Origin of the sequence: Flavobacterium sp. WC2430 (assembly GCF_040822075.1) — a bacterium.
Taxonomy (GTDB): domain Bacteria; phylum Bacteroidota; class Bacteroidia; order Flavobacteriales; family Flavobacteriaceae; genus Flavobacterium.
In genome coordinates, this window is record NZ_CP162007.1 from 1,614,801 (window position 1) to 1,672,471 (window position 57,671).

49 protein-coding genes (2 of these 49 cut by a window edge) are annotated in these 57,671 nt (G+C 32.6%); 42 read left to right on the plus strand and 7 right to left on the minus strand.

Annotated features, from left to right (window positions below):
* From AB3G36_RS07025 to AB3G36_RS07035, 3 genes are all read left to right on the plus strand, one after another.
* Positions 1-132, plus strand: partial view of a helix-turn-helix domain-containing protein gene (locus tag AB3G36_RS07025; protein WP_367757342.1) — the 3' portion only. The gene continues 774 nt to the left of window position 1, outside the view; only the last 132 of its 906 coding nucleotides appear in the window; its start codon lies off the left edge, out of view; it ends in the stop codon at positions 130-132.
* 251 nt (positions 133-383) lie between these two features.
* Positions 384-1,925 carry a MauE/DoxX family redox-associated membrane protein gene (locus AB3G36_RS07030; RefSeq protein WP_367757344.1) on the plus strand — a complete coding sequence of 514 codons (1,542 nt, stop codon included), beginning with the start codon at positions 384-386 and terminating at the stop codon, positions 1,923-1,925.
* 78 nt (positions 1,926-2,003) lie between these two features.
* Positions 2,004-2,270, plus strand: coding sequence for a DUF6520 family protein (locus AB3G36_RS07035; RefSeq protein ID WP_367757346.1), 267 nt, complete (start codon positions 2,004-2,006; stop codon positions 2,268-2,270).
* 305 nt (positions 2,271-2,575) lie between these two features.
* Here the strand turns inward: AB3G36_RS07035 and AB3G36_RS07040 are convergent, their stop codons facing one another.
* The 3 genes from AB3G36_RS07040 to AB3G36_RS07050 are packed head-to-tail and all read right to left on the minus strand — an operon-like array spanning position 2,576 to position 9,655.
* Positions 2,576-5,206: a prolyl oligopeptidase family serine peptidase gene (locus AB3G36_RS07040; protein ID WP_367757348.1), complete on the minus strand. Its 2,631-nt coding sequence runs from the start codon at positions 5,204-5,206 to the stop codon at positions 2,576-2,578.
* Between the two features lies 1 nt (position 5,207).
* Positions 5,208-6,599 (minus strand): RagB/SusD family nutrient uptake outer membrane protein, encoded by a 1,392-nt coding sequence (locus AB3G36_RS07045; RefSeq protein ID WP_367757350.1) that lies wholly within the window; start codon positions 6,597-6,599, stop codon positions 5,208-5,210.
* 20 nt (positions 6,600-6,619) lie between these two features.
* Positions 6,620-9,655: a SusC/RagA family TonB-linked outer membrane protein gene (locus tag AB3G36_RS07050; protein WP_367757352.1), complete on the minus strand. Its 3,036-nt coding sequence runs from the start codon at positions 9,653-9,655 to the stop codon at positions 6,620-6,622.
* 602 nt (positions 9,656-10,257) lie between these two features.
* Between AB3G36_RS07050 and AB3G36_RS07055 the strand changes: the two genes are divergently transcribed.
* On the plus strand, positions 10,258-10,479 hold the full coding sequence (locus AB3G36_RS07055) for a helix-turn-helix domain-containing protein (protein ID WP_367757354.1): 222 nt from the start codon (positions 10,258-10,260) through the stop codon (positions 10,477-10,479).
* Positions 10,480-11,412: 933 nt separating this feature from the next.
* On the opposite strand, the gene AB3G36_RS07060 is transcribed toward AB3G36_RS07055, so the two are convergent.
* Positions 11,413-13,590, minus strand: coding sequence for a TonB-dependent receptor family protein (locus AB3G36_RS07060; RefSeq protein ID WP_367757356.1), 2,178 nt, complete (start codon positions 13,588-13,590; stop codon positions 11,413-11,415).
* 42 nt (positions 13,591-13,632) lie between these two features.
* Complete coding sequence (locus AB3G36_RS07065; RefSeq protein WP_367757358.1) at positions 13,633-14,151, minus strand: hypothetical protein; 519 nt, start codon at positions 14,149-14,151, stop codon at positions 13,633-13,635.
* 802 nt (positions 14,152-14,953) lie between these two features.
* Between AB3G36_RS07065 and AB3G36_RS07070 the strand changes: the two genes are divergently transcribed.
* The 37 genes from AB3G36_RS07070 to AB3G36_RS07250 all read left to right on the plus strand — a co-directional run bounded on the left by AB3G36_RS07070 (position 14,954) and on the right by AB3G36_RS07250 (position 54,365).
* Entirely contained in the window at positions 14,954-15,823 is an 870-nt protein-coding gene (locus AB3G36_RS07070) for an ABC transporter permease (protein ID WP_367757360.1), read from the plus strand.
* Positions 15,824-15,907: 84 nt separating this feature from the next.
* Positions 15,908-17,218, plus strand: a complete 1,311-nt coding sequence (locus tag AB3G36_RS07075) for a polysaccharide ABC transporter ATP-binding protein (RefSeq protein ID WP_367757361.1) — start codon at positions 15,908-15,910, stop codon at positions 17,216-17,218.
* Positions 17,211-17,849, plus strand: coding sequence for a CmcI family methyltransferase (locus AB3G36_RS07080; RefSeq protein ID WP_367757363.1), 639 nt, complete (start codon positions 17,211-17,213; stop codon positions 17,847-17,849). Before AB3G36_RS07075 ends, AB3G36_RS07080 begins: the two co-directional genes overlap by 8 nt.
* Positions 17,850-17,859: 10 nt before the next feature.
* The gene (locus AB3G36_RS07085; protein ID WP_367757365.1) at positions 17,860-18,639 is read left to right on the plus strand and encodes a class I SAM-dependent methyltransferase; all 780 of its coding nucleotides are present in this window, start codon (positions 17,860-17,862) and stop codon (positions 18,637-18,639) included.
* Positions 18,640-18,649: 10 nt separating this feature from the next.
* Positions 18,650-19,573 (plus strand): glycosyltransferase family 2 protein, encoded by a 924-nt coding sequence (locus AB3G36_RS07090; protein ID WP_367757367.1) that lies wholly within the window; start codon positions 18,650-18,652, stop codon positions 19,571-19,573.
* 109 nt (positions 19,574-19,682) lie between these two features.
* Positions 19,683-20,276: a DapH/DapD/GlmU-related protein gene (locus tag AB3G36_RS07095; protein ID WP_367757369.1), complete on the plus strand. Its 594-nt coding sequence runs from the start codon at positions 19,683-19,685 to the stop codon at positions 20,274-20,276.
* Between the two features lie 92 nt (positions 20,277-20,368).
* The gene (locus AB3G36_RS07100) at positions 20,369-21,523 is read left to right on the plus strand and encodes a glycosyltransferase family 4 protein (RefSeq protein WP_367757371.1); all 1,155 of its coding nucleotides are present in this window, start codon (positions 20,369-20,371) and stop codon (positions 21,521-21,523) included.
* Positions 21,524-21,631: 108 nt separating this feature from the next.
* Positions 21,632-22,525, plus strand: a complete 894-nt coding sequence (locus tag AB3G36_RS07105; protein WP_367757373.1) for an SDR family oxidoreductase — start codon at positions 21,632-21,634, stop codon at positions 22,523-22,525.
* Positions 22,504-23,649, plus strand: a complete 1,146-nt coding sequence (locus tag AB3G36_RS07110; protein ID WP_367757375.1) for a glycosyltransferase family 4 protein — start codon at positions 22,504-22,506, stop codon at positions 23,647-23,649. The genes AB3G36_RS07105 and AB3G36_RS07110 overlap by 22 nt, the downstream gene beginning before the upstream one ends.
* 9 nt (positions 23,650-23,658) lie before the next feature.
* Positions 23,659-24,444, plus strand: coding sequence for a glycosyltransferase family 2 protein (locus AB3G36_RS07115; RefSeq protein WP_367757377.1), 786 nt, complete (start codon positions 23,659-23,661; stop codon positions 24,442-24,444).
* Positions 24,445-25,284: a glycosyltransferase family 2 protein gene (locus AB3G36_RS07120; RefSeq protein ID WP_367757379.1), complete on the plus strand. Its 840-nt coding sequence runs from the start codon at positions 24,445-24,447 to the stop codon at positions 25,282-25,284. It abuts the gene before it with no gap.
* Positions 25,285-25,286: 2 nt separating this feature from the next.
* Complete coding sequence (locus AB3G36_RS07125) at positions 25,287-26,180, plus strand: glycosyltransferase family A protein (RefSeq protein ID WP_367757381.1); 894 nt, start codon at positions 25,287-25,289, stop codon at positions 26,178-26,180.
* A gap of 85 nt (positions 26,181-26,265) precedes the next feature.
* Positions 26,266-26,970 (plus strand): class I SAM-dependent methyltransferase, encoded by a 705-nt coding sequence (locus AB3G36_RS07130; protein ID WP_367757383.1) that lies wholly within the window; start codon positions 26,266-26,268, stop codon positions 26,968-26,970.
* Complete coding sequence (locus AB3G36_RS07135; RefSeq protein ID WP_367757385.1) at positions 26,967-28,118, plus strand: glycosyltransferase; 1,152 nt, start codon at positions 26,967-26,969, stop codon at positions 28,116-28,118. The genes AB3G36_RS07130 and AB3G36_RS07135 overlap by 4 nt, the downstream gene beginning before the upstream one ends.
* A gap of 61 nt (positions 28,119-28,179) precedes the next feature.
* Positions 28,180-29,118, plus strand: a complete 939-nt coding sequence (locus tag AB3G36_RS07140) for a glycosyltransferase family 2 protein (RefSeq protein WP_367757387.1) — start codon at positions 28,180-28,182, stop codon at positions 29,116-29,118.
* Positions 29,119-30,144, plus strand: a complete 1,026-nt coding sequence (locus AB3G36_RS07145) for a glycosyltransferase family A protein (protein WP_367757389.1) — start codon at positions 29,119-29,121, stop codon at positions 30,142-30,144. It begins immediately after the preceding gene.
* Positions 30,141-31,025, plus strand: coding sequence for a glycosyltransferase family 2 protein (locus tag AB3G36_RS07150; protein WP_367757391.1), 885 nt, complete (start codon positions 30,141-30,143; stop codon positions 31,023-31,025). The genes AB3G36_RS07145 and AB3G36_RS07150 overlap by 4 nt, the downstream gene beginning before the upstream one ends.
* A 144-nt stretch (positions 31,026-31,169) precedes the next feature.
* Positions 31,170-32,222 (plus strand): N-acetylneuraminate synthase family protein, encoded by a 1,053-nt coding sequence (locus AB3G36_RS07155; RefSeq protein ID WP_367757905.1) that lies wholly within the window; start codon positions 31,170-31,172, stop codon positions 32,220-32,222.
* 191 nt (positions 32,223-32,413) lie between these two features.
* The gene (locus tag AB3G36_RS07160; protein ID WP_367757393.1) at positions 32,414-32,764 is read left to right on the plus strand and encodes a GIY-YIG nuclease family protein; all 351 of its coding nucleotides are present in this window, start codon (positions 32,414-32,416) and stop codon (positions 32,762-32,764) included.
* Between the two features lie 527 nt (positions 32,765-33,291).
* Positions 33,292-34,449: a UDP-N-acetylglucosamine 2-epimerase gene (gene neuC / locus AB3G36_RS07165; protein WP_367757395.1), complete on the plus strand. Its 1,158-nt coding sequence runs from the start codon at positions 33,292-33,294 to the stop codon at positions 34,447-34,449.
* A 236-nt stretch (positions 34,450-34,685) separates the two neighbouring features.
* Positions 34,686-35,384, plus strand: coding sequence for an acylneuraminate cytidylyltransferase family protein (locus AB3G36_RS07170; RefSeq protein ID WP_367757397.1), 699 nt, complete (start codon positions 34,686-34,688; stop codon positions 35,382-35,384).
* Positions 35,384-37,096 carry an asparagine synthase (glutamine-hydrolyzing) gene (asnB, locus tag AB3G36_RS07175; protein WP_367757399.1) on the plus strand — a complete coding sequence of 571 codons (1,713 nt, stop codon included), beginning with the start codon at positions 35,384-35,386 and terminating at the stop codon, positions 37,094-37,096. The genes AB3G36_RS07170 and asnB overlap by 1 nt, the downstream gene beginning before the upstream one ends.
* Before the next feature lie 82 nt (positions 37,097-37,178).
* Positions 37,179-38,585: a UDP-glycosyltransferase gene (locus AB3G36_RS07180; RefSeq protein WP_367757401.1), complete on the plus strand. Its 1,407-nt coding sequence runs from the start codon at positions 37,179-37,181 to the stop codon at positions 38,583-38,585.
* Positions 38,579-39,142 (plus strand): serine O-acetyltransferase, encoded by a 564-nt coding sequence (locus AB3G36_RS07185; protein WP_367757402.1) that lies wholly within the window; start codon positions 38,579-38,581, stop codon positions 39,140-39,142. The genes AB3G36_RS07180 and AB3G36_RS07185 overlap by 7 nt, the downstream gene beginning before the upstream one ends.
* Position 39,143: 1 nt before the next feature.
* Complete coding sequence (locus tag AB3G36_RS07190; protein WP_367757404.1) at positions 39,144-40,577, plus strand: MBOAT family protein; 1,434 nt, start codon at positions 39,144-39,146, stop codon at positions 40,575-40,577.
* A gap of 226 nt (positions 40,578-40,803) precedes the next feature.
* Entirely contained in the window at positions 40,804-41,136 is a 333-nt protein-coding gene (locus AB3G36_RS07195; protein ID WP_367757406.1) for a GIY-YIG nuclease family protein, read from the plus strand.
* 259 nt (positions 41,137-41,395) lie between these two features.
* A complete protein-coding gene (locus tag AB3G36_RS07200; protein ID WP_367757408.1) occupies positions 41,396-42,280 on the plus strand; it encodes a hypothetical protein in 885 nt (294 codons plus the stop codon).
* A complete protein-coding gene (locus AB3G36_RS07205; RefSeq protein ID WP_367757410.1) occupies positions 42,277-43,437 on the plus strand; it encodes a glycosyltransferase family 4 protein in 1,161 nt (386 codons plus the stop codon). Before AB3G36_RS07200 ends, AB3G36_RS07205 begins: the two co-directional genes overlap by 4 nt.
* The gene (locus tag AB3G36_RS07210) at positions 43,427-44,389 is read left to right on the plus strand and encodes a hypothetical protein (RefSeq protein ID WP_367757412.1); all 963 of its coding nucleotides are present in this window, start codon (positions 43,427-43,429) and stop codon (positions 44,387-44,389) included. The genes AB3G36_RS07205 and AB3G36_RS07210 overlap by 11 nt, the downstream gene beginning before the upstream one ends.
* 12 nt (positions 44,390-44,401) lie before the next feature.
* A complete protein-coding gene (locus AB3G36_RS07215) occupies positions 44,402-45,943 on the plus strand; it encodes a glycosyltransferase family 2 protein (RefSeq protein WP_367757414.1) in 1,542 nt (513 codons plus the stop codon).
* 109 nt (positions 45,944-46,052) lie between these two features.
* Entirely contained in the window at positions 46,053-46,958 is a 906-nt protein-coding gene (locus AB3G36_RS07220; RefSeq protein WP_367757416.1) for an exostosin family protein, read from the plus strand.
* A complete protein-coding gene (locus tag AB3G36_RS07225) occupies positions 46,955-47,947 on the plus strand; it encodes a glycosyltransferase family 2 protein (RefSeq protein WP_367757417.1) in 993 nt (330 codons plus the stop codon). The genes AB3G36_RS07220 and AB3G36_RS07225 overlap by 4 nt, the downstream gene beginning before the upstream one ends.
* 60 nt (positions 47,948-48,007) lie before the next feature.
* On the plus strand, positions 48,008-48,961 hold the full coding sequence (locus AB3G36_RS07230) for a hypothetical protein (RefSeq protein ID WP_367757419.1): 954 nt from the start codon (positions 48,008-48,010) through the stop codon (positions 48,959-48,961).
* Positions 48,962-48,988: 27 nt separating this feature from the next.
* Positions 48,989-50,113: a glycosyltransferase family 4 protein gene (locus AB3G36_RS07235; RefSeq protein WP_367757421.1), complete on the plus strand. Its 1,125-nt coding sequence runs from the start codon at positions 48,989-48,991 to the stop codon at positions 50,111-50,113.
* A gap of 158 nt (positions 50,114-50,271) precedes the next feature.
* The gene (locus AB3G36_RS07240) at positions 50,272-51,357 is read left to right on the plus strand and encodes a glycosyltransferase (protein WP_367757423.1); all 1,086 of its coding nucleotides are present in this window, start codon (positions 50,272-50,274) and stop codon (positions 51,355-51,357) included.
* A complete protein-coding gene (locus AB3G36_RS07245) occupies positions 51,354-52,697 on the plus strand; it encodes an O-antigen ligase family protein (protein ID WP_367757425.1) in 1,344 nt (447 codons plus the stop codon). Before AB3G36_RS07240 ends, AB3G36_RS07245 begins: the two co-directional genes overlap by 4 nt.
* A 273-nt stretch (positions 52,698-52,970) precedes the next feature.
* Positions 52,971-54,365, plus strand: coding sequence for a sugar transferase (locus AB3G36_RS07250; protein ID WP_367757427.1), 1,395 nt, complete (start codon positions 52,971-52,973; stop codon positions 54,363-54,365).
* Between the two features lie 311 nt (positions 54,366-54,676).
* On the opposite strand, the gene AB3G36_RS07255 is transcribed toward AB3G36_RS07250, so the two are convergent.
* Entirely contained in the window at positions 54,677-55,819 is a 1,143-nt protein-coding gene (locus AB3G36_RS07255) for a DUF4105 domain-containing protein (RefSeq protein ID WP_367757429.1), read from the minus strand.
* Between the two features lie 26 nt (positions 55,820-55,845).
* Positions 55,846-56,832 carry a PorV/PorQ family protein gene (locus AB3G36_RS07260; RefSeq protein WP_367757907.1) on the minus strand — a complete coding sequence of 329 codons (987 nt, stop codon included), beginning with the start codon at positions 56,830-56,832 and terminating at the stop codon, positions 55,846-55,848.
* 276 nt (positions 56,833-57,108) lie between these two features.
* Here AB3G36_RS07260 and AB3G36_RS07265 point away from each other — a divergent pair, with 276 nt between their 5' ends.
* Positions 57,109-57,671, plus strand: the 5' portion of a protein-coding gene (locus AB3G36_RS07265) for a phosphatidylcholine/phosphatidylserine synthase (RefSeq protein ID WP_367757431.1). It continues 163 nt past the right edge of the window; only the first 563 of its 726 coding nucleotides appear in the window; it begins with the start codon at positions 57,109-57,111; the stop codon falls past the right edge of the window.

A 57,671-nucleotide genomic window follows, 5' to 3' on the forward strand; every position in this document is an offset into this window, starting at 1 on the left:
ACAGCAATTCCTTTAAAAAATATATCGGTGATGAATGGTTTTAATAATTATCCCAATTTTTCTAAATCGTTTAAAAAGCGATTTGGTTTTTCGCCTTATGAATTGAAACGGAAATTTGATGAGTTTAATTAACGGTAAGAATTAGTGGGGTTTTGATTTGTGATTTGTGAAGAGTGAGTTGTGAGGATTTAGTGCAGGACATTCTATTTTTAAGAAAAGTGGTCATTATGATCCGCTGTGGCGGAAAAGATCAACCAAGTTGTCAAGGAGCGCTCTACAGTAAAAAAAAGCTCCTGTATTGACAAGTTTTACTCCCGATTTGCTACCCTTTATTTATTTGTTTTACGGAATTTTATATCGGATTAAATTTAAATTTCTCCGATATGAAACTAAGTGTCACCGCCAAAAGTATTTTTCTCAACAGTATTTGTTTGCTGTATATATTATTGTTTGTTTATGCAGCAGCTAGTAAACTATTGGATTTTGAGAATTTTCAGGTTCAGCTAGGGCAATCACCCTTACTAAGTGCTTTTGCTAGTTGGGTTTCGTGGGCTGTCCCAATTATTGAATTGCTTATTTCCTTACTTCTGATTTTTCCAAAATATCGACTTATTGGATTCTTTTCCGCTTTTAGTTTGATGATTCTATTTACTACTTATATCATCATTATTTTAAATTTCAGCTCTTTTGTTCCCTGTTCCTGTGGGGGTATTCTTGAAAAGATGAATTGGACTCAACATCTAATTTTTAATATTGTATTTGTTTTGTTAGCTTTAGGTGGGATTCTAATACTAGAACAAAAAGAAACAACGTCACAAATCAAAAGATGGAAATCTATTTTTATAGCTCTTCCAATCGTATTTGTTTGCAGCATTTCCGTTGTGATTTTACTTTTTATAGTATCGGAAGATATTATACATCATCGCAACAATTTTATTCGTCGTTTTCCTCACCACCCAATATTAAAAACACATGAAATGGATATTCAGTTTAATTCTTATTATATAGCGGGAATAGCTGATGGGAAAATATATTTAGGTAATATTACTGCCCCGTTAAATATACTTGTTTTAGATACAAGCTTGCAACATCAAGAGCGATTCGTGATACAGCTTAAAAATGAAAATATTGCTTTTCGAAGAATTGCTCTAAAGGTTAAACCTCCTTATTTCTATGTTTTTGATGGAACAGTCCCAACTATTTTGAGTGGAAGTATCAAAGATTGGAAAGCATCACAATTAATGAAAGGCAAAGCTTATTTTTCTTTATCTGAGCCCATTAATTCGAAAACTTTTGTTTTTCGAGCTGTAAGCAGTACAATGCATAATTCTATTTTAGGACTTTTAAGGATTAGTGATACCATTCAAGTAAGATTAGCTCCTCATTTATTGCAAAAACAAATTGATGGACTTTTCGATACAGACGGGATGCTTTTGTATAACGAACAACTTCAGAAAGTTATTTATACCTACTATTATCGCAATCAATATCTTGTCATAGATACTAATTTAAAGCTAAATTATATAGGACATACTATTGATACGACTAGTCGTGCTCGTATTAAAGTAGCTTACATTCATTCTAGAAATCAAAGCAAACTTTCAGCCCCTCCGTTATTAGTTAACAAAGGCACTTCAACTTATGGGAATTACCTTTTTGTGAATGCTGGTTTAATGGGATTGTATGAGCCGGAAGAAATGTGGCGAACTGCTTCTATTATTGATGTTTATGATTTTAGGCATAAACGTTATGATTTCAGCTTTTATATTAATAATGAAGAGCAACATAAGATGGAACATTTTCAGGTTGTAGATAATTTAGTAGTTGCATTAATTGGTCATAAAATTGTTACGTATCGTTTGTATACTAAAGGGTTTCATCCGGCAAATTTTAAATCAAAAAAGGGAGATAGAATAGGCCTATAAAAATATACTGCGCGGTGTCAGGAAATCGATCGAAAACCTGTAAAAAAGAGTAGATCAAAAACTTTTAATTTAAATATTATGAAAACACGTATTGTACAAAAGGCGTTGCCTTTTGCAGCTATTGTTTTAGCAGTAGCAGGGGCTTTTGCAGCCAACATTTCCAGAACTAATGTCAGCACTTACGCTGATGTTAACGGACGAATTCCATCTACTTGTGCCGAAACAAGTGTTGTTTGTTCGGATATTTTTAATCCACAAATGTGTACTAATGGTGCTCAACAGTTGTACAAACTAAATGCAGCAGGTACAGCTTGTCCTCAGGCTCTTTACAAAAAGATTCAGTAGGACTTCAACAACCCTATATTAATTAGGGGAAATGGCAATGCCGAACTTGAAAATTTCAGGTTCGGCATTGTTTTTTACCCTCTCACAGACCATTCAATAGTAGGGAGTGAACAAGTGTATATCTCATTTTCGTTTTGCCCCGTCCCTAAAGGGAATAGAAAATATTGTGCTTTATCCTTTTAAACTCGCGTTTTAGTTGTGAGAAAGTGCATTGATTATTTTCGTTTTGCCCCGTCCCTAAAGGGAGTCGAAAATTTGGAGTTTCTTATTATAAAAAGATGAAATTAGTGGAAGCAATTCTTAGTTTAGATTGTTTTTTTTGAAAAAGGGATTCCTTTAAGATACAAATCGAACCATTCTTTTAGTCTTGTATCTAGGTCTATCTGTGATTCGGGTTTGCCAATAGCGTGCCCTTGACCAGGATATACCAGAAACGTATGTGGTTTTTGCAGTCTTTGTAACGCCAAATGCAATTCAATACTTTGCGTCCAATTCACGTTAGGGTCTTGCTGGCCTGTCCAAATCAGCACTGGAGTATTTATGGAGGAAGCGTGTGCTATAGGTGAGTTTTTAATATATCCTTCGTAATTGTCAAACAAAGAGGCACCCATTCGCAATTGTGCGGATTCATAGCGCCACATATGGGAGCGCTCGCCACTGGATTCCATACTCAGGTAATTGCTGACTAGATCTGTACAGGCGGCACCCACGACTGCTGTTGCAAACCTATTAGTTTGTGAAATAATATAGGCAGTTTCATATCCACCAAAGGAACCCCCTATCAACCCAATGTGATTGGATTCTACAATGCCCTTTGCTACAACTGTATTAATAGCTTCTTGTACGCATGAAACGGCAGATTGTCCTGGTGTTCCTACTTCATAGGCAATGTCTGGATAGAATACTAAATAATCATCGAATGTATAATTAGTTGGATTAAATCCATCCGAATTGTATTGTGTAGGATTACTATAATGATGCATCATCCCGGATTGTCTTTCGTATAGATGAACAATCATAGGATATTTTTTACTAGATTGAAAACCTGCAGGATAAAATAGTACTCCTTTCAAGGGTTGCCCTTTTTGGTTTGTATAGGAAATCAATTCAGCCTGTCCCCAGAAGAATTTATCCTGCTGCGGATTGGTTTTCAATACCAACTGGTCTTTTTTCATGGTTTTGCTCCAAAGCTGTAATTGAGGTGAGATTGCAAACGACTCTTCTTTATATAAATATTTTTCAGTTTGCTTTGCCTTTTTCAGCATGCTGATTCTTGCCTTTTTATATACCATCACTTTGCAATGCCCATTGCTTTCCAAGTAATAATATCCTGAGGCTTTATTATCGCCCAAGGCTTCAAGTATCGTTCCTTTAGTAAAGTTAAAAGTACGGGTTGGTAAATCAGATGAGGTAGTGATCATGTTGCTTTCATTTAAATTTTGGTAGATTCTGAAACGAATTTTTTGCTCCCGACCTTGGGTTAGTCTTTTGGCTTTTTTCCCATCTGGAGTTACTGTCCAAATATCATACTGGTCGTACACAATAAGCTTACCATCCTGTGTCCAACCTGGACTACCATAAGGTGGCGTTGCTCCAGGCTGATCGAATTCTAAGTTGTAAACGGCTGATCGAATTAGTGTTGTAACATTGGTCTGTTTTTCCAATATAGAATCGTATATCCACCATTTTTTATCTTTAAAATAATTGATATACCTGCCCTGTGGTGCTGCTCCTATATTTCCAATGGAATGGAGCTGTTCCTTTACAATTAAACTGCATTTCCCTGTAGTCAAATTGGTCAGGTAGAAGTCGGGCACTGCTTCAAATTCATACTGAGGTTCATAGGCCCGGTTATTAAAGGTCAATGCATAGTTTTGATTGCCAGTTAACAAAACGTTTGGCAAATCATCTGTTCCTATTTGGACTATTTTGTTTTCCTCTGGCCACCATACTGCTAATTTGGGAATATTGGAAGGGTCTAACTGTTGTCCATGATGTACGTCTGTTGTTACACTATTCCATATTTGTACTATTTCGTTTTCCTCCTTTTGAGGAACTGCAGCAGCTAGGCTAAAGAAGATTCGTTTACCATCTTCTGAAATTTCAAGCGGTACGCGAGCAAAGGGAATTACAATGTGCTTGTCTTTAAAGAAATCTGTCGACAATAATGGGTCTAAAACTACTATTTTAGGTTTTTGTTCGAATTGGGATATGTAGTATATCTTGTGGTTTTTTAGTTTAGCGGTTTCGTTATTAGATTCTAATAAAAATGAAAGTACATCGCTTTTATTATTCCACGTAAGGTATTTAAAATCCCCTTCTTTTTCTTGAACAAGTGTCTCACTATTAAAATTGGAATTCATTCGAATCAGATTCACTGTATTTTTTTTTGGTGTTATGTAGGCTAAAAGAGTACCATCCCCATTAAAACGATATTCTGAAACTCCATTGATCGTCTGTTCTTTACCCGTTTGTAAATGGAGTATGCGGAGAGACTCTTCCTTCTGTGATTCTTGTTTTGTTAGTACTATATATTTTCCTCCAGCTACAAACTCATATTTAGAAACGTTTTGAACCCATTGCAATACACCCGTTTTTAAGTTTAGTAATGCCGTTCCTTTCTTTGAATCTTGAGCAATCCACCATTTACTATCTGGACTAAAAAGACCATTTTTGGCTGTTGGAAAATAATGTTTCTTTGCAGTTTGCGTGTTTTGTATAAATAATGTGTCCTTTGATGACTGATAATTCAGCTTGTAACTTATCCAATTTCCATCCCCTGAAATTTTTTCATCTGAGAGGGTACTCCATAATGCATAGTCTGCGGGTTTAAGTTGCCTTTTTGAAAAGGATTGGCTCCAAGAAGAGCCAATCCCAAGTATCAAAAGGAGAAAAATCCAGTTCGTATTCCCTTTTAATTCCATCCTCTTATTCATTTTAATATCCTGGATTTTGATGTAGGTTTTTATTTAACAGTAATTCCGTTTGAGGAATGGGTAACCATTTATCGGTACTTTTCCATCCTGGTTTTAAAGCATTTAAGACTCCATCTGCTTTTTCTGTTCTTTTTAGGTCAAACCAGCGTTGTCCTAATTCGGTGAATAATTCGACCCTGCGTTCTTGTTGAATAGCCAGCAACACGTTTTGGGGCGTGTTGGCCGCCGTATCTGCTAATCCTGCTCGGTTTCGAATTAGGTTTAAATCAGCTAAAGCACCAATCCAATTATTTTGATGAGCCCTAGCTTCTGCACGGATGAGGTATTGTTCTTCTAATCGCAATATAATTGCAAATTCCTGAGAGCTCCCTGTATTGGAGATTTGTTTGTATTTGTATGGGTAGTACCATGTTTGAGTACCGTCCGTCACGTTGCCCAACCAATGTTGCTTTCTTTGATCTCCAGTTTCGAATGCGTTTAGTAAATTGGTACTTATAGCAGTAATTGGAGGAGGGCCGCTGCTAAAAATAAAAGTATGCGCATCATGCGTGTTCAGCCCCGAAATCCCTGGATGTAATTGCCAAATTGTTGACGGACTTTCCTTTAGAAATACCTTATCTAAATCCGCTTCCAACAGGTATGTATTCGTATTAATTACTTGGGAGGCTTCCTCTTCGGCTAGTTGCCACGCTCCTCTGTACAGGTAGACTCGTGCTAGTACTGCTGTAGCTGTCCCTTTATTTGGTCGAATGCGCTCTGTAGAAGAGTAATTATCCGTTAATACGCTTTTGGATAGCATTAAGTCGGCTATTATTTTTTCATATACTTCGTCTTCGGACATTCTCGAAACGGTACTATTTTTTTTATAATCTGTTGTTTCGATATATGGAATATCTCCAAATAGATTTAGTAGATAAAAGTGAATAAATGCTCTAAGAAACAAGCCTTCTCCTTTTAAGATATTGCGTTCCTCTGTGGGAATTGCAGTTGATTTTTTAAGACCTTCTAAAAGTGCGTTTACTGCATAAATTTGACTGTAACTATTATTCCATAAAGAACTAACCATAGGGTTTGAAGGGAGCACGGTATGATTGTAAAAATCTTCTAAAGGCGCGCTTGGACTTCCATAATAGGTTAGTTCATCCGAATAGTTTCCCATTCCATTAGAAAGTCCCTCTTGGTTTCCAGATAGCATGCCGTTTTCTCTTAGTTGTGAATAGCAATTTGAAAGCGCTGCATTTGCTGTTGTAACATCTTCGAACACTGCAGTACCAGTAAGCTGTGATTGTGGCAAATCTACCTCCGTAAAACTTTCGCAGCCATTCAGCCACAAGCAAAGGAGTACTATTAATGCTATTATTAGCATTGACTGTATTAATTTATAGTATTTCATATCGCAATATTTATTGATTTTTAAAAGCTAAGGTTTAGTCCAAAAGTAAATTGACGTAAAGGAGGGGAGTAGAAAGCGGATTGATTTTCAGGATCGGCACCTTTGTACTTGGTCCATGTGAGGAGGTTTTGTCCTTGTAAATAGATTTTTGCTGTCCCCCCTTTTGTAACTTCTTTTGGAATAGTATATGAAATACTGATGCTTTTCAATCGGATGTAGGAAGCATCACTTATGGTTGCGTTACTGTTGCTGTATAAAAAATAGGCATCCAATGCTGCTGCATTAGCTCCTGTTGTATATTGCTGAATTTCGGCATCGGTACCATTTTGTGGCCAGTGATTCAAAACCGCTTGTGGCTGATTAGAGAAATCTCCTATCCAAGAAGCCGTGTATAAGTAATTACGCCCTTTTTGTTTTACGCCCTGAAATAGAAAATCCAGTGCCCAATTTTTATAGCTGAGTTGGTTGCCCAATCCTCCAAATAATTGAGGGGTTGTGTCTTCTATCCATTGGCGGTCTTCTGGTCCCGTAATTTTTCCGTCACCATTGTAGTCCTCAAATTGATAAACACCTGTAACTGGATCAATTCCTGTGTAGTGGTAAGTTTTTTGGATACTCAATGATTTACCAATTACCAGCGAATTGGCGTAAGTAGACCCCTCTAAATCAGGGAATTCCAAGAGTTTGTTTTTAGGTAGTGTCAGGTTTAATGTAGTCGTCCAATTGAACGCTGTCTTTCTAAAATTGACCGTTCGCAATTCCAGTTCTAAACCTGTATTTTGAACTGTTGCATTTAAATTGGCTTGTAAAGAAGAAAAGCCTGTAGTTCCTGGTTGCGGTACACCCACTAGTTGACTAGAAGAACGGTTGCAAAAATAGGCTGAAGTTAAGAAAATACGATCGTTGAAAAAACCTAGGTCGATTGCGGCTTCTCTTTTTTTATTGGTTTCCCATCCAAAGGAAGGATTGAAAAGACGAGTGGGTTTTATCCCAATAGTACCATTGTAATTGTTGCCAGTAATCTCATAAGTGTCTAAGAATTGGTAATCACCAATCTGGTCATTTCCACTGGTACCATAACTGGTGCGTAATTTTCCGAAACTTAAGAAACTATTATTATTTATGAACGCCTCCTTTGAGAATATCCAGGCTGCACCTATAGCTCCGAAATTAGCAAAGCGATTGCCAGGGCCAAAACGACTGGAACCATCTCTTCTTCCAGTTACGTTAATGATGTATTTACTTTTCCAATTGTAATTGATTCTACCAAAGAACGCTTGGTATTTGTAAATGGTTAACTGATCGTCAGTAATTGTTAAATAGGAAGCTGCAGCTATATTGTGTAGTAAACTGTTACTTGCAAAACCTGATCCGATTTGTGCCAATTGTTGCCCGGTTTGCTTCTGGAAAGTTGTGCCTGCCAATAGCATTAATTCTGAATTGCCTACCGTTTTCTTCCAATTGATCTGAGGTTCAATAATCCAAGAGCTACGTTTGGCATTGTTTATAATAAGCGTGGAAACCTCACTGCCCAGTCCATACGCTGGATTGTACATGGTAGAAGGAAATGTCCGATTTTCGGAGATGTGATAGTCTGTGTACCCTAGATTTGTTTTTATTTCCAAGTTTTCCAGTATGTTGTACGAAAGAACAGTATTAGCAATTAGGTTGGTTGTGTTGGCTGCATATTTGCCTTCCAAATAGCTTAACGGATTGTTCCAAGTGCCATTTTCCCAATTTAAGTTTCCTTGGGCATCGTATAGAGCTGGGGCATTTGGCGCCAGAATTGTAGCTTGGTACATCAAGTCGTTTGCGGGTAGTGTATTCTTATCAGTAGCATAGTCTGCTGTAAAGCTCATTTTAAAATGATTGTCAATGGAGCGATGCGTTAGACTGTTGTGAAACGCCAATTTTTCATATTTTGCATCCCCAGGGAAAACGGTTGTTTCGTTACGGTAGGTACCACTTAACAAAAATTGAGTTTCGGCATTTCCACCAGAGACTGTAGTTTGAATGTTGTTCGTATTTGCAGTACCTCCCAGTAATTCTTTTTGCCAATTGGTGTAACGGTTTTGATCCCAAGTACCATTTACATCATAGGCGTACCCTGGATAGTCTGTAATTCCGTCATTGGCAAATGCTTCCCTACGCATGGATAAATATTGAGCTGTATTTAGTAAATCCATGGTACGAGTTAGTTTTCCAAAACTGGAATACGTATTCATATCGAATTTGGTTTTTCCTTGTTTTCCTTTCTTGGTTGTTATGAGCACGACACCGTTGGACCCTCTTGAACCGTAGATTGCGGTAGCATCAGCATCTTTTAGTACTTCCATACTCTCAATATCTGATGGGTTTATATTGTTGAGAGGACTTGCTGATCCTGCCAAGATGTTGCCCGATGTCATTACTGAGCCTAATGATTGTGAACTGTAAGGTACTCCATCCACAATATATAGCGGCGCATTTCCATCAGTGCGAATGCTGTTTATCCCTCTAATTTGAATATCAAAACCACCACCTGGTGTTCCAGTGGCTTGTGTAATATTTACACCAGACATTCTTCCTTGCATTGCTGCTAACGGATTATTTATAGGTTGTTTTTCTATATCCTTTGCAGTGATTTTCGCAATACTTCCTGTGCGTTCACTTTCTTTAACGGAGTAGTAGCCTGCGTTGACACGGACTTCTTGCAAGGAGGTGATGTCTTCCAGTAATTGTATGTTGATAGTTGTACGACCGTTTATGAAAATTGTTGCCGTTTTGAATCCTATGAAAGTGACCACTAGCGTATCAATTGGGTTCGCTTCTATGGTGTATTTTCCATCAAAGTCAGAAATAACGGTTGATTTTGCTTTTCCTTTTATGGAAATAGTAACACCAGTTAAGGGGTTGATTCCATCCGTAATGGTACCGTTTATTTGTATTTGTTGCGGTAAGGAGTGGTTTTGCCTCAGTAGCTTGTTGGCTAGAGCAGGGGTATAGGATAATGAGAACCCGATAATAATCAGGTACCAAAATGCCGATCCACCCTTGTAAAATGAATTTTTTTTCATAATATTGGGTTAGTTAATTGAAACGTTAGTTTTGTTAGCGATGGTCCTCTATTCGTCCGCCAAGAAGAGTTAGAGGGCCTTTTTTTTTGATTTAAAGTTTAAATCTGGGTGTCGAAAAGTGACTATTTCCTGCATGAGATTGTGTTTTTTATAGCATAGGCAATTGGTTTTAAAGGTTATTTAAGAAAAGCGTACTACCGTTGTTTGTTGCAGCCAAACGCAGGTAGTGCCTTTCCCAACTAATTCAATAATTATTGGTATTGCGAGACTAATAAGAAGAGGCAGTGCTAAGAATAGAAGTTGAGTTTTGCCTAAATAATTGGCATAAAAAATGGCATGGAACTCAGCTTACTGCACTAGAGGTATTGGCCATACCTTACCACAAATAAGTGAGCCCACGCCATGGGACGTGAGCATCGTACTTATCATCTCGTGGTAATTTGAAAAGGCCAATTTTCTAGTACGAGATTCAAAGCGAATGCTTCAAATATTTTATATGAAGAATCGCAAATATATTAATTCTAAAACAAATATAGGAAATGTTTTTCATATTCGGACAACTGTCCGATATAATTTAATTTTTAACGGCTTATTTTGTTTTTATGGGTGATTTAAATAGGAAAATATGCGACTATGTTTCCACTGAGTGGATTGGTGAGACTCAGGCAAAAACTGAGTTTGCATTAAATCACAATATTGATGAAAAAACAGCCCGCAGAATTTGTAATGATAAAAATTATACAATAACCTTATTTACTTTAAATAAAATTTGCGAGGCTAGAAATATAAAGCTTTCGGAGTTTTTTAAGTTGATAGATAAATAAAGGAAATGACCAAAAATAAAGTTTGATCTTAATCAAATACCACTATAAGAAAGATGCTGATGAGGTGTCTTTTTTTGTTTTATAGCAATATGTAGCACTTGTCAATTCGGGATTATTAGTTGTCAAAAAAGGAGTTTTTGATTTCTTGCTAAAAAAGAAAATCCTATACTTTCTATATTTGAGGTATGGAATGGTATGAGATACTAATAGTGATTGTGATTGTCCCGCTGGGAGCCTATATAAGAGGGAAGGTTTATGAGTTTAAGAGGGATTATGATAAAAATGATAGTTGGAGGAGTAGGGGAAAGGGGTGAAAAGATGCTGAGAGGTGTCTTTTTTTATTTTATAGCTAAAATGGAATACTTGCCCATCCGGGAGTACTGCCTATAAAAAAGGGATTAATTGTTCTCATAATAAAAGAGGGATTCTCTAAATTTAGTGAAATTTTCGTTTTGTCTCAATTGAGCGTAGTAGAAGTTGGATGTTTTGATGTTTTTTGTAGGTATGGATTGCAAATTCTTGCAACTAGGTGAGTCGGTTTTCATGAAGTTTTTTTTCTTTTAGCTCACTGTACTTTTTTTGTTAGTGGTGTTCGCTGAATCTTCGATTTGCCTTGATGCAAAAGAAACAAAAGATCAAGCCTGAAAATAAAAAGCTTGAAAACTACCTTGAAGCGCCGTTCCACAGCCCGAGCCGTTCGTCCTTCGTCCTCAACTCGCGGACTGCTGCTACCTGACTGCCACAGGCAGTCCTCCTTTTAATTTCAAACATTGTTTTCTTACGGTTTTTCTTTAATGGCGGTGTGAGGAGGTTGGAATTGAACATGTGCTTTTCTTATTGAGATTAAAGAATCAAAAGATCTCTTTTAAAATTAAAAACCACACCTATCAAAAAAGATATGTGTGGTTAGAAATAGAAAGATAGGTATTTTGTTTATTGAAATTTGGCAGTAAATCCAAGGTAGAAACTTCGTCCCACAGCAGGTATAATACCTGGACCTGGGTATTCATCAGTTCTACGAGTGAAGTATGCTTTATCGGTTAGGTTATTAGCCCCAAATTTAATTGCAAAATTATTTAGAGTATAGGAAGCGCTCCAGTCCCAAACTGTATACGAAGGGATGTAACCCGCAATTGGATCTTCGCTAGTCATTGCATTTGAAGCATCTCCAAAAGCATCTCCAACATAATTGTATTGTAAAGTGGTTGATAATTTAGTAGTGCTAAAAATTAAGCCTATACGGTTTATGGTTTCGGCTGCTGCTTCGACTCTTTTTCCTTTAAATTCTCCTGTAGTGTATTTGGCATCTACATAAGAAAAGGAGTTGAAAATACTTAAGCCAATATCAGATTGTGAATTACAGTATTTTAGAATATTAAATTCGATATAACTTTCGATTCCTTGGTGTACACTATTGGCAATATTTTTTCTGATAGAATAATAATCTCCAGTATTTGGATTGGTTGCTAATGTTAGTCCGATACGTTTGTTATACGCCATATAAAATCCGCCAATATCAAAATTAAGGTAGTTGCTTATGGTTCCTCTATATCCTAAATCACTATTGAATCCATTGGAATCTTTCAGGTTGGGGTCTATTTTTGAACTTGTTCCAAAAGGTTCTAATTGGCTGTAATCAATTGGGCGATAAGCTTGACTGATATTGGCATATACATTCGTATTTCTTCCAGATTTTAACTCTAATCCAAGCCCTGCTAATGCAAAAGTTCTGTTTCTATTTTCATTTGTAATTTGAATGTCACCTTCTACTTCTTTATGTCCTTTTGAAGTACTTCTTAAATATTCTAATCGAAATCCAGGAGTTACAGTGAAATTTTTAGATACTTTAAAAATATTTTCTACAAATGGTGCCAAATTAGTGGTAGTAAAATCTAAATCATATCCCCAATCGCCAGTAATGGATAAGTCAAAATCACTTTTTGTAGTACCTTCACCGCCACCTTGGCGCTTAAACCAAGCATAACTTTGACGTACTCCAATTGCCAATGTAGATTTTTGATTTCCTAAAGAATAATTTTGAGAATAACGGACTTCGGTTGTTGTGTTGTGCATTTTTTCAATGCCTACTTCTCTAGGTACAAATTCTCCTGTTGCGAGATCTATATCATCTGTGGCTTGGGCTCCTCCATCTTCATTTCTCCAAACTAATGAACGTCCACTAAATAAATAAGTTGATTTTACACTTAAAGTACTGTTTTCATTAGGTGTATAATTAGCGTAGGCTGTAATAATATTCCATGGACTTTTTAGCCAGTTTCTAGTTCTGGTTGAACTTTTTGGATTGGCATAAAATAAACTATCAGTTAGTCCTCCAGGCATTTTTATTTTATTTCTTAGCAAAGAATATTCTACACCAAAATTTAATTTATCCGAATGATTGTATTGTATTTTTCCAAATCCAGAAACTTGCGTTTGCTGGCTATTGGGTCTATATCCATCCATGTTACGGTATTGTAAAAATCCATAGTAACTTATTTTATTATAGTTTCCACCAATAGAATTAAAAGAGTTATACAGCCCATAACTACCTATGGTTTGTGATGTAATAAATTCGAAGGGTTTGTCTTTTGGAGCATCTTTGGTGACGTAATTCACTAAACCACCGAATTGAGAGCCAAATTGCAAGGAAGCAGCACCTCTAACCATTTCGATGCGACTCACTGCTTCCATAGGTGGAATGTAGTACGATTCATTGTAACCATATATATCAGCGCTAATGTTGTATCCATTTTGTCGCGTATTCATTTCTACACTTTGTGACGGATTAAGACCGCGGGTTGCTATCCCATTGGCAGTGAATCCACTGCTTTCTGTCTCAACAATATTCAGTCCGGGAATTCTTCCAAGGATTTGTCGGGTATTATTGACTGCTTTATTAGCATCCAGACTATCTACAAGGATAATTTCACTTTTTTTACCGGCATAAATAATCCCATCCTTAGTATTAGGTAAATGGCCAATTCCATTAACCGTTTTAAATCCTTTAATTATTACTTCTTTTAGTGTATTCTCGGTTTTTACTTGTGCTTTTATAAATTGATTGCTTATTAAAGCGAATGCCGTTATAATTATTATTTTATTGAAATTCATGTTGTTATTTGTAGATTATAAAAAGATTATTTTTGGTAATGATTAGTAATTGTTCGAGTAATGATTCTTTTCTAAGGAAATTTTAAAATTCCCTAATTCTGTTTTGTTTATGTTGTCAAATACTTCAGGTTCTGGGCATTCATATGGACTTATATCTCGAACATTATAAAAAGGAATGATCTCTTTTACAGTTTTAAAAGAACCGTTATGAAAGTAAGGTGCCGAAAGTGCTATATTTCGGAATGATGGTTGATCGGTTGAATTGTAAATATGTTCAGGTGCAAATACATTGTGAGCTACCCTTGAAGAATTGATACTTGAGAATCTTCCTGTTAGAGCTCCTTCTGTCAGCTCTGGGTGCAATAGGTCACTAAAATCAGTTTGAGCGGCATGATAAGAAGCGCCTGCTTGCCGTATGAGTTTAGATAGATTACTATCAAATAAAATTAATTTTGTAATTGCAATTTTATTGCTAACCACAGACTTATATTGGGAATCATCAGTACAGCTAGATAGTGTTATCACTGCAATACATCCAATTAAAAAGTATTTCCTTCTCATTTATTTAGAATAATTAAAAATAACTGCGCAAATATAAAATTCCATATTTGAATCGGCAAATTTATTTAGACTAAATATCAACAGTGTTTGTAAATAGTGTGAATTTTAATTTTTTTTAGGACTGGATTTTATTTTGACAGAGAAAAATAATCCAAATTAGCATTGCTAAAAGTCCTTTTTGCTTAGTAAATTAGTGCTATCGGGTGAGTCGATTTTCATGAAAGTTTTTTTCTTATGCCTTGATGCAAAAGAATTTGCCTTGATGCAAAAGAAACAAAAAATCAAGCCTGAAAATAAAAAGCTTGAAAACTACCTTGAAGCGCCGTTCCACAGCCCGAGCCGTTCGTCCTTCGTCCTCAACTCGCGGACTGCTGCCACTTCACTTCATCGTTGTTTTCTTACGCTTTTTATTTAAGGGCGGGTTTAGGAGTTTTCAATTGTCAGTTATGAAAGATCAGGTTGAAAAAAGAAAAAACCATTTCTGATTTACGAAAGTTTTCTTTAATTTGTTAATTATTGCTGTAATTTATAAAGGAATAGTATATTCGTAAAAAAACCACTCTTACTGCTAAATGGGCCTTGACTCATACTGTCAGTTAGAGCCGCGGAGCGTGTCTGGAAGTTTCGGTTTTTTGCATTTATTATAATTTTTCACAGTCATTATGATGCAAATGTTATTCGGAAATAAATAGGATAAGATGCTGTTTTTAAGGATATACCAATTAGATATTATTTATATTTGTTCCATCTCTCGACCGCGTTTGATAAGACAAAACCAAAAACTACGATTTAGTATACACTAATGAATCATCCAGAAAATACAAATACCACTTGGCTGTTTGAAATAACACCAAAAAACAAATTCTTCACGCTCAATCTTAAGGAAGTTTGGCAGTATCGTGATTTGCTGCTACTTTTTGTAAAAAGAGATGTGGTTACGGTTTACAAACAAACCGTTTTAGGGCCACTTTGGTATTTAATACAACCGTTGTTTACTTCGATTACTTTTACTATTATATTTAACAATTTGGCGGGGATTGACACGGGTACCGTACCTCCATTTCTGTTCAATTTAGCAGGTATTACGGTTTGGAATTATTTCACTGCCTGTCTTACGGGGACTTCGAACACTTTTGGTGCTAATGCGGGAATTTTTGGGAAAGTGTATTTCCCACGAATCATTGTTCCTATGTCCATTGTAATTTCTAATTTATTGAAATTTGGGATTCAATTTTTAATATTTATCGCTTTTTATTTATACTATTATTTCCAAGGAGCGGCCATTAGTTTAAATGGAATCAGTATTTTATTTCCAATATTAATTATAGTAATGGGGATTCTGGGTTTAGGATTAGGTATGTTTATTTCCTCTTTGGTGACCAAATACAGAGACTTTAGTTACCTAATTGGTTTTGGGGTGCAATTACTGATGTATGTGTCAGCGGTAGTTTATCCTATGGCATTGGTTGCAGCAAAAATGCCAGAGTATTCTTGGCTTGTACAATATAATCCACTGGCTTATATAATTGAAACAACCCGTTATATGTTATTGAATGTAGGACATATTTCTATTTGGGGATTGGGTTATACTTTTGTGGTAACTATAGTTGTTTTTTTAGTGGGGATATTGGTATTTAACAGGACGGAGAAGAGTTTTATTGATACGGTTTAAATTTATTATTATTATTATTATTATTGAAATTGGTGATTACACGATTAACCAAATAAACAATTACACGATTAAACTATTTCAACTTTGAAAAAAGACATTATATTAAAAGCCGAAAACATCTCAAAGCAATACCGCCTAGGACAGGTAGGTACTGGTACGCTGAGTCACGACTTGAACCGATGGTGGCATCAGGTTCGTGGCAAGGAAAACCCGTATTTAAAAATTGGAGACACTAATGATCGTTCTACAAAAGGGGAAAGTGACTATGTCTGGGCGTTACAGGACATTAATTTTGAAGTAGAGCGTGGTGAGATTTTAGGTATAATAGGCAAGAATGGTGCAGGGAAATCTACCTTATTAAAAATACTATCTCGAGTTACTGCACCTACCACAGGCAGTATAAAGTTTGGAGGTCGCGTGGCTTCTTTGCTCGAAGTAGGTACTGGGTTTAATGGTGAAATGACTGGACGTGAAAATATATTTCTTAATGGTGCTATTCTTGGGATGACCAAGAAAGAGATTACTTCTAAAATCGACGAAATTATTGATTTCTCAGGTTGTGAACGCTACATTGACACTCCAGTAAAGCGTTACAGCAGCGGTATGTATGTGCGTTTGGCTTTTGCCGTAGCTGCATTTCTAGAACCAGATATTTTGATTGTAGATGAGGTATTAGCAGTGGGTGATGCGGAGTTCCAGAAAAAAGCGATTGGTAAAATGCAGGATATTTCTAGAGGTGGCGGAAGGACTGTATTGTTTGTGAGTCATAATATGGATTCTATAATGCGTTTATGTACAAAAGTTGCTTTAATGAGGAATGGATTAATTGTAGATTATGGCTCAACAAATAAGGTAATTGATTCATATTTAAGACTTGATTTTGGTACCACTGCTATGAAAAAATGGGAAGGGAAATTAAAAAATTGTAATATCGTGAAAATTCTGGAAGCCAAAGTTCATAATTTGCAATATGAGATACAGGAAAATTTTCAAGTGACAGAATCTGTTGGCGTAACAGTGCAGTATCAGGTTATTGAAAGTGGTTATAAAATTCATTCAGCATTTAATTTTTATAATAGTAGTGGTGTTAATATTTTTGATTCTCATGAAAATAATACTGATAATTATTATCATTTTAAACAAAGCGGAATTTATGAAACAACAGTTTGGATACCAGAAAACTTACTATCGGAGGGGGTAGTTTTGGTAGGGGTTGCTATAGTTACTCATGATCCATTTGTCGTTCATTTTCATGAAAAAGATACCATAGCTTTCAATATGATAGATAATAAACAATATAGCCCCACTAGAGGTGATTATGTTGGAGAATTGCCAGGAGTAGTTCGACCACTAATGAAGTGGAACTCAAAAATTATATCTTTAAAAAATGTTTAAAATTAATAGAATTCCTACAGAAGAAAAAGTTAAAATATCAATTCAATCAATTGATAAAGGACATCATAATATTACTTATAAAGGTGTAACAGCAATAAAATGCCCTTTTGATTATGTGATTTATCAAATGATTATATTCGAAGTAAAACCTGATTTAGTTATAGAAATTGGTACTAATATTGGAGGAGGAGCACTTTATATTGCAGATTTATTGGATAGTAACGGAAAAGGAGTTTTACATACAATTGATATATTGGATCAGGTTGATGAAAAAGTTAAAAATCATAAACGAATTAATTTTTTTACTGAAGGTTGGGAAAATTATGATTTAAAACTGACTAAAGAATTTGAAAAAATATTAATTATTGAAGATGCATCACATACTTATAAAGATTCATTAGGGATTTTAAATAAATTTCACAGTATTGTTTCTAAAGATTCATACTTTATAATTGAAGATGGTATTATTAACGAATTAGGGTTAGAACGAGAATATTTGGGTGGACCATTAAAAGCAATAAGAGAATTTTTGCCGAATCATCAAGAGTATATTGTAGAAAGAAAATGGTGTGATATGTTTGGAATAAATGCAACTTTCAATGTAAATGGTTATCTGAAAAAAGTTAAATAAATTTTTTATTATGATTAAAACAGATGTTTTAGAAGAATTATTTTGTCAGAGATTAGAGATAAATGCACTTTCGGAAATTCTATGCTATAAAGGTTGTGAGCGTTGGATTTATGGTTTTATGCTAGAACAAGTTGAGGAAGAACATTTAAGAAGATATAAATTTGCAGTAGAAATTGTAAAAGATAAAGTAGTTTTAGATGTAGCTTCAGGATGTGGTTATGGTTCATATCTTTTGGCAGTTGAAGGAAATGCAAAAAAAGTATTTGGTCTTGATATAAGTGAGGAAGCTGTAAGATATTCTAATTATAGATATAAACATGAAAATATTTCTAGAGTTGTTGGTGATGCTACTGAATATAAATTTACCGAAAAATATGATGTTATTACAAGTTTCGAAACAGTAGAACACATTGCTGATTACGAAAAATATTTAAGTAATATTGAACAAGTTTTACTAAAAAAAGGTATTTTAATTATATCAACGCCTATTGTTAATATAACTACAACAAAACCATATAATCCTCATCATGTAATTGAATGGAATTATATTGATTTTCATAAACTTATTAGTAAATATTTTATTGTAAATGAAGTTTATTTTCAAGATATTGTTCTTTTTAGTGACTTAAAAAAACAATCTTTTTTTGATAAAATTTTAAAAAAATTAAAAATTAAAAATTTTAAATCTAGAAATAAAATACCTTTTGAGAAGTGTGAGAAGCAATATGATTTAGCCGATATTAAGTCAGGTTTTCAAATGTTTGTCTGCGAGAAAAAACAAAACAGATAAAAATTAAAATATGTTTCCATTAGTAACAGTAATGATTGCTACTTATAATCAATCAAAGTATATTTTACAAGCTGTAGAAAGTGCTTTGAATCAAGATTATAGTAACATAGAAATTATAGTATCTGATGACAGCTTAAATGATGATACTAAGAATGTTCTTGAAAAGTATGTAAATTTTGAAAATTTCACATACTTTAAAAATGATAAAAATATTGGTAGAGTAAAAAACTATAGGAGGTTACTTTATGACTTATCTAATGGTAAATATGTTATAATGCTGGATGGAGATGACTTCTTTATTGATATGACACATATTAGTAAAGCAATTTCTTTTTTTAATAAAGACGAAAAAATAGTAGTAGTAGGTGCTGGAATTAATTTTTTTTACGAAAAAGATAATTTTAATAAAGAGCTAAAGATTGCAGAAACTAATCATATATTTGAAGGTAAAGATGTTTTTAAAGTCCCTCAGTTTTTAGCAAATCATCAAACTTCAATTTATAATAAAATGCTTGCCTGTGAATTGGATTTTTATAGACACCCTTCAATGGGGTCAGATTCTGAATCCCTTTTTAGATTATATTTGCGTGGAAGAGTTGTTTATTTACCTTCTATTTCATCTACATGGAGAATTCATAAAGAGAATACAACTTTTATTAGAGATATAAAACTTCAAATAAAGGAATTAGATTTTATAGATAGTATTGCTGTCGATGCTTCGACATTTTTAAATCCGATTATTATAAATAATTGGAAAAAGTTCATGTATCAAGCCATGGCGAACCATATTTATAGTATAGTTTTAAAGTCAAATGATATTAGATTATTAATTTTTATCCAAATTAAATTGTATCAGTACATTAGCTTTAAAAAAAACACTAAGCAAATTGTAAGAATCTTAAAAGAAAAATTAATTGATTCATCAATTACTTAATATATTTTAGAAAATAGAAGTTAGTAGGTTTTATTTCTGGAATGTAAAGAGTATTATGAAAAGTTGAATAACTACACTATTCTTGTTTATAATTTAAAATGGCTTGCTAATGAAAGACTTAATTAAAAAAATATTAAAACTTATATATCAATACTTTTTTGTTGAAGAGAAAACAAAAGAGGACACAATATTGGGTTTGACTGTAGGTAAAAACACAAATAATAAAGCGAAAATTACTGTCAAATATCCTGAAAAATCTGCGATTCACATTGGGAATGATTGCTTTATTTATGGTAATATTTCAACGGAAACAGCAACAGCAAAAATCAGTATAGGTAATAATGTCTTTATTGGAAATTCAACGCTTTTCTCGACTATAGAAATTATTATTGAAGATGATGTCTTAATTGCAACAGATTGCTTAATTCAGGATTCAGACAATCATAATTTAAGTAGAAAAATCAGAAAAAAAGATTGTGCTGACTGGAAGGATAGAGGAATACAACAGTGGGAATATGTGCAATGTAAACCAATAAAAATTTGTGCTGGTTCGTGGATCGGTGCTAAATCTATAATATTAAAAGGAGTCACTATTGGAGAAGGTGCGATAGTAGGTGCTGGTAGTGTGGTAACGAAAAATGTAGAGCCTTATACAGTTGTGGCTGGTAATCCCGCTGTATTTATAAAAAAGGCATTACCGTAATAATTAAGCTTATGTTAATAGGGCTTAAAAAGAAAGATATGTTTCAATGTATTATCCTTAATAAAATATGTTTTATAATTTAAAAATAATAAATGCAATCTAAACCAGAACTACTCGTTTTTAGTATCTATTTAATGGGTGGTGGGGCAAGTTTTCATAGAAATATGATAGATAATCGACCTGATAACTTTTTTGATATTAAATGTATTTATCTTAACCCATTACATTGGCATGCGAAGAGAAGTGATGATGTCGCATTGGATGAAAATAATATTGTTTTTGAATTTTCTGAGGAACCTAGTAACGAGGTTTCATCAAGACTTGAAAAATTAATATCAGAAAAAGAAGGGGTTGTTATTACTAACTTTGACACAGAATTAGCAACTCTAAATACGTATAAAAGAAAAAAAAAGACAATTTTTTTTATTTGTCAAGATGATGCCTATATTTATTTGGCTAAAAAGTATAATTTTATAATAGATGTTATCATTACTCATAATATAACTGTATATGAAGAGATATGTGGACTATTGCCAAATAGAAAGAAAGATATACATTTCATCCCTCATGGTGTAATTGTTCAGCATTTTGAAAGAAATCATAATTTAAATAATAAATTAAGATTAGTTTTTTTAGCTCGACATGTTAAACTTAAAGGGATTTATGATTTACCAAAAATTGATGATGAACTCAAGAAACGTAATATAGAAGTAGAATGGATTATTTTTGGTGACGGAGAGGAAAAACAAAATTTTATCAAGGAAGTAAAATCAAAAGATAATTTTAAATTCTTACTCCCAAAAACTACTGAAGATGTGATAGAAGCTTTAAAAATGACTGATGTTTATGTTCTGCCATCGTCACTTGATGGATTGCCAGTTTCATTACTTGAATCAATGAGTGTGGGATGTGTTCCTATCGTTTATAATTTTAGTGAAGGGATAAAAAGTGTTATAACGTCAGATATTGGTTTTGTAGTAGAGAAAGGGGATGTAATTTCGGTTGCAGATAAAATTGAGTTTCTGTCTAAAAATCGAAATGAATTAAAAAAAAGGAGCATTGCTTGCTCCAAAAAGATTTTTCAAGAATATGATATTAAAAAGCAATCGAATCACTATTTTAGTTTGTATAAGAACTATAAAAAGCTAAAGAAATTACGATATTTAAAATTAAAAAATAATGTAAAAAAGTATTTTAATTTTAAGTTTGTAAGGATATTTTATCATTTTGTAAATAAACAGCTATGATAACAAATAATTTTTATGTGCAAAATCATGGGTTTATTTAAAGGAATAGAAAAGAATTTAAAAATTAAATTTATAAATAAAGTTGCGGATAATTAAATGATTTTTAAAATGAAAATACTTATCATTGGTTCGAAAGGATTTATAGGAAGTCACTGCGTTGATTTTTTTCAATCCAAATGTTTTGATGTATATCAAGCCGATGTCAACGAGTCAACGGATAAAAATTTTTATAAAATTGAACGCCAAAATTCTGATTTTTCATTAATTTTTAAAGAACATCAATTTGATGTTTGTATCAATGCTTCAGGTTCTGCTCATGTAGGTTTTTCATTTGAGAATCCTTCGAAAGATTTTGAATTGAATGTGATTAATGTTCAAAAAATGTTAGTCGCTATTAGGGATTATAATAACAATTGCAAGTTTATCAATTTTTCAAGTGCGGCTGTTTATGGTAATCCACAAACTTTGCCCATTAAAGAAAATAGTAACTGTAAACCGTTGTCACCTTATGGGTTTCATAAACTACAAAGTGAATTATTGTTAACGGAGTATCATAAGTTTTTTGGTTTGAAAACATGTAGTTTACGCGTTTTTTCGGCTTATGGTCCTCGACTAAAAAAACAACTGTTTTGGGATTTATATCAAAAATCAATTCAAAGTGATGTGATATCATTATTTGGAACAGGAAACGAAACAAGAGATTTTATTTATATTGATGATCTTATACAAATTATTGATTTAGTGATTCAAGAATCTGCTTTTCATGGTTCCATTTATAATGTTGCCAGTAATGTTGAAACTACAATAGCTGAGGCGGCACAAGTTTTTTTTAATTCATTTTCACCTGATAAGGAAATAATATTCAACGGAGAGGTAAAATTGGGAGACCCTAATAACTGGCTTTCTGATATGGGAATCCTTAAAGGAAAAGGGTTTAAACCTCAGTTTAATTTATATTTAGGCTTAAAAAAATATGCTGAATGGTTAAAGGAAAACGCATAGGGATTATTTACAATTATAATGAAAATTGGATTGGAGGTGCCTATTATATTCAAAACTTGATTAGGTCTCTGAATTTTCTTCCTGAAAATAAAAAAAATGAATTGAGTATTCTAAGTGCTAGTAAAGTTTCTTTTCAGGAATTAAAAAAGCAAACGGGTTATTCTCACTTAAAGTTTTTGGAGTATCCGTTAAATTATAATAAAATTGAAAGGGTAATAAATAAAGTCTCATTAAAAATTTTTAATAAGAAAATTGTTGAAAGGAAGGTCAATCTAGACTGGATTTTTCCGCTTTATCATATCCCTGAAAATTTAAAGCACATCAATAATTTGATCTTTTGGATACCGGATTTACAGGAGAAATTCTTGCCTGATTTTTTTTCTCTGGAAGAAGTGAAACGCCGGAATCAATGTTGTGAAAATATGATAGTTTTAAATTATCCTATAGTTTTTAGTAGTCAAGCAGCTTTAAACGATTTTAATTCTTTTTACCCTCATTCTAAAAACAGTAAAAAAGTAATACAATTTGCAGTTGTGCATCCTAAATTAAAGCAAGAAGATGTTAATGAAGTGAAATTTAAATATGGTGTTGAAGGGAGTTATTTTTTTTCGCCTAATCAATTTTGGCAACACAAAAATCAAATCGCAATTATTGAAGCGGTTAAAATCCTAAAAGAGAAAGGAATTGCTGTAAAAGTTGTTTTTACAGGAAAAGAATATGATTATAGAAATCCAGACTACACTACAAATTTGAAGCAAAAAGTGGTAGATTATCAGTTAGAAAAGGAAATTGTTTTTCTTGGGTTTATTGATAGAATGGATCAGTTGCTATTGATGAAAAATGCAGAGGCTATAATTCAACCGTCTTTATTTGAAGGCTGGAGTACGGTTATAGAAGACGCAAAAGCATTAAATCAAACATTAATTGTTTCTGATATAGCAGTTCATCAAGAGCAACTGGAAGATAAGGCCTATTATTTTGCACCATTTAATTATAATGCTTTGGCAGAGAAAATGGTTGAGGTTATTAATAACCCTATTGGTAAGCTCAAATATGATTTAGATTACTCAAATAATATTAAAAACTTTGCAGTAAATCTAAGTCAAATTATTAATAATAATTAAGGTGTCTTAATGATGAATAAAAAAATTTCTATCATAACGATAAACTACAATAACCTAGCAGGGCTTAAAAGAACTGTGGAGAGTGTGTTGAACCAAACTTGTAAAGAGTTTGAATACATTGTTATTGATGGTGGTTCTACAGATGGGAGTACCGCTTATATTAAGAGTCAAAGTGGGTATATACATTATTGGTTAAGTGAACCTGATAACGGCATTTATAATGCGATGAATAAAGGTATTCTTAAAGCTACTGGAGAGTATTTATTGTTTTTGAATAGTGGGGATCATTTGATTAGTGATACAATACTAGAACAAAATTTTAAATTAATAACAGTACAAGATATTATTTACTTTAACCTTAATGTTATTGATAATAACAAGGTATTATTAAAAAAATATCCAGATCAATTATCATTCTCCTACTTTTCAAAAGATACCTTACCTCATCCCGCAACTTTTATTAAAGCTTCTTTATTTAGAAAAATAGGAATGTACGATGAAAGTTTAAAAATTGTTTCCGATTGGAAATTTTTTGTGGAAAGTATATGTAAATTTAATTGTTCCTATCTAAGAATAAATGAGACTTTGTCAATTTTTCATTTTGACGGTTTAAGTTCTGATCCTCAAAATAAAGATTTAATTTTTGAGGAAAAGCAGCGAATTTTAAAAGCGGAATTCCCTGCTTTTATTGAAGATAACCATGAACTATTAGCAATAAGAAATTTAATTTCAAATCTTAGACAATCAACCAAAATAAATATGTTGATAAAATTGGGAATATTAAATAAGTTTTAAATGAATAGTATAGTATCCATAATTGTTCCATGTTACAATCAAGTACAATACTTAGATGAAGCATTGCAATCCGTATTTGATCAAACCTATCAAAATTGGGAATGCATTATTGTAAACGATGGAAGTCCTGATAATACGGAAGAAATTGCTAAAAATTGGGTCCTAAAAGATTCGAGATTTCACTATTTTTTTAAAGAGAATGGAGGAGTTGGCAGTGCTAGAAATTTAGGGATAACTCACGCGGTTGGGGAGTTTGTTTTGCCACTAGATGCTGATGATAAAATTGGGAGTAATTATATTAATTTTGCAATAAAGGCATTCGAAAAGGATAGTACATTAAAATTAGTATACTGTAAAGCTGAATATTTTGGCGAAAAGAGTGGTCCTTGGAACTTACCCCCCTTTTCAATTCAAGATTTGGCAAGGTTAAATATGATTTTTTGTTCTGCATTATTTAGAAAAAAGGATTGGGAGCTAGTAGGTGGCTATGATATAAATATGATTCATGGTATTGAGGATTGGGAATTTTGGATTTCAATTTTAAAAGATGGAGGAACCGTTTTTTGTTTAGATACAGTACAATTTTATTATAGGATAAAACAGGTATCTAGACAGAGACAATTAGATGGAACAAAGACAAAAAATATGAACGAATATATGAGTTTAAAACATGCTGATTTCTTTGTTAAACAATTGGGGTCTTTTATGGAGCTAAATGAAGTTATAGACAGCAATAAAAAATGTTCTGAAAATTTAAAAAGTGAGAAATTTGTAATTGATGCTTTTTGTACTACTTTTTTTGGTTTTTCTGTTTTTGGATTGTATAAAATAAAGAAATAATAATGCTAGCTATAGTTATCCCTTATTATAAACTATTTTTTTTCGAAGAAACATTACTGTCATTGGCAAATCAAACTGATAAGCGTTTTAAAGTATATATTGGAGATGATGCCAGTCCAGAAAATCCTACTCATATATTGGAGAAATTTCAAGGACAATTTGATTTTGTATATCATCTTTTTGATAGTAATTTTGGAAGTACATCTTTAGTAAAACAATGGGAACGCTGTATTGCTAGAATAGAAAGTGAAGAATGGATAATGATATTAGGAGATGATGATTATTTAGAATCAACTGTTGTTGCTTCTTGGTATGAAAATCATGAAGTGTTTAATAATAAATCGAATGTAATTAGATTTGCTTCAAAGTCTGTAAATATGAAATTGGACGGAATTATAAGTGATTCCTTTACACATCCGGTATGGGAGAAAGCGACTGATTCCTATTATAGGCGATTTAAGGGATTGACAAGGAGTACGTTATCAGAATATGTATTTTCTAAATTTTCTTATTTGAAATATGGATTTCATGATTTTCCCTTGGCTTGGCACAGTGATGATGCAGCTTGGTTGGATTTTTCGAATAGCCAACCTATATTTACTATAAATGATAGTAATGTGTTTATTAGATTTTCTGATCGAAGTATTTCTGGAAATAATGAGGATGAAAATTTAAAAAATATTGCTTCTATTTGTTTCATGAAAAAAAGTATTTTAAATAAATTCAATTTATTTAAAAAAAATCAAAGAACAGAATTGTTACTGTATTATGAGATTGCAATAAGAAAGAATAGAAAGCTGAAATATAGTGAGTGGTTTGAATTATTTTATATTTATACAATCAATTTCGATTTGTTTCAGCTTACTAAATGTTTTAGAAGGTTTATGTTAAATTAAATTATAGCTTTTAATAATAAATTTATGATGGATTTTTTTTTGAATGTTTAAAACCTAATATTACTTTTTTTAAAATTAAATTTGAATGCCAAATCAGTTTACAAACTTTAGCTTATCGGTACATAATCTTGATAGTTTTGTTATTAGAAATGAAATTTTAAAGGCAATTTCAATCGTAATTCCATCATTTGAAGGAAAATTATTAGATTCAGGTTGTGGTGTTATGCCTTATAAAGAAATAATCCTTAAGAATAAAAAAATAACAAGTTATATAGGTTTAGATATTGAATCAGGACTCAGTTATGAAAATGTTCAACCAGATTTTCTTTGGGATGGAATTACAATGCCTTTCGATAATGATACTTTTGATGTAGTTTTATCAACTGAAGTTTTAGAACACGTGCTCAATCCAGATTTGTATTTACTAGAGGTTAAAAGAGTTTTAAAGCCAAGTGGTATTTTCTTTTTTACGGTCCCTTTTTTGATGTCATTTCATGAAGTTCCATATGATTATTATAGATATACACCTTATGCTCTAGAAGAAATTTTTAGAAAAAATGGTTTTACCAATATTAAAATTAAACCTATGGGTGGTTATAATGCTGCAATGGCACAAATGTTTGGTTTATGGATAAATAAATATTTGTGGGGAAATAAAAAAATAATAATGAGAGTTGTAGGAAAACCGATAATTAAGTATTTGTATTTAAAAGATAAAGCTCCGCTAAATTTTAATAAATCAACAATGACAGTTGGATTATCTGGTACTATTACTAAATCTAATTTATGAAAATTCTTTTTGTTTCCATGCATTCCATCCACGCAATTCGTTGGATTGAAAATCTTAAAGATAGCCCTCATGAATTATATTTTTTTGATGTCACTAATAATGGAGCATTAAATACGATTACTAAAGTGCACCAATTTACTAATTGGAAAAAGAGAAAGATTCCATATATAAAAGGAGAGTACTTTTTAAGAAAAAATTATTCGAATTTATATAATTTACTAAAACCTTACTTTGAGGTTACAGCAAATGAATATTTAGATAAAATTATTCAAGAAATTCAACCAGATCTTATTCACAGTTTTGAAATGCATACCTGTAGTTATCCCATTTTAAAAACAATGATTAAAAACAGAAATATTAAATGGTTGTACTCTTGCTGGGGTAATGATTTGTATTATAATAGAGAAATTCCAAAGGATCTTAAAACAATAAAAAGTATGCTGGCAAGAATTGATTTTTTGCATACGGATTGTGAGCGGGATTTTAAGATTGCAAAAGTATTAGGTTTTAAGAGCAGATTTTTTGGTGTAATTCCTACAGGTGGAGGTTATGATTTAGCCTATTATAAAAAGTATACTCTCCCATTTGAAGATAGAAAAATAATCTTGATAAAAGGGTATGAACATTTATTTGGAAGAGGATTGAATGTCGTAAAAGCACTACAATATGCTAATGAAATTTATATCAATTATGAAGTAGTTGTTTTTGGAGCCCATCAAGAAGTTATTGATTTTATTGATTTTAATAAATTACCATTTAAGACTTTTGGGAGACATGATTTATCTCAAATGGAATTGATTAAATTGATGGGTAGATCTATATTATATATTGGAAATAGTATTTCTGATGGAATGCCAAATACGCTGTTAGAAGCGATAATTATGCAGGCTTTTCCAATACAATCTAATCCTGGTGATGCTTCTGCTGAAATAATTGAAAACAACAAAAATGGATTACTTATTAATGATCCCAATGATATAGATGAAATTAATGAAAAAATTATTTTTGCTTTGACTAATTTAAAATTAGTAAAGCAGGCGATGATACTCAATAATGAAATCGCTGAACAAAGACTAAATTATAATTACAATCAATTAAAAATTGAAAAAATCTATTCAAAAATGGATTGTGACTTTATTAGTAAATAATAGTTTGAATTTTAATATCCAAAAAATTAAACGGTATACATTTAGCTTATTAACTTAAATTATGAACCCATTAATTTCCATAATTGTACCTTCGTACAATCGTGAAACCCTAATAAGCGAAACGCTTGATAGTGTTTTAGAACAAACTTATGTCAATTGGGAGTGTATTATTATTGATGATAGGTCTACTGATGAGACAAATGTTATTCTCAAAGAATATTCAAATAGAGATAATAGATTTATAACAATTTCTAAACCTATAGAATTGCAGCAAGGGGCCAGTGTTTCAAAAAATCTAGGACTTCAAATAGCCAGGGGGGAATATATTCAGTTTTTAGATTCGGATGATATTTTAGCAAGCAATAAATTAGAGAAGCAAATAGAATCTTTAAAAAATAAGAATGGAAAAGTAATATCTGTTTGTATAACTACTAATTTCAAAGAGGTAAATGATGCTATTGTTTTAGATTTTGATAGAAAGGATTATAGAGATTTTAATAATTCAAAAGAATATTTTGAGTTAATAGGGGAAATTGGAGGGTATTATGCTCCTGAAAGTTTTTTGATAAGTAAAGATTTAATTGATTTTTCTGGTCATTGGAATGAAAATTTGACTTTAAATGATGATGGCGAGTTTTTTTTTAGAATTATTCATAACTCCACTAAAATTATTTTCAGCAATGACACTTATATTCGTCACAGGCAAAAGACTGGTGATAATTTAAGTATACTTAATTCTTTGCAAAAAGCAATGAGTCTCTTGAATAGTTGGAAAGTTATTGAAGTATTATACAACACAAAATATTGTTCATTAAATTCTTCCTATTTGGATAAAAAAAAATGGTTCGTTTATGAAGAATTAAAAAGGAGTTATCCAATATTAATTAAACAAAATAAATTGTTTTTTGTTAATCAAAGAAAGAAAGATAATTTGTCATATAAATTGAGTAAATTAAATAAGAGGGTGAAGTTAAAATTAAAAAATATTTTTAAATACTAAATGCGCGTAGGCTTCAATCCACATAAAGACCAACAACAAGAAGAATCTGAATATTTACATCAGATTATTATACCCGTCTATATACCAAATCAGGATGAATACTTTAAGGATAGTTTTTCGATTTTCAAACTTTGTATATCGTCGTTATTTGCAACAATTCATAATAAAACATTTATTACAATTGTAAATAATGGTAGTGGTAGTTTTGTGAAAGAATATTTGAACGAGTTATTAGAACAAAATAAAATACATGAAGTAATTCATGTTCAAAATATTGGGAAGCTAAATGCAATTTTAAAAGGTTTAGCTGGAAATAATATAGAATTGGTTACTATTACAGATGCAGATGTGTTGTTTTTAGATAATTGGCAAAATGAAACAACGAAAGTATTTCGAGCATTCCCAAAAGCTGGCGTAGTGGGTATTGTGCCACAATTTAATATGTTTAAAAATAAGTGTGGAAACATTATTCTTGACAATTTGTTTAATAAAAATCTAAAATTTATTCCAATCAATTCAACTAAAGGTTTGATTCGATTTTATGATAGTATTGGCTGGGATAAAAGCTATAATAAGGATTACCTTAAATTCAGTTTAGGATTAGAAAAAAATGAGATTAAGGTTTTTGTAGGTTCTGGGCATTTTGTAGCAACCTACAAAAAACAAATGTTCAATGAATTGAAATTATATTTAAATTATAAATTAGGAGGAGGTTCTGAAGAATATCTTGATATGATGCCACTGAAATATGATTATTGGAGAGTCACTACATACGATAATTATGCCTATCACATGGGGAATGTTTATGAAGATTGGATGTTTGAAAGTAAACATGATAAGAATGAATGGATTGAAATTGATTCCAATTTTACTAAACATAAATTAACTAGCACTTTTAAGTTTAAATTAAAGAATATAATGTTTACTAAGGTTTTATTAAACGACTCAGCTCTGAAGTTGTTTTATAAATGGAAAAAATTACCAAAATCAATGGTAAATAATTTCAATAATATTATTCCAAAATGAAAATTTCTATACTCATTGTGTCAAAAAACAGAAAGGAAGAATTAGTTTTTACTTTAAACAAAATAAAAAATTTAATTGATGTTTTAATCCATGAGGTGTTAGTTTTTCTTGATGGCTGTAGTGACGGATCTGAATTTTTGAAAACTCAATTTGAATGGGTGACATGGGAAGTTTCTGAAAAATCAATTGGGGCTTCAGCTGCCAGAAATGCACTCTATCCTAAAGCTAAAGGAGAATTTCTGATTGGTTTAGATGATGATGCACATCCTTTGCAAACGGATTTTATAACGCTAACCAAAACTCTTTTCGAGCAGAATCCTAATGTTGGTATTCTTGCTTTTCAGGAAATAAAAGGTGTTTTTAATTCGGATATCGAAGCATTAGTATTAAAAAAACACTTTTTGGAAGAGTATTTTTGTAATGAATTTGTTGGTTGTGGTTTTGCCATTAGAAATGAAGTATATAAGTCTACCAATGGTTTTCCCGTTTGGGTTGACATTTATGGAGAAGAATCTTGTCTTTCCATTGAAGTTATAGCAAAAGGATATGATATCCTTTACACCAATAGAATCGCTGTGAATCACCGTGTCAACATGGAGTTGCGAATAAAAGCAGGAGGGAATTATTTTAGATTTGAAAAACAACTAAAAAATGTCACTTATTATTATCTCGTTTACTATCCTTTTCCATTTATAAAAATTACAAGATTGTTTTGGCATAATTTTATAAAATATGCGTTCAGAGACTGGGTGTTTTTTAAAATTTATTTTAAAACGATGCTAATTATACTGTTTTATTTACCTCGATTAATCAAATATAGAAATCCTGTGGAGGCCAAAGTCTTAAAAAAGATTAGCAGTCTTCCTAGTCCAAAGTTTTAGTTTGTTTTATTACAACTTTAGTTTTTATTGCATTTATTAGTCCATTAGTTGACTTTTTAAAATACTTATGAACTCACTTTATTACTCATAAAAAAAGTACTTTTGTTAGTAAAAAATAAAATGCACAATCCATCAATACTCAATATGTTTTTAAAAAAACCATCACCCTATATTATAGCTGAAATTGGTCAGGCACACGAGGGCAGTTTAGGTATTTTATATTCGTATATCGATGCGATTGCCAAAACTGGTGTTCACGCAGTAAAGTTTCAACTGCATATTGCTGAGGCAGAAAGCAGTGAACACGAACCTTTTCGAGTAAAATTTTCTATGGAGGATGAAACTCGGTTTGAATATTGGAAACGAATGGGTTTTTCTTTAGATCAATGGAGAGGTATAAAGCAACATTGTGATGCTGTAGGACTCGATTTTATATGTTCCCCTTTTAGTAATTTGGCAGTAGATTGGCTTGAAGAAATTGGAGTCACACAGTATAAAATAGGTTCCGGTGAGGTGACTAATTTCTTAATTTTGGAGAAAATTGCACAAACTGGTAAACCGGTGATTTTGTCTTCGGGCATGAGTTCGTATGCCGAATTAGATCAAACTGTCGATTTCCTGAAAGAGCGACAGGTTAATTTTTCTATTTTGCAATGCACGACTACCTATCCTACTATGCCAGAACACTATGGTCTGAATGTAATTCAAGAACTAAAAGAAAGATACAAGGTAGCTGTAGGTTTTTCAGATCATTCTGCCCGCATGGAAACTTGTATTGCAGCTACCGCTATGGGAGCGAGTATTCTTGAATTTCATGTTGTTTTTGATAGGAAACTTTTTGGGCCAGATAGTAAATCATCATTAACCATTGAAGAAACCGCAGCATTAGTTGTAGCAGTTAAAAATGTTGCAATCGCCTTGTCAAACCCTATTGATAAAAATAACAATTCTCATTTTTCTGAACTCAAACAAATTTTTGAAAAATCATTAGCAGTAAATAAAAAATTACCTAAAAATCATGTTATTACTTTTGATGACTTAGAAGCGAAGAAACCAAAAGGGTTTGGGATTGACGCCCTGCGATTTCAGGAGGTTATCGGGATGGTTTTGAATCGAGATTTAAATCAATGGGATTTTTTGAATGAGGGGGACTTCGACAAGCTCAGTCTGACACATGTAAATAAAGAGGATATTTGATATAGAATTAGGTGTTGTCCCGCTGAGCCTGTCGAAGCGTTTTGTTTATGAACCGAAGTGTTTATAGCTGGAGAAGGTCTTTGACCCTTCGATATAAACGCAAGGTGGTCGTTACTCAGTCTGACAAGTGATCGTTTATGCTAGTCGAACTGTTTTGATGCTTACCTATTTACATTTAAATCAATATCAAAATGATGAGACTTTATTATGTTTATATTGTTAAATGTAGAGATAATTCCTATTATACTGGGATAACTAATAGTGTTGATAGGAGATTATACGAGCACAATAGCGGCTTAAAATCAAATGGTTATACTTACTCCAGACGCCCGGTTGCATTAGTTTGGTTTGAATCTTTCACCGATCCTACACAAGCCATTATGGTAGAGAAAAAGATTAAAGGATGGAGTAGAAGGAAGAAAGAAGCCCTGATCAATGAAGATTGGGATAAGCTAGTGCAATATTCCAAAAACTATACTGAGTTTGGGAAAGACGTCCTTCGACAAGCTCAGGATGACATGCCTTCGACAAGCTCAGACTGACAGATGTTTTCATAATTGGCATTTTGTTTTGCATTGTAATACTGAACTTGTCAGAGTGATTTACAAAATAAAATAACTTCGACAAGCTCAGACGGACAATTGTAAATTTAGATATATATGACTATGAGTTGTCTCACTGAGCTTGTCGAAGTGTTTTGTCAAACGAAAGACCTTTATACCTTAGGTAAAAACCCTGTGTAGGCTACGCTCAGTCTGACAATTGTTAATCAGATTGACATTTTGTAGTACATTGTCACGCTGAGTCTGTCGAATATTTTTTTTCAACTAATGGGAACCTATTTCTATATTAAAAACTTTGACCCTTCGATAAAAACTCAGGGCGTAAAAGGTCTTCGACAAGCTCAGACTGACAAGTGCTAATTAATATGTATATTTTATAGATCGTGGTTTCCGCTTTGAAAAGCTTGCTCAGTTTGGCATCAGAATGTTCTATTTTATAAATTAAATAACGTTTTTACCTGTCCGCTTTTTTGTCTACTTTTAAACCCAAGAATAATAAAATTAAAATGGCAAAAAGAAAAATAGTTGTAGTAATAACGGCGCGTCCTTCTTATAGTCGCGTAAAAACAGTTTTGTCGGCGATTCAAAATCATCCTGATTTGGAATTACAATTAGTGGTTGCCGCATCCGCTTTATTAGATCGCTACGGTTCTGCTGTGAATTATATTGAAAAAGATGGTTTTATCATTGCTGCAAAAGTATTTAATGTATTGGAAGGGGAGAATTTAACTGCCGCGGCTAAAACAACTGGAATTGGAATTTTGGAACTATCTACCGTTTTTGATAATCTTAAACCAGATATTGTCGTAACAGTTGCCGATCGATTTGAAACGATGGCTACTGCCATTGCGGCTTCCTATATGAATATCCCTTTGGCTCATATACAAGGGGGGGAAGTCACTGGAAATATTGATGAGAAAGTAAGACATGCCATCACGAAATTAGCAGATTATCATTTTGTAGCATCTGAAAATGCTAAAGAAAGAGTCATCAAATTGGGAGAGGACCCTAAGATGGTTTTTAATACAGGATGTCCTTCTATTGATTTGGCTGATGAAGTGTTACGAAGTAAAACACTTGCTTTTGATCCGTATGAAAAATATGGAGGAGTAGGGGCAAAACCAGAATTGTCTGAAGGCTATTTAGTCGTTATGCAACATCCGGTAACTACCGAATACCAGGATTCTAGAAAACATGTTGAAGCTACTCTGGAAGCGATTCATAAATTAAATAAACCCACACTTTGGTTTTGGCCTAACGTAGATGCTGGAGCGGATGGAACTTCAACAGGAATTCGTGCTTTTAGAGAGCTGCATCAGTTGCCCAACGTTCATTTTTTTAAGAATATGGAAGGTAAAGATTTTTTACAATTATTGCAACACAGCGATTGTTTAATTGGAAATTCTAGTGTAGGAATAAGGGAATGCGCGTTTTTAGGTATTCCTGTTGTAAACATAGGTTCTCGTCAAAACAGGAGAGATCGAGGAGGAAATAGTATCGATGTTGATTATTGTCAGGATAGCATTGAAGATGCTATTTTGGAATCTGTAAAAAGAGGAAAATTATTCTCTTCAACTATTTACGGAGATGGAAATGCGGGTACGCAAATAGCTGAATTATTAATGCAATTGCCTCTGCAATTTCATAAAACCATTATGTATTAAAGACTTTAACCCTTCGGTAAAAACGCAGGGCAGGCTCTGCTCAGTCTGACAGGACTTCGACAGGCTCAGTCTGACAGGGACCTTTCGATAAAAACTCAGGGTAAGCTCTGATCAGTCTGATAATCGATTTTTTCTGACAGTTGATGTTGTAATTTATCAAAAGTCCAGAACAATTACCTAATGAAAAATAAATTTAAAATAAAACCTAGTTTTAGTATAAATAATACCAACATAAAATGCGAATTTTAGGGATCATACCAGCTCGTGGCGGATCGAAAGGCGTTCCAGAGAAAAATATTAAATTGTTAAATGGGAAACCATTGTTTCAATTTACTTCTGAAATTGCTTTGAAATCACATTATTTGACAGACGTAATTTTGTCTAGTGATGATAACCAGATAATTAGTGTTGCCGAGAGTTTGGGTGTTAAAGCGCCATTTATAAGACCTACAGCATTAGCTGAAGATCAAACACCAACAATTGATGTCATTATTCATGCTTTAGAATGGTATGAGAATCAGGGCATTTTTTTTGATGCTGTTTGTCTACTACAAGTTACGAGTCCTTTTAGAACTCTTGTATTTTTAGATAAAGCCATTGAAAAATTTATCGCAAGTGGCTGTGATTCTCTAGTTTCAGTACAAAAAGTACCTCATGAATACAATCCACATTGGACTTTTGAAGTTAACCCCGAAGGGAACTTAAAAATTGCCACTGGCGAAGAAAAAATTATCAGCAGAAGACAAGACCTCCCAGAGGCCTATCATAGAGACGGAAGTATTTATATAATGAAAACCGAAGTCTTATTGAAACAGCATTCTTTGTATGGAAGAAGTACTTCATTCATTGAATCTACTCCAGAATTGTATGTAAATATTGATACGTTAGCCGATTGGGAAAAGGCCGAGTTAATGATAAAAAACAATCAAAAATAATGTGTGGAATTGCAGGAATAGTTGGTGATTTCAACAATTACCAGTTGGACGCGATGTTGTTAAGTCAGCACCATCGGGGTCCAGATGTAACTGGTACCTATATTGATGGAGGTTTTGCTTCTTTAGGGCATAATCGGCTAGCTATTATAGATTTATCTCCACAATCCAACCAACCTTTTTTGGATCCAGTTGGTCGCTATGTTCTCGTCTTTAATGGTGAAATCTATAATTATATAGAACTTAAAGCCGAGTTGAAAGGACACTATGTTTTTAAAACAGATTCAGATACCGAAGTTTTATTGGCGGCATTTTTAATCTATGGTAAGCAATGCCTACAAAAGTTGAATGGTATGTTTTCGTTTGCAATTTGGGATATTCAAGACAAAAAGTTATTTGCTGCAAGAGATCGATTTGGGGTCAAACCTTTTTTTTATAGCAGGCAAAATAACTCCTTTTATTTTTCATCTGAAATAAAAGCGATACATGCTGCAGGGATTTCAAAAACTCCAAACGAGAAGGTTTGGGCCTCCTATTTTGCCTATGGCTCGTATGGAAATATTGACGAAACTTTTTGGGAAGGAATTGCACAATTGCCTGGGGGGCATTTTTTGGAATTTCAAAACGAGCGATTAATACTGAAAAAATGGTATTTTTTTGAAGAGGAAGTAGCAAAACAATCTATGAATTTAACTTATGAGCAAGCTAAGAATCATTATTTAATGCTTTTAAAAGATAGTATTAAATTACGATTTCGATCAGACGTTCCAGTTGGTTTCAATATTAGTGGGGGTTTAGATAGTTCTGTTTTATTAGCGATGGTTAATAGTTCGGGAAATAATAATAATAAAATTAATGCCTATACTTTTTACACGGATAATCCAGAGTATGATGAGTTACCTTGGGTAGAAATGATGGTTGCCAAAACCAAAAATCCGTTAACGAAAGTGTTGTTGCAAGCGGATGAAGTTCCTGATTTTGCACAAAAAATGGAAGGGCAACAAGATGAACCTTACGGTGGAATTCCAACTTTGGCCTATGCCAAATTATTTGAGCAAGCCAGAAAAGATAATGTATTGGTACTGCTCGATGGTCAAGGTATGGACGAGCAGTGGGCCGGTTATGATTATTACACTCAAAAAAACGATGCGACGATTCAAGGTGTTCAAGAGTCGCCATATAAAACAAATTTACTTTCCCAATCTTTTTTGGCAAAAGCCGAAAAACCAATATACCCAGCGCCTTTTGAAGATGAGGTGTTGAATAAACAATACCGGGATTTATTATATACCAAAATCCCAAGAGCATTACGATTTAATGATCGAATTTCGATGCTATTTTCCACTGAATTGCGAGAACCATTCTTAGATTATAGATTAGTAGAATTTGCTTTTTCGTTACCGTTGGATTTTAAAATAAAAAACGGAGTTTCCAAGTTTATGTTACGTGAAATCGCTTCAGAATATTTAGCAAATGATTTGGTTTTTACACCCAAAAGACCCTTACAGACCCCTCAACGGGAGTGGTTAGGAAAAGATTTGAAAAAGTGGGTTGCCCAATATTTTTTTTCTATTGAAAATTCTGATTATTCAAATTGGTTCAATCAAGAAGAATTGCATAAAGAATTGTTAGCTTATTTTAAAGGTAACAAACAATCCAGTTTTCATATTTGGCAGTGCATTAGTATCTGTGAAATGATCAAAAAAATGGAATAGTTTCATATGAATTAATATCACCAATCAGATTAATAAACGATATTTGAACGGTAAATAACCAAAAACAGTTTAGAGATATTTAATGTCAAATAAAAAAATATTTATTTTATTGCCAGATGGAGTTGGACTTCGTAATTTTGCCTTTACAGATTTTTATACTAGAGGTAAAGTTGCGACTGAAATGGATTTTATTTTTTGGAATAATACTCCATTTGATTTATCAAAAATGGGTTATGAAGAAATTAAGCTCCAACAAAAGAAGCCTAGCCTTTTTTTAGAAGTGCTCAAGAATGCTCGAAATGGAATTGAACTTAATTGTAATATTCGAAAAGCAAAGGATAATGTTTACGATTCGTATCGATTTCCATTTTCCTATGCTAGCTTTAAGTCGAGAATAAAAAGTTATACCATCCATTTTTTAATTCAATTATTTGATTCTGAAAAAGGACTGAAAAAGCTAAGAAATCTCATCAAAAAAACAGAAAGGAAAACCAATTTTTATTCTGAATCGTATGCCCTTTTAAAGATGCAAAAACCGGCTCTTGTTTTTTGTACCAATCAAAGAATAAGTTTAGCAATTGCACCATTATTAGCTGCTCAGGATTTAAAAATACCTACAGGTACTTTTATTTTCTCTTGGGATAATTTGCCAAAAGGTACTATGGTAGTAGAAACAGATTTTTATTTTGTTTGGAGTTCCCATATGAAAAAAGAACTTTTATATTATTACCCATATATAAACGAAAACCAAATCATAGTAACTGGAACACCACAGTTTGAAAATCATTTTCAAAAAGACAATATAATTGATAAAGAAATATTTTTTAAGCAAAATGGTTTAGATAGTAGCAAGAAATACATTTGTTATTCTGGAGATGATATAACAACCTCACCTTATGATCCAAATTACCTTTTAGATGTAATTAAAGCAGTAAGAGTTTTAAATAAAAAAGGAATTCAATTGGGGGTTGTTTTTAGGAGGTGTCCTGTGGATTTTTCAGATAGATTTGATTCTATTTTAGAAGAAAACAAAGATATAGTTACTGCAATTATACCTAATTGGGTTAAAGTTGGAGAAGAATGGAATACTATTCTGCCTACAAAAGACGATTTCATTTTGCAGTTAAATATAATCGCACATACTGAGCTAGTGGTTAATTTAGGTTCTTCTATGGTTTTTGATTACGCCGCTCATAAAAAACCGTGTGCTTATATGAATTATAATCCGGTCACAAGTGATAGTTTGTCTGCAGTGGATAAAATATACAATTATATTCATTTTCGTTCTATGCCTGACGATGCAGTAGTTTGGTTGAATTCTCCAGATGAAATTGCGGACAAAATTGAACTGATGTTGAGTGATGAAGCTCTAAAAGTGGTAGAAAAAGCGCAAGAATGGTTTGAAAAAATTAATCAGCATCCAGCCGAAGAGGCTTCTGAACGTATTTGGGAGGCTATTGATAAAATTTGTAAAAAGGAAATATGTTAAAATCGACCATTTTATCTGATTATAAAAGATGTGGAATTAAGAAAGTAACCTTTTGGATACTCTTAAAGACCTTCCTAATTATGCCAAATCCTGGTCTGAAATTCATGACTATTTTTCGTTTGGCACAGCATTTTAGAAGAATTAATAGACCTTTGTTTTTTCTTTTTTTTCTTTGGCTCCGTAACTTAAAGGTGAAGTATGGATTTGATATATCGTATAGAACAAAAATCGGGAAAGGATTCTATATTGGTCATTTTGGTAATGTAGTGATACATGGAGATACCGTAATAGGTGATAACTGCAACATTTCTCAAGGAATAACTTTTGGAGTAAGTAATTCAGGTACTAGTATTGGAGTACCTACAATTGGCAATAATGTTTTTATAGGGCCAGGAGCCTGTGTTTTTGGGAATATATGTATAGGAAATAATGTAACTATAGGAGCCAATGCCGTTGTGACAAATGATGTTCCAGATTCTCATACCGTTTTGAGCCCTTCAATTTCAGTTATCAATAAAGATTTGTCTTCTTTTTACATTCACAACAGCGATACTTAATATGTTTTTTAATTCGTTATCTTTTGCCCTATTTCTCCCTATTGTTTTTGTGTTTTATTGGTTTGTTTTTAATAAAAATAAAAGTACTCAGAATAGCTTATTAATTGTAGCGAGCTACTATTTTTATTCCTGTTGGGATTGGCGTTTTTTGTTTTTATTGGTTTTTTCCACATTTTTGGATTACTATACGGGAATTCAAATTGAAAAATCAAAGTCAGACACTAATCGAAAATTTTGGTTTTGGTTGAGTATCAGCGTCAACCTTGGGTTTTTAGGTATTTTCAAATACTATAATTTTTTTGCCAGTTCTTTCTCTGAGTTATTAAATGGGTTTGGGTTGCATTCCAGTCCTTTATTACTCAATGTGGTTTTGCCAGTGGGAATTTCTTTTTATACTTTTCACGGACTTTCCTATGTTATAGATATCTATCTAAAAAAAATCAAAGCGGAACACAATTTTGTAGATTATTCCCTATTCGTTAGTTATTTCCCTTTGTTAGTCGCTGGACCTATTGAAAGAGCCACCCATTTATTACCACAAGTAAAAGTAAAGAGAACCTTTGATTATGAAAAAGCCAAAGAAGGTGTTTATCAGTTTATTTGGGGTTTGGTCAAAAAAGTAGTCATTGCAGATACCTGTGCCACTTATGCCAATGCTATTTTTGATCATTATACTTCTATGAATTCATTATCATTAATTTTAGGGGCTATTTATTTTGCTTTTCAAATTTATGGTGACTTCTCTGGTTATTCTGATATGGCGTTAGGAATGTCTAAACTCTTCGGTATTGATTTACTAAAGAATTTTAATTATCCCTATTTTTCCAGAGACATCGCTGAGTTTTGGCGTCGCTGGCACATATCCTTGTCCTCCTGGTTTCGCGATTATGTATATATTCCACTAGGTGGAAGCAAAGGAAGCAAACTAAAACAAGTACGAAATGTTTTTGTTATTTTCTTATTGAGTGGCTTTTGGCATGGGGCTAATTGGACCTTTATAGCATGGGGATTAATCAATGCCTTGTATTTTTTACCCTTATTATTATTAAATAAAAACCGCTCTAATATAGAAACGGTTAACTTAGAATGGAATTTAAGTTCTATAAAAGTACTTTGGAATATTTTAGTTACTTTCGGGTTAAGTTGTTTGGCTTGGATATTTTTTAGAGCAAATTCCATTGAAATCGCTTTCGATTACATTGCACGGATTTTTACTAATCGTACTTTTATACCACAATATTTAGAAAACGAAAGATACAGTTATGAAATAATAGGGATGATATTACTTTTTGTTCTGGTTGAATGGAATTCCAAAACTAAAATTGAACCTATCTCTGGAAAATACAGTTGGGTGAAAATTACGCTTTGTCTAGTGGCTCTTATAGCATTAGGAACGTATTCTGATTACAAAGAGTTTATTTATTTTCAGTTTTGATATGTGTTTAGAATCGAATGCACTCGAGCTGTCAAATCGAATCCTTCAGCTTCGCTCAGGACGGCTACAGTTGAGCTGTCAAATCGAGCGCAGTCGAGATTGGTTGAGGTAAAAAAGGGTCTCGACTGCGCTCGACCTGACAAAATTAGTTGAGTTGTCAAATCGAATCCTTCGGCTTCGCTCAGGACTTGCTAAAGTCGAGATTCGTTAATTTTAAAAACAGTATATGAAATTCTATTATGTATATATTCTTCTTTGTAAGGATGATTCGCTCTATGTTGGAGTAACTTCTGATATTGAAAGGAGGGTTATGGAACATGATGCAGGCAAATATCCCGACGCGTATACGCATAATAGAAGACCAGTTGCATTAGTTTTTTACCAAGATTTTATAGATCCTAATCAGGCTATTGAGTTTGAAAAGAAATTGAAAAAATGGAGTAGGGTTAAGAAGCAAGCGTTAATTGATGGAAATTTTGACAGATTACAAGATTTATCTGAATGCAGAAATGCAACGCATCATCAATTCAAACCAGATATTGAAGATATAGAAGAATAGTTTGACTATGTGTCTCGACTGCGCTCGACCTGACAGTCGTATTTTATTATGTTTGTTTGTCAAATCGAGCCCTTCGGCTTCGCTCAGGACTTGCTACAGTCGAGCTGTCAAATCGAGCATAAGCATATGGAACTGTCAAATCGAGCGCAGTCGAGATTGATAGTTTATTAAAATAGGGTCTCGACTGCGCTCGACCTAACAAGCGCACTGTTTGTGTTAAATCGAGTGCTTTTAATAAAATATAATATTATAATTTAAGATGAAACGGTTTTTAATTTTTACTATCAAAATACTTCTACTCATCTTTTTTGTGTTAGTTGTATTAGATATAGCCTATACAAAAGTATATTTACAGTCTTCTACTAGAGGAAAAATAGACTATGTTTATAACTCAAAGGCTAGATCTTACGATGTAGTAATTTTAGGGTCTTCTAGAGCTAATAATCATTTTGTAGCTTCAATGTTTGAAAAAAAAGGGTTAAAGACTTTTAATTATGGAATGAGTGGCGGACATTTATTTGAGACTTCTTTACTCCTGAAATTAATTATAGAAAGGAAATATGAAATTAAAAATGTGATACTGGAAGCCGATTTAAATTTGTCGAATGAGCAGGAGTCTGAGAGTGTTGCACCTAAATTTATGCCTTATATTCATAATTCTAAAGTAATCGAAGCCCATTTTGCCCAGCAGCAGGATTTTTGGGCATTATATTACATCCCATTTTATAGGTATATTGTTTTTGCACCCCAAATTGGTTTTAGGGAAATGTTTGATGTCGCTCGACAAAAACCCACAAAAATCTTGAATCACTTAGGATACAATCCGCTGGGTAAAAACCCAAATGCAAATATGAAGAATGACCTAACCAATCTAAAACCATTGCATAATAAATACTACGAGGAAATAAAGCATCTTTGCAAAGCAAATCACATTAACCTGATCGCTGTTATGACCCCCATGTGTACTAATACCAAAGGATTGGATTATTTTCAAAAAGTAAACAAAGTCTATCCCGAAATTCACAATTATGAAAATGTGGTTGAAGGAGATCAGTATTTCTCTTCCTGTGGTCATATGAATGATACAGGAGCGCGATTGTTTACCTCTAAAATTTTAAACCATTTTTTAATAAATAAACGATGAAAATAGCCTTTTTAACTCCAGAATACCCACATCCTAGAACAGGTAATTCGGGAGGCATAGGTACAAGTATAAAAAACTTGGCTACAGGACTTTTAGCGCAAGGTTGTTCTGTTCGGGTTTTGGTTTATGGTCAAAAAGGAGAAGGTATATTTGACGATAACGGGGTTTGTATTCAACAAATACAGAATGTGAAATTTAAAGGGCTATCCTGGTACTTTACCCAAAAAAAAATTCAAAAAATAATTGATGATTTATATAAAAACAAATTAATTGATTTGGTAGAAGCACCAGATTGGACTGGAATTACTTCTTTTATATCCCCTAAAAAGTGTCCTGTTGTAATTCGATTGAACGGTTCGGACACTTATTTTTGTCATTTAGATCAGCGTCCAGTGAAGTCTAACAATAAGTTCCATGAAAAACGAGCATTGCAAAAAGCGGATGGATTACTTTCTGTTAGTCAGTTTACGGCTAATTTAACTAATCAACTTTTTGGTTTAAAAAGAAAGTTTAAAGTAATTCCCAATAGTATAGATACGAACACATTCACTAGTAATATTAATAGTAGCACTAATACTAATAAAACAATTTTGTATTTTGGTAGTCTAATTAGAAAAAAGGGATTACTTGAATTACCTCTAATATTTAACGAGGTAATTAAAACAAATCCTACTGTAAAACTCATTTTAATAGGCAGAGACGTATCTGATGTTATTTCTGCTTCACCATCTACTTGGCAAATGATGCAAAAGTTGTTTTCTGAAAAAGCGTTAGCCAACACTTCTTATTTAGGGAGTGTCCGTTACGCTGATATAAAAGAGGTTATTGATCAGGCATCAGTTTGTGTTTTCCCATCATTTGCTGAAGCCTTGCCAGTTTCTTGGTTGGAAGCGATGGCTATGCAAAAAGCTATCGTTGCCTCTAGTATTGGTTGGGGAAAAGAAGTTATTGAAGATGGAGTAAATGGCTATTTAGTTCATCCTACTGACCATGAAGAGTATGCAAGAAAAATAGAAATACTTTTAAATGATTCAGAGCTGAGATCAAAAATGGGTGCTATGGCAAGAATTAGTGTGGAGACAATTTTTGATATTGAAAAAATAGCCCAAAAAAGTATTAAATATTATCAAACTTTAGTTGAGATAAATGATAAATAAAAAATGGCGAAAGAATATAAGTCTTTTTCAAAAGTATTCGCTTTTAATGATTTATTATGGAAATAAAATTAGTTTTTCATCAAATAATTCTAATAAGAAAATAATCGTTTGTTTTGATGGTCTTTTTTCTCATGGAGGTTTAGTTGATAGACTAAAAGGAATTATTTCATTCTATGAAGTGGCTAAAATTCTTGGATATGATTTTTATATACAATTTAATCACCCATTTCAATTATTACATTTTTTAAAACCCAATATTGTTAATTGGGAAATAAAGAGTGAAGATTTGAAATACAATCCGTTTAATACAAAATTAATCTATTTAATGGATAATTTTTCAGTAAATCCATTAGAGGTAATTAAAAATTCTAAATCAAAAACCTTTTTAGTTTATAGTAATATAGATTATTTACATATAATTTATAACGAAAATACAGAGGTTCAAAATCATCATATTTGGCAAACTAACTACAATGAATTATTTCGTGTTTCCAATGAATTAAATAGAGAAATTAAAAAATTCCCCACTGATGATAGAATTGTTTTTCATTCCCGATTTACTGCATTAATGGGGGATTTCAAAGATTCAACAGATTTTGTTTTAGATGAAAAGAGGAAGCTAGAATTAATTAATATATTAATTGAAAAAATACAAGAAGTTGTTTTAGCTTACCCTAATAAAAAAATTTATGTTTTGTCTGATAGTATTGTTTTTTTGAAACATGTAAAACAATATACATCCTATATTGTTTTAGAAGGAAGTCCCAAACATATTGGAATGAAAGACAATGACAATGATTTAGAATCTCATTATAAAACGTTTATTGATTTTTATTTTATGACAAAAAGTGATATTGTATTTTTGTTAAAACTGGACCAAATGTATTGTAGTGAATTTTCAAAATATGCTACAATAGTAGGCAATAAAGAATTTATTATTTTAAAAGAATAAATATTTAAATAAATGATAATCATTTACCATAATAAAAAAACAGTTCAACGAGTTGATGGTGCGGTAGATTTAAATAATATGAAATATTTTTCTATTGGAATGGTACTATTCAATCTAGCTAAAAAACACCCTGATGAAATCTTGGTTTGGTGTGATCTGAAATGGGAGTCCTACTTAAATATTGAAGGGATAAAAAGTATTATACACCACAAAAAAATGATGGTTTCATATAATCCTTATGTTTCTAATTTAATTAATAATAACTTAGGGTATGTTGACAATGGTTCCATATTAAGATCAAATAAGGAAGTTACTTTTCTTAGTTGGCAAATGTCAGATGCTGTAGGTGTAGTTTACGCTGAAGTTTTAAATGCTATAGGTAGTCAGGTGATCAATAGAAAAGAAGATTTTGGCTATCTGCTTAATTCATTAGCTAAAAGAGCTATGCCTATGGGGCTTTTTTGTTATTCAGATCCTAGATTATTCAATACAAAGCTTGTTGATATTCCTTGCGATGAATCTAGTAATTATATTCTTTTTAAATTTGTAAAACAACATCTTGGAATAAAATGGATTTTCGTATTGTTTGCTAGCTTTTTAATTTATGAAAGAAAAATAAAGCTATTTCCATTCTTTTTTAGTTTTTTTTTTAAAAGTCGTAAATGGGATAAAAAAGTTTTAGATATTATCCAAGTAAGTTCAAATAACAAGGTATCCAATTCTGATAAAATTGATGTTATTATTCCAACAATTGGTAGAGCAAAATATTTGAAAGATGTTCTTTATGACTTGAGAGAACAAAGCCATCTGCCTAATAATGTAATTATTGTAGAACAAAATCCGCAAGAGGGGAGTGTCTCTGAATTAAGCTTTATTTATGATGAAAAATGGCCATTTAAAATAGAGCATATTTTTACCCATCAAGCTGGGGCTTGTAATGCACGTAACATTGCATTGTCAAAAGTAACTAGTGAATGGGTTTTTTTAAACGATGATGATAATAAGCTTGAAAAAAATGTAATAAAAAAAGCCTTTAAAAACATTTTGCAATATGGAGTTGAAGCAATAGTAACAGATTATCCACAGACATTCGAAATAAATAGTTATGATAGAGTACATCAAACTACTATTTTTGGTTCAGGAAATAGTATTATTAAAAGTATCTATTTAAAAAAATTGCAGTTTAATTCAAAATATGAATTTGGTTATGGAGAAGATTTTGACTTTGGAATGCAATTAAGAAATAGTGGAGTAGATGTAATTTATTTTCCTGAGCCTACCATTATTCATTTAAAAGCCCCTATGGGCGGGTTTAGAATCAAATCTACTTTTTTATGGAGTAATGATGCAGTTGTTCCTAAACCCTCTCCCACTGTTATGCTTAATAATTTGGTTTATAGAACACAGCAGCAGCTTCTAGGTTATAAAACTGTTTATTTCTATACTTTATTTAAGGTAAATATTTTTCAAAATCCGATTTGGTTTTTAAAGAAAACCAATGCACATTGGAATGCAAGTGTTAATTGGGCTACTATGCTTAAAAATAATGATTAAAATTTACACAGACATATCATTTATTACACCCCAATTTCGGAAAATTATTTTTCCATTATTATTGGATTTATGTTATATCAATAGTTTGACTCTTTTAAAAAAGTATCAAATGGTAAAAACTATTGAAAAGGCGGATGTAGTTATAGTACCAGTTCAGATTGCTTATTTTTTTGAAAACGGCAAACAGAAATGGCTTTATAATTTTATTGATGGAGCTAATAGAGCTAATAAAATTGTCTGGGTTTACACTGCTGGTGATTTTGGAATTACATTGAATGCTGATGTTTATACTTTTCGATTAGGCGGTTTTGATAGTAAATTAGGAAAAAAAACATTTATTGTTCCATCATTAATTATTGACCCCTACCAAACTTTAAATTTGAAATTTCTGCCCATAGCAAAATCTTCTTTACCTTCGATAGGTTTTGTGGGACATGCTAATGGATCTATAACTAAATGGGCTAAAGAATTTTCAATCTTTCTGTACCACAATTTAACACGTATGACTAAACACGTTTTTGAGGATTACCAACCCTTTTATCCTTCAAGTATAAAACGCTATCGATTTTTGACGGCTTTGCAGAAAAACAATAAAATTGAAACCAATTTTATTTTCAGAAAAAAATACAGAGCAGGTGTTATAACTGAAGTAGAAAAAGTGAAATCTACTTTTGAGTTTTTTGAAAATATATATGACAATCCCTATGTTTTTTGTTTAAGGGGGGCCGGAAACTTTTCGGTCCGACTCTATGAAACCTTAGCCATGGGAAGAATTCCTGTTGTAATTGACACTGATATTCGTTTACCTTTGGATGATATTATTGATTGGAAAAACCATTGCATAATAGCTAAAGAAAATGATTTTGAAGATCAATTAATTGATTTTCATTCGACTATAAATGAAAAAGATTTTGAAAAAATGCAGGTTAATAACCGTAATTTGTGGTTAGCCTCCTTAAATAGGGAAGGTTATTTTAGTAGTATTCATACTTTATTTAAAGAAATTATAAAATGAAATTCTCCCTCATCATTTGTACTTATATGCGTCCCCAGCCCTTGTTGCAATTGTTGCAATCGGTTCAGGAGCAAACAGTCAATCCCGATGAAATCCTGATTATTGATGGGTCGACTAATGAGAAAACAGAAACAGTTTTACAAGAGAATCATTTTAATAATTTGAACTATTTCTTGGTACCTGCGGAACATCGAGGGTTAACTAAGCAACGAAATTTTGGAATTGACAGAGTTGGAGAGGAGGTAGAAGTGATTTGTTTCTTAGATGACGATATAGTTTTAGAAAAGGATTATTTTGAACAATTGTTGAGTACCTACACTATTTACCCTGAAGCTTTGGGTGTTGGAGGCGCTATTATTGATGAAATAAAATGTGAATTTGTAGGAGCAATTTACCAGCCAAAAATAGATGAATACTTTTTTGATGGTTGGAAAAGAAAGGATGGTAGTCGCTTCATTCTTAGAAAAAAAATGGGGTTGGACAGTGATTGTCCCCCTGGATATTCATCACTGTATTCTCATGGACGCAGTGTAGGTTTCTTGCCACCAAGCGGAAAAACGTACGAAGTGGAAATGTTGATGGGAGGCGTTTCTTCTTTTAGAAAAAAAGTATTTGAAACGTTGCGATTCTCCACTTATTTTGAGGGATATGGATTGTATGAGGATGCCGATTTTACCTTGAGGGTTTCTAGAATAGGGAAGTTATACTTGAATACTGCCGCAAAATTGAATCATTATCATGAAGCTTCTGGACGACCTAATCAATTTCAATATGGAAAAATGGTAGTGCGCAATGGATGGTATGTTTGGCGTACTAAAAATCCTAAACCACTATTTAATCATCAATTAAAATGGCATGGAATTACTTTACTTTTAATAGTGATACGATATAGTAATGTTCTTACTACAAATAATAAAAAAGAAGGTTTTACTGAGGCTATAGGCCGTACTATAGGTTGGTTGAGTTTATGGTTTAATAAGCCGAAGTGATTTTTTTGAATAAAACTATATATAAAAACATTTTCTATTTCCATTGGTAATAAATTTATTATGAAGACAATACAATTAATGAATATTCCTAATTATTATTCTTCTTACTATTTGTTAGGACTGCATCAAACCTACAAGGTTAAATTCAAAATGGATAAGAATTTTATTAAGTTCAATAACAAACCAATACTGATATTTAAGGTTAATGATACTATCGCAGTAATCGATAATGATGACCCTACTGGGATAAAGCAAGAATTATATGACATAGCGAGTGTTTATTTTGTGACGAACAAACTTATCGATCATGATTCTTATAAACAGCAAAAGGTTAAGCCTCTTTATCCTCATTATCCTGTAAATATTGTGCTACTATACTGTCGTATTTTTGGTTTAGGGTTATTTCGTTATTTGAAATTTAAAGATATGGCACAACAAATTTATATTCTTTTAAGAAGGCCCCTATATAGTCAATATAAAAAAAGTTTTAAAAAAGATAATTTCATTTTTTTCTCTTCTAATATTTGGAAAAAGGAGCCAGAAACTAATCAAATTCGTGCTGAGTTTATTCGTTTTTGTAAAACAGATTATAGAATAAAATTTAAAGGGGGCTTTATTCCTCGTTCCGATGGTTCTAACTATGGGTTTGACAATGAGCTAAATAATGAGAAATATTCTCCTAAAATGTTTTCAAAGTGGAGTGCTAAATCTAAAGTAGCGTTAAATAACCCAGCAGTTTGCGGAGCGGTAAGTTGGAGACTTGCTGAATATTTGAATCAAGGTTTATTTGTATTGTCTTTTCCTTTTAAAATTGAATTGCCTTATAAATTAGAGCAAGGTTCCGTAGTCTATTTTATAGAAGAAACAATAGAGTTTAAAAAAGTTATAGATACAATTGTAGATCATCCTAATGAACATGAATTAGTTGCTGAGAAAGGGAAATCTTATTTTGACACTTATTGCACACCAATGGCACAAGCAAAATATATTTATAATTCAGTATTGGTTAAATAATAATTATAAAAAGTTAAGATTAATAAAATGAAATTCACAATATTTACTCATGTTCTACACTCAAAAGAGGATAATCTGTATAATGCTTATGCTCCCTACGTTAGAGAAATGAATGTTTGGGGGGAGAATGTGGATGAATTAGTGGTTGTTGCTCCTTTTTTTTTAGGGGATAAAACGGCAATAGACTGTTCATACACCCACAAGAATATAGAATTTATATCCGTATCCAATTTTGATATTTTATTTGTTAAATCTATTTTGAATACTATTTTGAAACTTCCAGTTTTAATTTGGATTCTTTTTAAGGCTATGAAAGCAACGGATCACATTCATTTGCGCTGTCCAGGTAATATAGGTTTATTAGCCTGCTTGGTGCAAATTTTATTTCCAAAAAAAATCAAAACAGCCAAATATGCAGGGAATTGGGATCCACAATCCAAACAACCTTGGACCTATCAATTGCAAAAATGGATTTTAAGCAATGCTTTTTTGACTCGAAATATGCAGGTTTTAGTGTATGGAGAATGGGAAGAAATGACCCAAAATATCAAGCCTTTTTTTACAGCCACTTATAAAGAGGCGGACAAAACGCCAATAGTTTTAAAAGAGTTAAAAAGTACTATTAAAATTATTTTTGTAGGTACATTAGTGAAAGGGAAGAATCCTTTGTATGCGATTCAATTGGTAGCATTATTGTCCAAAAGAGGTGTTGCTGTTTCTTTACGGATGTTTGGAGAAGGTATTGAGCGAAAAGAATTGGAGCGATATGTACTAGAAAAGGAATTGGAATCTCTAATTCATTTTGAAGGGAATCAATCTAAAGAAAGGGTTCAAAAAGGGTATCAAGAAAGTCATTTTGTGCTTTTAGCATCGGAAAGTGAAGGTTGGCCCAAGGCCATCGCCGAGGGCATGTTTTGGGGTTGTGTCCCTTTAGCCACTTCCGTTTCTTGTGTCCCTTTTATGTTGGATTATGGCAATAGAGGCATTTTGTTAGAAATGGATTTAGAAAAGGATGCTAACCAATTAATGGGCTTAATAAAAAATCAAAAGGACTATGATGATAAACAAATTAAAGCAACAGCATGGTCTAGAAATTATACTTTAGATGTTTTTGAAAGAGAAATTAAAAAACTACTTAAGAATACGGATTAATACTACGAATAGTAAACTTAAAAATCTTATAGTAAAGTGATTTTTGATTCGTTTTTATAAATAAAAGCCATTTTATCAATTTAGGGATTATTATATTTGACTATAATTTTATAATAATGGTAATAAAAGATATATTTGGAAATACAAACAAACAATAGATGCGTATACTGCAAATCATAGATTCGTTAGCCGCAGGAGGAGCGGAACGTATGGCTGTCCATTATGCAAATGCTTTAACTAAAAAAGTGGCATTCTCAGGAATAATAGCGACTAGGCAAGAAGGACCTCTTTTACAGGAACTTAATGAGAATGTGACTTATCTATTTCTAAATAAAAAAGGAAGCTTTGATGTGAAAGCATTATTTCGATTAAAAGCCTTTGTTAATCAGCATAAAATTACCATTATACAGGCGCATAGTACTTCCTTTTTTACCGCATTTCTTTTAAAGTTGGTATCTCCTTCCCTACAATTAATATGGCATGATCATTATGGGGATAGTGAGTTTTTAAACAAACGGCCTAGTAGGATATTAAAAGCGGTGCTTCCTTTTTTTGCAGGAATTATATCGGTAAACCAAAAATTAAAGGGTTGGGCAAATAACCAAATGCATTTTAGTAATGCGCTGTATTTGCCTAATTTTACATCCGAAGCTAAAATGCCTTTAAAAGGGGGAACTATTTTAGAAGGAATCGAAGGCAAGCGAATCGTATGTTTGGCCAATTTGAGGGAACAAAAAAATCATTTTTTTTTAGTAGAGGTGGCAAAAAGATTGAAAATATCACAGCCCAACTGGTCCTTTCATTTAGTAGGAAAAGATAATCAAGATGCTTATTCTAATGTATTAAAAACCAGAATTCTTGAAATGGAGTTAGAAGAATCCGTTTTTATATATGGATCTAGGTCTGATATACCATCTATTTTGAGTCAAAGTACAATTGGAATTCTGAGCTCTCAATCCGAAGGGTTACCAGTAACTTTATTGGAGTATGGTTTGTATAAAAAACCTGTTGTATTGACAGCCGTAGGTGAAATCCCATCAGTTATTCAAAATGGAGTCAATGGGTTTATAGTTCCTGCTCAAGAAGTAGAAGTGTTTTATAATGCTTTATTGCTACTGATCGAAAATGAAAAGTTAAGAATAGAACTGGGAGACTCCCTATATAATACTATTTTAGAAACCTATTCTGAACAAGCCGTTATTACGCCCTATTTGAATTGGGTGCAAACCACAATTTTGAAATGAAAAAAGAAGAATCCTCTTATCTCTATTTAATTTTATTCCATGTCTTTATTGGATTTGTTATTTATTTGGTGCCCTTTACTGCTAAACTATATGGGTATTCTATTTTTATAGTAGGACTTTATTATGTAATCAAAACCCAAAATAGAAACCATGAAGCTTTGCTGGTAGCGGCATATTTAGTAGGTGCTGAGGTACTGTTGCGAATGACTGGAGGGAATATCACCTATGAGTTTTCAAAATATGGAGTAATGATTTTTATTTTTTTGGGAATGTTTTATAGTGGCTTTTCAAAAGGAGCGTCACCTTATTGGGTTTTCTTATTGCTATTGGTTCCTAGCGTTGTACTTTCGACCTTTGTGATTAGCTTCAATACCAATCTTAGGAATACAATTGTATTTAATATCTCAGGTCCTGTTTGTTTGGCTATTGCCTCTTTATATTCCTATAAGCGTAAGATATCCTTAGAAAGGATAAATAAAATCCTTCTTTTTATAGGACTGCCAATTATTTCCTGTACCGTTTATTTGATTTTTTATACTCCCAACATTCAAGATGTTGTTACGGGAACTGCCTCTAATTTTGAAACGTCAGGTGGTTTTGGCCCCAATCAGGTCTCTACTTTTTTGGGTTTGGGGATGTTTATTTTCTTTTCTAGGATTATTTTGGAGTCCCATACCAAATTTATGGTTGTACTAAACTTAGTCATCGTTTTTAATATTAGTTATCGAGGAATGGTTACTTTCTCAAGAGGAGGGATGATTACTGGTTTTTTAATGATTGTTTTATTGTTGCTTTTCTTATATTTTAAATCGAATTATAAAGGAAAAGTAAAGCTCAATTACATCATCATCATTATAGGGGTAGCCATGATGGGGATTTGGGGCTATACTTCCTTTCAGACAGGTGGTTTAATCAATAAACGGTATGCCAATCAGGATGCAGCCGGAAGAGTTAAAAAAAGCCAGTTTACAGGAAGGGAGGATGTGGCTCAAACTGAGATTAATATGTTTTTAAATAATCCTGTTTTTGGAGTAGGAGTGGGGAAAGGAGTCGAAATTCGTGAAGCAGAAACAGGTGTTTTTGTATTGTCCCATGATGAAATTACCCGAATGCTAGCAGAACACGGTTCCTTAGGGATCTTAGGATTGTTGATTTTATTTTTAACACCTTTGGTTCTGTATTTTAATAACAAGTTCAATATGTTTTTATTGTGTTTTGTCGCTTTTTGGTTTTTTACGATTAATCATGCCGCCATGCGAACCGCGGTGCCCGCCTTTGTCTACTCCTTGTCTTTGTTGAATGTGCAAATTGGCGGTGGTAAAAAAGAAAATGAAATTTAGTATTATTATTATTGATTTTTTATTGGTCAGACTACAGCGCTTCATTTTATTTTGCTTTCCTTTTTTTTCTACTGATTAAATCCGATTTCACTCCTTACTCTTGGTGCGTCTACTACATTGCGTCTATCGATTTCGTACTGATCATTATTTAATAGAAGATGAAAAAATATTTGTAAAGCATTTTTGAACATGTTGTTGTTGATAGATTTAATTGTATTTGTAACTATTTTTGAACAAAATCACTAAATTGCAACAATAACCACAAACGACTGTATGTCCAAAAACAAAATTCATTTTGAAATCTCAGAAAGAAAAACAATTCTTTATCTGTTTGATATTGTTTTTGCAGTAACGGCTTTATATTTAGTAGGAAATCTATTCGACTTAGAGTATTTGAAATATTCGGTTGGAAATTTGTATTGGGCTTTGTTCCTAGTCATCTACCTTAATGTTTTTGGAACTATTTTTGAGATGTATAACTTACAGGTATCCAGTAATGAATATCAAATATTAAAAAGCACCTTGCTAACCGTTTCTACCACTGTTCTCGTTTATCTCCTTACTCCCTTTTTTTCACCTGTTTTACCTTCTAATCGATTGCAGATTTTAGTTTTTTATGCCGTTATTTTTCTTACTTTAATTCTTTGGCGGTTGTTTTACGTTAAGTTTTTGGCGTCCAATCGATTTCTTCAAAATGCGGTACTTATTTGCGATAAAGATCAAGTAGAAGAGTTAATCCTAGGATTGGAAAACATTGATCCTCATTATAAAATAGTAGCGTATGTTAGTGCCGATACCTTAGTGAATGACGACTTTGAGCAGCATCATTATGTACAACATATAAAAAGAGATGACTTGGCATCATTTGTTAAATTAAATGGTATTTCGGAAATTGTCATCGCGTCAAAAAATACACAAGGAATTACATCTGAATTATACCTTCAATTGCTCGCTCTTCTAGAGTCAGGTAAAGTTATTAGAGAATATACACAGGTTTATGAGAGTAAAACATATCGGATTCCTGTGCAATATATGGCAAGAGATTTTTATCGTTTTTTTCCATTTAGCAGGAGCAATCATAATAAATTATATCTGTCTGTTGTAAGAGCGTTTGAGATTGGAATTTCTTTAATTGGATTAGCCATTGGTGTTGTTTTTATTCCATTTATACTCGTGGGAAATGCTTTAGCCAATCAAGGAAAATTATTTTATACTCAAGAAAGAATAGGTAAAGATGGTCAAGTATTTGCCATATTGAAATTTCGAACGATGGTGAAAAATGCGGAATCCAACGGAGCCGTTTTTGCGACTACTAATGATGTTCGAATTACTCGTTTTGGAAAATTTTTAAGGAAAACAAGAATAGATGAACTGCCCCAGTTTGTCAATATCTTAAAAGGGGAGATGGCAGTTATTGGTCCCCGTCCTGAGCGTCCTCATTTTGTAAAGGAAATCGCTGCAATCATGCCTTTTTATGAAACTAGACATGTCATAAAGCCTGGTCTTACAGGTTGGGCTCAGGTGAATTATGCTTATGGTGAAACGATTGACGATAGTTTGATTAAGCTACAGTATGACCTTTACTATATAAAACACCGTAGCTTTTATTTGGATTTGAATATTACGCTTAAAACGATAACTACCGTTTTATTTTATAGAGGACAATAGTGTTTTTCGATGGCCGATGATCGATGTTCGATGATCGAAGTTCGATATTCGTTGACCGAAGTTCGTTGTTCGATGCTCGATTTACATTGTTCGTAAACCAATTTTCGCTTCACGATGGCCGTAAAATGGTTAGCAATAATTGATGTTCGTTGACCGATGTTCGAAGTTCGATATTCGATTTACGTTATTCGTAAACCAATTTTCGCTTCACGATGGCCGTAAAATGGTTAACAATAATTGATGTTCGTTGTTCGATTTTCGATTTTCGTTGACCGAAACTCGTTGACCGATATAGGAAGAACGGAAAACAGTTAACGGTTAACGATAATCGATGTTCGTTTGTTTTGTATAACCAATCTTATTACTATTACTCCCGTTGTTACTATCAAAGGCATAACAATCATCAGGTGTGCTTTGTTTATTAGTATAAGGAGGTAAATCGCTAAAGAAAATAGGTTGAAAAAAGCTAAGCTTAAAATTCCTTTTCGGTTGTTTTTAAAATAAAAATAAGCAAGTGCTAATAATGTAGGGTTGAATAAGAGAATATTATAGTTGTAACCTAATTCATGATGAGAGGAATAAAACCCTATAAAAATAAAGAATAATCCCAATATTCCCATCGTTAAAAAAAAGAATTGATTTATTCCTTTTTTATTGATTAAAATAATGAGACCAAGAAGTAGTAAGTACGTATATGTATTATTCCACCATGAGTTTTCCTGTATTTCATTTGATTCCAAAAGAATTTTGCTTTCATTAGCGAGAAGGTGATTTTGAAAACGAATTGTTTTTAAGCTTTTGAGTAGCTCTAGAGGTAAAAATATTTTCGTGCCCAACTCGTCTACTTTTTTTCCAAAAATGATGCTCGTTCCTAGTTTCTCATAAAAGTGATATTCAAAATAGGGGTAAAGAATTGTTCTGTATGTAATATCTGTATCTGTGTTTTTTACAACTGCAGTAGTGTCTAGTGTTTTATTAATCACGTCCACCACCATCGAGGTACAGTTTTTGTCAATAAATTTATAGGTATAATGACTTTCGCCAGATGCTAATGACGTATTTAAATTATCAAATAATCTTTGTTTTAGTACTAGTGAAATATTTAATTCCTGTTCGTAAACGGCTCTTTTTTCATATCTGTATTCATTCATGAAATCATTGAAAGAATGAGTGACTGCAAAATACTGTAAGTCTCCTTTGACAAATTTAGGTACGAAATTAGGTGTGTTAAAGTCAAAAGCGCCATAATTATAAACGATATCAATAAAATTGGGAGCATCTGTAATTCGGATGGCAGTATGTCCAAAAAGGGAGTAGGATTCATTACCCGTCCCACAGGTCAAAACACTGACTTTTGCATTTTCGGATAAAATAGCAGTCTGCCCAAAAGTAGCGTTTATAGTGCTTAGAAAAGTGAAGGTTAAAATTATTTTTTTTAAAATTGATGCTTTCATTTTTTTAAATTGTATCGAAGTAAAAATTAGTTTCTAAAAAGAGATAAGTCCACTTTTAGTGAAAAAATATTGGAATATAAAGCGGCACTTTGATTTCCTAAATCGGTTAAGGCATAATCTACTTGAATTCCCTTATACTTAAATCCGAGTCCTATATTGGGTTGAAATCCTACTTTTTTAGTATTGTCCAATTGTTGGATGTTTTGAAAATTACCTACGCCAGCCCGTAAAAAAACTAAGTCTAAGTAGCCAAATTCGAAACCTAAGGCAGGATCAATACTAACAAAATCATTCGAAAAAATATCGTTTGTCTTTGAAAAGCGCATATTTAAATTGGCTGCAGCCAAAAGACTATAGTCATACCGAATGATGAATTTTTTTGAAAGACCCAATTGTGCTTTTGGGGCCGTAATCTCTGTACTTTCTGGGAGATCTTGATTTTGACCAGGAACTGCATCTGCAATTTTTTGGTATTCCTTCTCGTCAATATTCCATACGTTATATGTGGTTGTGATATCACGTACCATTAATCCCAATTTCCAGTCATTTTTTTCATATTGTAACCCAATATCAAAACCAAATCCCCAAGAATCAGCAAATTTGCCAATGATGCGTCGAATAATTTTAGCATTTACTCCATATTGAAATCCTTGAACGGGCAATTTTCGAGCATAAGAAAAAGTAAATCCATAGTCGGCTGTGGAAAAAAGACTGATGCGATTGTAGTCAATATTACCCTGGCTATCTATTAATTCAGTTGTATTTAAAATATCATCAACGCCAAAACGGATTAAGGAAACACCCCAAGCGCTGCGGTCATCTATTGGACTCGCATATGCTATATAATCATATTGTGCAATATTGGCAAAATAATTGGCATGCATTAATCCAATTTGATTGTCTTTTAAACTGATTAGTCCAGCAGGATTCCAATAGGTAGCGTTAACGTCATCGGTTGATGCTACAGCCGTGTTCGCCATGCCTAAGGCAGCAGCATCAACGCCGATATTCATAAACTCATTGGAATATTTTCTAACAGTTTGTCCGTAATTTAGGGAACAAGCTAAAAGAAGAAGAATAAATTGATATTTTTTGAATCTTTTTATTTTTAACAAAACGGATGCTTGTTTAAATTTCATCAAAAATATAATTTTTTAGCGAGCTTATTTCTCTCATTGCTTAAATAAATGATAAAGTCGAAAAGGCTGTTAACAATCTCTTTTAAAAACTAACGCTGCATTCACTTATTATAGTAAATTTGTCCCCTTAGATTATAAAATACAATTACAATGAATATTAAGAAACACATTCCAAACAGTATTACTTTGCTAAACCTATTCTGTGGCTGTATTGCTATGGTCTTAGTGTCTGAAAAGGATTTTGAAATGGCTTTTTATATGGTTTGCCTTGGAATCTTCTTTGATTTTTTTGATGGTTTTTTTGCTCGATTATTTAAAGTGTCCGGTCCTTTGGGTTTGCAATTGGATTCATTAGCGGATATGGTAACTAGTGGCGTTGTGCCGGGGTATATTATGTATTTTTTACTGACTAATAGCCAACATGAAATTTCATCTAATCCATGGATGCCTTTCTTGGGGTTTATTATCACCTTAGGATCCTGTTATCGATTGGCGGTATTTAATTTGGACACCCGTCAGACGAATTCTTTTATTGGTTTGCCAACTCCTGCGAATGCCTTGTTTATTCTAAGTTTGCCTCTAGTATTAAAATATTCAGATTCATTATTTGTTCTTGAGTTTCTGACTAATCAATGGGTTTTATTGGCTATTACACTTTTTAGTGCTTCTATTTTGAATGCCGAGATTCCTTTATTTTCTTTAAAAATTAAAAA

What these genes read in the sequence shown, in the direction of transcription:
- AB3G36_RS07055 (WP_367757354.1), top strand. Translation starts at nt 10,258, where the DNA reads ATGGGTGATTTAAATAGGAAAATATGCGACTATGTTTCCACTGAGTGG.
- AB3G36_RS07105 (WP_367757373.1), top strand. Translation starts at nt 21,632, where the DNA reads ATGAAAATACTTATCATTGGTTCGAAAGGATTTATAGGAAGTCACTGC.
- AB3G36_RS07225 (WP_367757417.1), top strand. Translation starts at nt 46,955, where the DNA reads ATGAAATTCTCCCTCATCATTTGTACTTATATGCGTCCCCAGCCCTTG.
- AB3G36_RS07030 (WP_367757344.1), top strand. Translation starts at nt 384, where the DNA reads ATGAAACTAAGTGTCACCGCCAAAAGTATTTTTCTCAACAGTATTTGT.
- AB3G36_RS07100 (WP_367757371.1), top strand. Translation starts at nt 20,369, where the DNA reads ATGCAATCTAAACCAGAACTACTCGTTTTTAGTATCTATTTAATGGGT.
- AB3G36_RS07115 (WP_367757377.1), top strand. Translation starts at nt 23,659, where the DNA reads ATGATGAATAAAAAAATTTCTATCATAACGATAAACTACAATAACCTA.
- AB3G36_RS07040 (WP_367757348.1), bottom strand. Translation starts at nt 5,206, where the DNA reads ATGAATAAGAGGATGGAATTAAAAGGGAATACGAACTGGATTTTTCTC.
- AB3G36_RS07120 (WP_367757379.1), top strand. Translation starts at nt 24,445, where the DNA reads ATGAATAGTATAGTATCCATAATTGTTCCATGTTACAATCAAGTACAA.
- AB3G36_RS07080 (WP_367757363.1), top strand. Translation starts at nt 17,211, where the DNA reads ATGTTTAAAATTAATAGAATTCCTACAGAAGAAAAAGTTAAAATATCA.
- AB3G36_RS07190 (WP_367757404.1), top strand. Translation starts at nt 39,144, where the DNA reads ATGTTTTTTAATTCGTTATCTTTTGCCCTATTTCTCCCTATTGTTTTT.
- AB3G36_RS07205 (WP_367757410.1), top strand. Translation starts at nt 42,277, where the DNA reads ATGAAAATAGCCTTTTTAACTCCAGAATACCCACATCCTAGAACAGGT.
- AB3G36_RS07260 (WP_367757907.1), bottom strand. Translation starts at nt 56,832, where the DNA reads ATGAATATCGGCGTTGATGCTGCTGCCTTAGGCATGGCGAACACGGCT.
- AB3G36_RS07155 (WP_367757905.1), top strand. Translation starts at nt 31,170, where the DNA reads ATGTTTTTAAAAAAACCATCACCCTATATTATAGCTGAAATTGGTCAG.
- AB3G36_RS07240 (WP_367757423.1), top strand. Translation starts at nt 50,272, where the DNA reads ATGCGTATACTGCAAATCATAGATTCGTTAGCCGCAGGAGGAGCGGAA.
- AB3G36_RS07150 (WP_367757391.1), top strand. Translation starts at nt 30,141, where the DNA reads ATGAAAATTTCTATACTCATTGTGTCAAAAAACAGAAAGGAAGAATTA.
- AB3G36_RS07200 (WP_367757408.1), top strand. Translation starts at nt 41,396, where the DNA reads ATGAAACGGTTTTTAATTTTTACTATCAAAATACTTCTACTCATCTTT.
- AB3G36_RS07180 (WP_367757401.1), top strand. Translation starts at nt 37,179, where the DNA reads ATGTCAAATAAAAAAATATTTATTTTATTGCCAGATGGAGTTGGACTT.
- AB3G36_RS07255 (WP_367757429.1), bottom strand. Translation starts at nt 55,819, where the DNA reads ATGAAAGCATCAATTTTAAAAAAAATAATTTTAACCTTCACTTTTCTA.
- AB3G36_RS07130 (WP_367757383.1), top strand. Translation starts at nt 26,266, where the DNA reads ATGCCAAATCAGTTTACAAACTTTAGCTTATCGGTACATAATCTTGAT.
- AB3G36_RS07135 (WP_367757385.1), top strand. Translation starts at nt 26,967, where the DNA reads ATGAAAATTCTTTTTGTTTCCATGCATTCCATCCACGCAATTCGTTGG.
- AB3G36_RS07110 (WP_367757375.1), top strand. Translation starts at nt 22,504, where the DNA reads ATGGTTAAAGGAAAACGCATAGGGATTATTTACAATTATAATGAAAAT.
- AB3G36_RS07090 (WP_367757367.1), top strand. Translation starts at nt 18,650, where the DNA reads ATGTTTCCATTAGTAACAGTAATGATTGCTACTTATAATCAATCAAAG.
- AB3G36_RS07245 (WP_367757425.1), top strand. Translation starts at nt 51,354, where the DNA reads ATGAAAAAAGAAGAATCCTCTTATCTCTATTTAATTTTATTCCATGTC.
- AB3G36_RS07230 (WP_367757419.1), top strand. Translation starts at nt 48,008, where the DNA reads ATGAAGACAATACAATTAATGAATATTCCTAATTATTATTCTTCTTAC.
- AB3G36_RS07210 (WP_367757412.1), top strand. Translation starts at nt 43,427, where the DNA reads ATGATAAATAAAAAATGGCGAAAGAATATAAGTCTTTTTCAAAAGTAT.
- asnB (WP_367757399.1), top strand. Translation starts at nt 35,384, where the DNA reads ATGTGTGGAATTGCAGGAATAGTTGGTGATTTCAACAATTACCAGTTG.
- AB3G36_RS07085 (WP_367757365.1), top strand. Translation starts at nt 17,860, where the DNA reads ATGATTAAAACAGATGTTTTAGAAGAATTATTTTGTCAGAGATTAGAG.
- AB3G36_RS07140 (WP_367757387.1), top strand. Translation starts at nt 28,180, where the DNA reads ATGAACCCATTAATTTCCATAATTGTACCTTCGTACAATCGTGAAACC.
- AB3G36_RS07050 (WP_367757352.1), bottom strand. Translation starts at nt 9,655, where the DNA reads ATGAAAAAAAATTCATTTTACAAGGGTGGATCGGCATTTTGGTACCTG.
- AB3G36_RS07170 (WP_367757397.1), top strand. Translation starts at nt 34,686, where the DNA reads ATGCGAATTTTAGGGATCATACCAGCTCGTGGCGGATCGAAAGGCGTT.
- AB3G36_RS07145 (WP_367757389.1), top strand. Translation starts at nt 29,119, where the DNA reads ATGCGCGTAGGCTTCAATCCACATAAAGACCAACAACAAGAAGAATCT.
- AB3G36_RS07250 (WP_367757427.1), top strand. Translation starts at nt 52,971, where the DNA reads ATGTCCAAAAACAAAATTCATTTTGAAATCTCAGAAAGAAAAACAATT.
- AB3G36_RS07195 (WP_367757406.1), top strand. Translation starts at nt 40,804, where the DNA reads ATGAAATTCTATTATGTATATATTCTTCTTTGTAAGGATGATTCGCTC.
- AB3G36_RS07065 (WP_367757358.1), bottom strand. Translation starts at nt 14,151, where the DNA reads ATGAGAAGGAAATACTTTTTAATTGGATGTATTGCAGTGATAACACTA.
- AB3G36_RS07220 (WP_367757416.1), top strand. Translation starts at nt 46,053, where the DNA reads ATGGTAAAAACTATTGAAAAGGCGGATGTAGTTATAGTACCAGTTCAG.
- AB3G36_RS07215 (WP_367757414.1), top strand. Translation starts at nt 44,402, where the DNA reads ATGATAATCATTTACCATAATAAAAAAACAGTTCAACGAGTTGATGGT.
- neuC (WP_367757395.1), top strand. Translation starts at nt 33,292, where the DNA reads ATGGCAAAAAGAAAAATAGTTGTAGTAATAACGGCGCGTCCTTCTTAT.
- AB3G36_RS07185 (WP_367757402.1), top strand. Translation starts at nt 38,579, where the DNA reads ATGTTAAAATCGACCATTTTATCTGATTATAAAAGATGTGGAATTAAG.
- AB3G36_RS07095 (WP_367757369.1), top strand. Translation starts at nt 19,683, where the DNA reads ATGAAAGACTTAATTAAAAAAATATTAAAACTTATATATCAATACTTT.
- AB3G36_RS07235 (WP_367757421.1), top strand. Translation starts at nt 48,989, where the DNA reads ATGAAATTCACAATATTTACTCATGTTCTACACTCAAAAGAGGATAAT.
- AB3G36_RS07070 (WP_367757360.1), top strand. Translation starts at nt 14,954, where the DNA reads ATGAATCATCCAGAAAATACAAATACCACTTGGCTGTTTGAAATAACA.
- AB3G36_RS07060 (WP_367757356.1), bottom strand. Translation starts at nt 13,590, where the DNA reads ATGAATTTCAATAAAATAATAATTATAACGGCATTCGCTTTAATAAGC.
- AB3G36_RS07045 (WP_367757350.1), bottom strand. Translation starts at nt 6,599, where the DNA reads ATGAAATACTATAAATTAATACAGTCAATGCTAATAATAGCATTAATA.
- AB3G36_RS07160 (WP_367757393.1), top strand. Translation starts at nt 32,414, where the DNA reads ATGATGAGACTTTATTATGTTTATATTGTTAAATGTAGAGATAATTCC.
- AB3G36_RS07035 (WP_367757346.1), top strand. Translation starts at nt 2,004, where the DNA reads ATGAAAACACGTATTGTACAAAAGGCGTTGCCTTTTGCAGCTATTGTT.
- AB3G36_RS07125 (WP_367757381.1), top strand. Translation starts at nt 25,287, where the DNA reads ATGCTAGCTATAGTTATCCCTTATTATAAACTATTTTTTTTCGAAGAA.